Here is a 48,300-nt window from a genome sequence, read left to right as displayed (position 1 = left end):
GACTATGTCAGCAGGGATTTTTTCGTTGTTGGCTGTTGGTTTATGCCGACTTGAGCATGGGATAAATAAGCGCCACGTAGTGGCCAACCTTATGTGTGATAGTTGGGCGAGTATCGCGACGACTTTCCATCGCCAAGCGCCTAATTCGAACAATCCCTGTTGACTATGTCAGCAGGGATTTTTTCGTTGTTGGCTGTTGGTTTATGCCGACTTGAGCATGGGATAAATAAGCGCCACGTAGTGGCCAACCTTATGTGTGATAGCTAGGGGCGAATGATATGCCAGTATCAGTTTATGAGTGGGCTAAGCTCGGCGTGCCCTGGTGGATCCGCGACAGCGATGGCCCACGAGCAGAGAAGCGCTGTGACGACTTTTCATCGTCAAGCGCCTCATTAAACGAATCCTGTTGATTAACATCGACAGTTTTTTTATATCTAAAAACCTACCTAGCAATTAATAAAATACGTTTCAGTTTTATTTACTTCATTGATTGTTATTAATACTTGTATTTAGAGGTACTCAGGCAGTCTTATTAAAAAATGATTTGTAGAGAGCATACGACCATGACATTAGGTAGCCCTTAATTTAAAGAGTCTGCCCATAATATGTATGCTTGATACTATTCATGGCTATAAAAAGTGGCTTGTCGAATTACCTACTTATAATGCTAGTCTATCGTTTCATTGAACTATCTAGTATCCACTCTAAGTAATCGCTACTGTTACTTTTTTATCATCGCTAATTTCCTAAAAACTTTAAATATGTTTTTCTATTATTTAAGTTATTAACTACATGGTTTTACAAATATTTAGTAGATGTTGATTTTATATTTAAGCTTATTTGTATATTTTACATTACTAAATGAGTAGATATTAAAAGTAATAGGTACTAGTCTGTGTTTATAAATATTGTATTGATTAGCTTTTATATTAAATCCTTTATATTGGAAATATGACAATGAACATTCTCATCAAATTAACTCTTAGTTTTTATTTAATATTATCTGCATTTAGTTTTGCTGATACGAATGTGAATTTTGATACAGATAATAATGGGTTATATGATGATCAAGAACGGAAAGCTTTATTAGATTATTTACAAGTAAAGTATCCGGAATTAATTGCTAATTATGATTTAGATGGTGACGGTGCTGTTTCAATTTTAGAGCAAACTGAGGGACGTTTACCTTTATCAATGCGAATTGCAAAAGATGATGTTGCTGAGAATGAGGAGAAAGTGACTTGGGCGTTAAATCTTTTCCCTGAGTGGATTATGACGGCGTACTTTCAAGATGATGTGGATATTGGAAAAGTAAGTACCCATGACGCTAGAGGTAATAGCATTCGTAATGCAACTCAATCAACATCTAGTTTAGCACCTGAAAAATTTTCTAATAATAATGGTATTGAGTTTAAAGAAAATTCTGGTCAATTTTTAACAATGAGTGGTCAACGAGAAGCTAGATGGGCTTATCGTTGGACTATTTTTACTTTTCGTATAGATGCCGATTCAGGTGATGATGATACCACTGTGATGGTTGATATTAATCGAGGTAATGCTTCAAACAAATCTTCTCCTAAAATTTGGTACAACAAAAGCACAGGGTTAAATATTCAGTTCGTTGGGCGTAATGAAAATGGCCTGGATAAACGAATAATGACAACCAAAACAGCAGTAGTTGCTGATGGAGAAACTTGGAATGTTGTAGTGACTGGTATTCGTTATGGTCAAATGTTTGCTTCTGTAAATGGCGTTAACCTTTCTACTGAATCACCTCAGCCTGAACGTTATGCTAATGCTGAAATTGGAAATGATACTTCGTCTTATATAGGGGACGATAGTGATGGCAATATGGCTTGGGCCTACGATACATTAGCTTTTGGTTTAACTGAACCGACTGAAGCAATGGTAAGAAAAATGACTGGCTGGGCTGCATACAGGCTAGATAGCAGTGATAATGGCATTATCTTACCTAATGACCATGTTTACAAAACGAGTAATCCCGTGATGGATCAAGAAGATTTTCCTTATCGTTATGTTCACGACAATGATCAATGGAGTGAATGGGGAACAAGTATTAATAGCACTGACGTCAAAGTGAATGGAGGTGGTTCTCCAGTTGAAGTAGAGGGATTTGAGCGTGTTTTTTATGATGATTTTAGAAATGACCGTGTAAAAGCTAGTTATAGTGGTGAATCAGACCTTTGGTCTGCTCCTGGTTTTAATACTGCAGTTGGTTCTTCAGCGACATTAATTGCTCCTAGTGATACGACAAATGTTTATGAATACGATGAGTCTGAGCAAAAGCAGTCGCTTTCTTTATTGAAAGTAAATGATAGATGGAAAGCAGCTGCATTTTATAGTGTTAATGATCTTGGTTATGGGTATACCTGGAAAGGGCCTAAAATATTTCGTATTCGCAGTATGTTTCCTGAAGTTGCACAAGCTGACTTAGCTGGCGGATTGTTTCCTGCTTTTTGGTCGTATGATCCCGATTTTCTATTCTGGCGAACGGCCAATAGAATTGAAGTTGACTGGTTTGAGTTTGATGGAAAAAATGGCGCTTGGCTAAATGGACTCGCTTCCCATTATCACTATGCTGCTGTAGATAATATCTTTGCTAAAAATGCTGAAAGTTATACAAGTTATAAAGCATATAGCGGTCAATTGACTGAAGCCAAAAGCAAAATTGAAGGTGGTATGAAGTTTTGGGATGGTGAGTACCATACCTGGGAGTTTGTGATAGATGATGATATGACCTATATCAACGTGACTATAAAAGACAGTGATGGTAATGATAAATGGGTTGAAGTAGGCAGAGTTGAAACTCCTCCAACCTACCTAGAAAGACTAGATCTACAATTAGATTATGCTCTTAATTCATGGGATGGAGAACCAAGCTCAGATCGTGAAGACTTTACTATTGATTCTATAGAAGTACTGCAAAAAACCAGCAACATTATGGAACTCCCAGACATCTTTACTAGCAGGCCTACTATTACGGGAGAGCAAACGGAGGGAAGTACGATTACTTGCCAGGCAAATGTAGAGGGTATTACAGATATACGCTACTACTGGTTTGCAAATGCTTATCCATTAACTTATACCGCGAGTAATGAGTATGAAATTACATCTGATGATGTTGGTAAGAGTATTAGGTGTATGGTAAAAGCTGTTGGTGCTTTAGATATGCCAGAAGCATGGACAGAATCAATACGTGTGCCTGCGGACAATACACCGGTAGCACCATCAGAACTTAAATTACAAAAATCAACTTAATACCCTGCGAAGTACCCTATCAACAGAATTAGGCAGTGACATATTCCCTGCCTATTTTTTATATACATAAACGCTAATATTTCAAGCTAACCTGCCATTTTCATATTAAACCCTCCTTTATATTGGAATCACCATAGACTTTTAAGGTTGTTAATATAAATGTCACAGAAGCGCCGTAATATCTTCATAAATTTATAAAATTAGTTTAATAATAATTTAATTAATACTTTTAAATCAGTTGTTTATATTTATTTTAATCATTTATGTTAGGAGCTTTTATATGAAACGTGTACTTACTTTAGTGGCTGCTTCGGTATTAACTATTAATACTGCTTCTGCTGCCTTTTCTTTAGATAGTCGTTACGTCGATAACGATAATGACTTAGTAGCTGATATCCCTACCGATAAATCTAAATTAAAAGATCCAAGCACGTTAATTTTTGCTTATACACCGGTTGAAGACCCTGCAGTTTATGCAGATGTTTGGTCTGGTTTTTTAGAACATATGGAAAAAGTAACTGGCAAAAAAGTTAAGTTCTTCCCTGTTCAATCTAATGCTGCACAAATTGAAGCGATGCGAGCGGGCCGTTTGCATGTAGCAGGATTTAATACTGGATCAAATCCATTAGCTGTGGCTTGTGCTGGTTTCCGTCCATTTACTATGATGGCTGCAAAAGATGGTTCTTTTGGTTATGAAATGGAAATTATTACATACCCTAATTCCGGTATTGATTCGCCGAGTGATATAAAAGGTAAAAAGTTAGCATTTACATCTCAGACTTCTAACTCTGGCTTTAAAGCTCCTTCAGCAATATTAAAAGCAGACTTTGACTTGGTTGCTGAACGAGATTTTGAGCCTGTTTTCTCTGGCAAGCACGATAACTCTATTTTAGGGGTTGCGCACAAAGATTATCCAGCTGCTGCAGTAGCCAATTCAGTGTTAAAACGCATGATCTCACGTGATGTTGTAAATGAGTCGCAAATTAAATCAATTTATAAATCTCAGACTTTCCCAACTACAGGTTATGGCGTTGCAAATAACTTAACTCCTGAGTTACAAGCAAAAATTAAGGAAGCTTTTTTCACTTTCAATTGGGAAGGAAGCAAGCTGCAAAAAGAGTTTAGTAAAGAAGGTCAATTCTTACCTATTACTTTTAAAAGCGAGTGGGAAGTTATTCGTAAAATTGATACTGCAAATGGTGTGTCATATACCTGCCAATAGGAAATTTTGTGCTTAAAATTCAACACTTAAAAAAACAATACAAAAAAGGCCCTCTGGTATTAAAAAATATTAACCTAGTTATTCCAGAGGGGCAGATTGTAGGCCTTATCGGTCCCAGTGGCGCAGGGAAATCGACCTTAATTAGATGCATTAATCGGTTAATAAAACCTTCCTCTGGTGATATCTCTTTAGGCGGCATTAACTTGAGTAATGCATCTCCTCGGCAGATTCGTGAACAAAGACGTTATATTGGTATGATTTTCCAAGAATACGCATTAGTTGAAAGATTAAGTGTTATGGAAAACGTGCTTTCAGGTCGTCTTGGGTATTTATCTTTTTGGCAATCTTTCACTCGTCGTTATCCGCAACAAGATATTGATAATGCCTTTGATTATTTACAGCGTGTTGGCTTGATTGATCATGCCAATAAACGTGCCGATGAATTATCGGGAGGCCAGCGTCAACGAGTAGGTATTGCACGAGCATTAGCGCAAGATCCTCGTTTATTATTAGTGGATGAACCAACAGCAAGTTTAGATCCTAAAACCTCACGTCAAATAATGCGTTTGATACAGTCTATTTGTCGTGAAAAAGGCTTACCTGCGATTATTAATATTCATGATGTACCTTTAGCAATGCAATTTGTTGACCGTATTATTGGTTTGCAAGGTGGTGAAATAGTTTTTGATGGTTTAGCTAGCGAGTTAAATGAAGATGTATTAACACGCATCTACGGTAATGAAGATTGGCAACCAGCAGGTAACGATCAAGACAAAGGGGACGAGTAATGCGTCATTGGGAAAGGCCACATTATATTGTTGCCAATAGATTTTGGCGTTTGTCACTTTGGGTATTTTTCTTTGTTTATTTAGTGGTTGGCATTGGCAGTATAGAAATAAACTGGATTCGTATTTATGAAGGTTTAGAAAGAGGTTCCCACTTCTTATCTGCTTTTTTACATCCTGATTTTACAACACGATCAACTGATATTTATGCGGGGATATTAGAGAGTTTAACTATCACTGTTACCTCAACAGTTGCAGGGATTTTATTATCGATTCCCTTTGGTATTGGTGCTGCACGTAATATTTCAATTAAACCTATTTATTTGTTTTGTCGTGCTTTTATTGCTATTTCTCGTTCAATGCAGGAAGTTATTGTCGCAATTTTCTTAGTTGCTCTATTTGGCTTTGGTGCATTTGCAGGCTTTTTAACTTTAACCTATGCCACCATTGGCTTTTTAGGAAAATTATTGGCCGAAGAAATTGAAGGAATAGATCGTAAACAGTTAGAAGCGGTCAGGTCGACAGGGGCTTCTTGGTTACAAAGCATCCATGTCGGCATTTGGCCACAAATTATGCCACGTATGATTGGTTTATCATTTTATCGTTTGGATATTAACTTCCGAGAATCTGCTGTAATAGGGATAGTCGGAGCAGGTGGGATCGGAGCAACATTAAATACGGCAATTGATCGTTATGAATATGATTCCGCAGGCGCCATTCTTTTATTAATCATCATTATCGTGATGATCTGTGAGTATCTATCGGGGTGGATTAGAAAATGGATCAGTTAACACAACATTCACTATGGAAAACAAATATTCGCCATAAAAACTGGATGGTATGGGGAAGTTGTTTTGTGTTGGCATTATTAACTGCTTATTGCTGGACAATTATGACAGAAGAAACTATTTGGGAATTTGTATATGATGCGCCAGTGCAAGGTGCAGACCTTATTAACCGTATGTTTCCGCCTGATTGGTTATACATTAACAAACTCTACAAAGCGCTATGGGATACGATTAACATTGCTACCTTAGGTACGTTATTAGGTTTGATTATTGCTTTACCGGTTGCATTTTTAGCAGCAAGAAATACTACGCCTTCAGTTCTTTTTGTGCGTCCTATTGCTTTGTTTGTTATTGCAGCATCGCGCTCTATTAACTCATTAATATGGGCGTTGTTACTGGTTATGATATTAGGTCCTGGGATCCTAGCCGGGGTATTGGCGATAGGACTAAGATCAGTGGGGTTTATTGCTAAACTTTTTTATGAAAGTATTGAAGAAATTAATACGACAAGTGTAGAAGCGATTGAGTCTACCGGTGCCTCTCACTTTCAAGTGATAAATTACGCTATTATTCCACAGGTGTTACCTGCTTTTTTAGGGGTAATTATCTTCCGATGGGATATTAATATCCGTGAATCCACTATTTTAGGTTTAGTGGGGGCAGGTGGTATTGGTTTATTTTTATCTTCTTCTCTAAACGTTTTAGCTTGGCCACAAGTAACGTTAATTATTGTTGTTATATTAGCGACAGTGATTATTTCTGAGTTTATATCTGCCAAGGTTAGGTCATTATTAATTGGTTAAAGCGTACTTTTTATATCGGTTATTAGACGGTTTGTTTTTACCCAACCATTATTTATTTGGAAACTAAGTAACATCTGAGTTATTTAGTTCTCCAGTATTCAATTTTTTGTATATATTTTATTGTCACAAAAATGTAATAGAGGCAGTGAGTAAAAGGGCAGTAATAGGTTATCAAAAAATATTATTCACTTGATTAATAGTGGTTATTAGTGGCTTTTTACTAACGTAACATTATGTAATAAAATTACAACGGCGATAATTTAGTTAAAATAAAGAGATCTATATCACTCTAATTAATTGTTATCTCATTTATTGCATAATTTAACGAGACATACGTCTCTTTTGTGATATTTTCCCCGCATGCTAAATGTGATTAATATCACTGTTTTTAGTGCGTGAATTTTTATATTTACAATTTGTAACAATAGTACATCCAATTTAAGTGACTTATGTATCAAAAGTCGGGCGGTTGCCGTGCTTTTAGTGATCATCTTCACAGCAATTGAGTGGCTATTCTATATTTCTTTTTATGTGCTAAATTAATTGTATCAAACCTAAATACGGCAGTTTTTAATCGACTGTTAATTAACATTATTAATAACAAAATGAACGGGGAAATGAAATGATATCATCCGAAGCTAAAATCAGAGTACAGAACTTTGGTAGGTTCCTATCAAATATGGTTATGCCAAACATTGGTGCGTTTATCGCGTGGGGTTTTATTACTGCACTCTTTATTCCAACAGGTTGGTTCCCTAATGAGCAATTATCTCAATTAGTAGGACCGATGATTAAATTCTTACTTCCTTTATTAATTGGTTATACAGGTGGTAAATTAATCGGTGGTGATCGTGGTGCTGTTGTTGGTGCCATCACTACAATGGGTGTTATCGTTGGTACTGAAATTCCAATGTTCCTAGGTGCGATGATTGTTGGTCCTCTAGGTGGTTATGCAATTAGCAAATTCGATAAAGCGGTTCACGGTAAAGTGAAAAGCGGTTTTGAAATGCTAGTAAACAACTTCTCTTCAGGTATTATCGGTATGATCTTAGCGATCATCTCTTACTACTTGATTGGTCCAGCAGTAAACGTACTTTCTGAAGGGCTAGCTGCAGGTGTTAACTTCTTAGTTGAAGCGGGTCTATTACCACTTACTTCAATCTTCGTTGAGCCAGCTAAAATCCTATTCTTAAACAACGCTATTAACCACGGTATTTTCTCTCCGTTAGGTATTCAGCAGTCTACAGAACTAGGTCAATCAATCTTCTTCCTTATCGAAGCAAACCCTGGTCCAGGTTTAGGTCTATTACTTGCTTACATGGTATTTGGTAAAGGTACTGCTAAACAAACTGCAAGTGGTGCGTCTATTATTCACTTCTTCGGTGGTATCCATGAGATTTACTTCCCATACGTGTTAATGAATCCTCGTCTAATCCTTGCTGTTATCGCAGGTGGTATGACTGGTGTATTCACGCTAACACTATTTAATGCGGGTCTTTTATCTCCAGCATCTCCAGGTTCTATCTTCGCAATCTTACTATTAACACCTAAAGCATCTCTAATTGGTGTTGTGTTATCAGTAGTTGCATCTGCATCAGTATCTTTCATTGTTGCTTCAGTATTAATGAAAACACAAAAAGATTTAGGTGAAGATGAAGGTGATAAACTTGCTGAAGCTTCTAACCAAATGAAAAGCATGAAAAATGCTCCAGCAGCTGCTGCACAAGGTGGTGCTGAAGTTGACATGGGTAAAGTAAACAAAATCATTGTTGCTTGTGATGCAGGTATGGGTTCTAGTGCAATGGGCGCAAGCTTATTAGCTAAGAAAGTTAAATCTGCAGGTCTAGATATTAGTGTAACTAACTGTGCAATTAACAACCTTCCAGGTGATGTTGATATCGTTATTACACATAAAGACTTAACTCCACGTGCAATTAAGCATGCTGGTCAAGCTAAGCATTTATCATTAACTAACTTCTTAGACAGCACGTTATACGATGGATTAGTATCTGAAATCGTTGCTTCATCTGGTACGCCTGCTGCAGCACCTGCTGCGCCAGTTGTTGAAGAAGCATCTGCTGAAAAGCCTGTGTTTGAGCTAACGGCTGAAAACATCCACCTTGGCCTTAAAGCAGAAAACAAAGAACAAGCTATCCAGTTCGCCGGTGAGCAACTAGTTAAACTAGGTTATGCAGAGCCAGCTTACATTGAAGGTATGTTTGAGCGTGAAAAATTAGTAACAACTTACCTAGGTGAATCAATTGCGGTTCCACACGGTACAATTGAAGCTAAAGAAAGCGTAATCAAAACAGGTATCGTTGTATGTCAATACTCTGAAGGTGTACTGTTCGGTGATGACGAAGATGACATCGCTAAACTAGTTATCGGTATCGCAGCTAAAAATGATGAGCACATTAGTGTTATCACAACCATCACTAATGCATTAGATGATGAAGAAGCTATCGAAACATTGATCAATAGTAATGATGTTCAAAAAGTATTAAGTATATTAAGTTAGTCAGCTCTGGCTTAAATTAAAACGCTGGTCTTTACCGGCGTTTTTTCGTTAAATATTCTTAAAAAGAAGGAAAAAACAATGAAATCAATTCATTTTGGCGCGGGTAATATTGGTCGTGGCTTTATTGGCAAATTATTAGCAGATGCAGGAATCAAAGTAACGTTTGCAGATGTTGATGAGAAAGTGATCAATTTACTAAACTCATTGAATACATACAATGTGAAAGTAGTAGGCGCAGAATGTAAAACAGAAGTTGTTTCAGGTGTAAATGCTATTAATTCTACTAGTGATGACCTAGTAGGCTTAATTAGCGAAACAGATCTTATCACAACAGCGGTAGGTCCAAACGTACTAGTTATTATTGCAAGCAAGTTAGCACAAGGCTTAGCAATGCGTTTTGAAGCAAACAATGAAGCATTCTTAAATATCATTGCTTGTGAAAACATGATCCGTGGTACTAGTTTCTTAAAAGCAGAAGTATTTAAACATTTAGATGAAAAATACCATGCACAAGCAGAACGTTTAGTTGGTTTTGTTGATTCAGCGGTAGACCGTATTGTGCCACCTTCAGAATCAGATGACCCATTAGAAGTAACAGTAGAAAGCTTCAGTGAATGGATTGTTGATGAACAACAATTCCGTGGTGAAGTACCTGTTATTGAAGGTATGCAAAAAACTGACAACCTAATGGCATTTATTGAGCGTAAATTATTTACGTTAAATACTGGTCACATCATGACTGCTTACCTAGGTGCATTGGCTGATTACGCAACGGTAAAAGATGCAATTGATGATGAAGCTATCTGCGCTCAAGTTAAACAAGCGATGCAAGAGAGTGGTGAAGTATTGATCAATCGTTACGGTTTTGAGCGTGAAGCACACAATGCTTACATTGAAAAAATCATTGGTCGTTTTGCTAACCCTTATTTACATGATGAAATTGACCGTGTAGGTCGTCAACCAATCCGTAAGCTAGGTGAGAACGATCGTCTAGTTAAACCACTATTAGGTACAATTGAATACGCTACAGCGAATGATATGTTGCTAAAAGGTATTGCTGCTGCATTTAAATATACAAACAGCGATGATCCACAAGCAATTGAGCTACAAGCATCATTACAAGAGATTGGATTCTTAGCTACATTGTCTAAATACACAGGTTTAGCTGAAGATAGTGCTGAAGCAATCAAGATTGAGAAGCTATTTCTAGCAATGGCTTAATAAAACAGTTATGTGGGGCGCTAGCTTCACATAACCCTAATTAGCTGAGCTTATGTCGAAACAACTACAAGAAAATGAAATACTAGAATGTTTAAATGAAAGTGCTACAGCGCGTGGTTTTTTTATCTCTACTGTTGATATTTTTGAACAGCTTATACAAGCATTAATTGAACGTATTTTTTTAAAAGATGATTTTGCAGTGCAATCGGTTGTTGGACCTTTATTGAAAAATTCTGGGCCACTAGGTGAATTATCGGTTCGTTTAAAATTGTTATTTGGTTTAGGTGCTATTCCTCATCTTGTCTATCAAGATATAGAGAGCCTTATTAAGTTGAAAAACTTACTGAATAACGACAGTGCCGATTACCATTTTACTGATGCACCTATTGCTGATGCGATTAAATCGTTACATTTATTTAAGAATATGAATGTGGGTATTTTTGATTCAGTGAAAGCCGTTCAAGACGATGTAGATTTAACATTTTATAAAATGCAATTAGAGAGACAGCAGCAGGTGATTAAATCATCTTTAGCGCTGGGGATTATCTCACTTTGTGAAACGTTAAATAAAGAAAGCCCTTTTTAAACTAAGATGACAGTATTTATTATCTGCTAGTAAAAAGCCCCTAATAATTCAATTATTAGGGGCTTTTTTTATTACTTTATTCACAATGAAAAGTTATTTATCCTTTATAGGATATAACGTGTTAAATCTTCATCCTGAACCACTTCATCAAGCATATTAGCTACATAGGCTTCATCAATCGTAATCGACTCACCTGAGCGCTCTGTGGCTTCATATGAAAGCTCATCCATAATATGTTCCATTAAGGTATGTAAACGACGTGCACCGATGTTTTCAGTGGTTTCATTTACTTGCCATGCAGATTTCGCAATTTTGTTAATTCCGCACTCAGTAAAGTTAATGCTTACACCTTCCGTTGCAAGTAATGCTTGGTATTGTTCACTTAGTGATGCTTTTGGCTCAGTTAATATACGGGCTAAGTCTTGTTCACGTAGTGCTTCTAATTCAACTCGAATTGGTAAGCGACCTTGTAACTCTGGGATTAAGTCAGAAGGTTTTGCTACTTGGAATGCACCTGAAGCAATAAACAACATATGGTCCGTCTTTACCATGCCATGTTTCGTTTGTACTGTTGAACCTTCAATTAATGGTAGTAAGTCACGCTGTACGCCTTCACGTGATACATCAGGGCCTGACGACTCACCGCGTTTACAGATTTTGTCGATCTCATCAATGAAGATGATGCCATTGTTTTCTGCAGCGTAGATTGCTTTCTCTTTTAGATCTTCTTGGTTAAGTAGTTTTGATGCTTCAGATTCAACTAAGGCTTTTAATGCATCTTTAATTTTCATCATGCGTTTTTTAGATTCACCTTTACTACCTAGGTTTTGGAACATACCTTGTAGCTGGTTAGTCATCTCTTCCATACCAGGAGGAGCCATGATTTCAACACCAATTTGTGGTGCAGGTACATCAATTTCTACTTCTTTGTCATCTAACTTACCTTCACGTAATTTCTTACGGAAAGATTGTCTTGCTGGGCCTTCTTCAGCCACTTCAGAGCTGTTCACATCCCACTCTGTTGCGGTTTTAGCAGGCGGAATAAGAATATCCAAGATACGATCTTCAGCTAAGTCTTCAGCTTTAGCTGTCACTTTTGCTAACTCTTGTTCTTTAGTGATTTTAATTGCTGCTTCAACAAGATCTTTAACGATACTTTCAACTTCTTTACCGACGTAACCGACTTCAGTAAATTTGGTTGCTTCTACTTTAATAAAAGGCGCATTAGCTAGTTTTGCTAAACGGCGAGCAATTTCTGTTTTACCAACACCAGTTGGACCGATCATCAAAATATTTTTAGGCGTCACTTCATGACGAATATCTTCACTTAGTTGCATACGGCGCCAGCGATTACGTAATGCAATAGCCACTGCACGTTTTGCTTTACTTTGTCCAATAATGTGGCGATCCAATTCCTGTGCGATTTGTTGTGGAGTCATATTGTTAGTCATCATAAATCCTATTTTGTAGTGGCTACGTCGGTATCAGTATCAATACATTCGATAGTTTGGTTTGAATTGGTAAATACACAAATGTTACCGGCAATTGTTAATGACTTTTCAACAATATCTTGTGCTGATAAGTCTGTATTTTCTAGTAAGGCCATTGCAGCTGATTGTGCAAAGTTACCACCGGAGCCAATGGCAATTAAGTCATTTTCTGGTCTAACCACATCACCATTACCTGTGATGATATAGGAATGCTTTTTATCGGCTACTGCCAGTAGCGCTTCTAATTTCCTGAGCATTCTATCGGTGCGCCAATCTTTTGCGAGTTCTACCGCTGCGCGTTCTAAGTTACCTTGGTGAGCTTGTAGTTTTGCTTCAAAGCGCTCTAATAGAGTGAAGGCGTCCGCAGTACCGCCAGCAAAGCCAGCAATGACTTGATTGTTGTACAGGCGGTGTACTTTACGCGCATTACCTTTCATTACAGTGTTACCAAGTGATACCTGACCATCACCACCGATAACCACTTGATTACCGCGACGTACAGAAACAATAGTAGTCATATTGATACCTTTTGTTGTTTATTGAATAAATGAAGATGCCATTTTTATAGGCTTGATATTTATAAGGTGGGGCAGATTTTATTGAATTCAAGGGAAAGATATAAAGAAAAGGAGAGCCTTAGCTCTCCTTATTAAGGTTTAACGCCAAAACCAGATTTGGCAGCCATTAATTTTTGCACGCTGTAATTGGTGACGTTGTTTTTCAGCCAGGCGTTTACGCTCGTATGGCCCCAAAATAACGCGGTACCAGTTACCGGTTTTTTTAACTATGCTATTTAAACCTTGGAAGGCAATTTTAGCTTTCAGAGATTCAGCATCACCTTGGTGTCTGAATGATCCACATTGCATCTGATAAGGTCGTGTGGGTTTTTCTTCTACCGGAATATCAACCTTCACTTCTTTGGTTTTTAAAATATCGACATAGTCCCACTTAGGTTGCGGCATTTCAGGTAAGGTTTCTTCTGTTTTTGCCGTACTTTTAGCCACTTGTTTTTTTACAGCTGGTGGCTTATCAACAGCAAATACAAAGTAGCTAATAAAGGCGATCAATAAAATCGCAATAAAGCAGGCAATATAAGGAAACCCTTGTTTAGTTTGCTTACGCGTATTGCCTCTTTTGGTTGCGCCCCGTTTAGCGGGTTTTCTACGTGTGACTCTTGGCATTTTTACATGCGTTCCAATGTGTTAATACCTAATAGGGCTAGACCTTGTTGTAAGGTTTTTGCTGTTAAACCTGCTAGTTTTAAACGGCTTTGTTTTTGTGTTTCGTTTTCGGCGATTAAAATCGGACAAGCTTCGTAAAAACTTGAGAATAAACCAGCTAACTCAAATAAATAAGCACATAGGTAATGTGGCATACCTTGTTTGCCCACTTGATTAATTATTTCATTAAATTGCATTAATTTATTAGCCAAGTCTTTCTCTTTTTCTTCAGAGAAAGTGACATCTGCAGTAATGCTATCAATAGCGATCCCCGCTTTATTGAATATACTTGCTATACGCGTATAAGCATACAGTAAGTAAGGTGCCGTATTGCCCTCAAAGCTCAACATGCTATCGAAACTAAAGGTGTAATCGCTAGTACGGTTTTTAGAAAGATCGGCATATTTAACAGATGATATACCAACTACAGACGCAATATGACGTAACTCTTGTTCAGCCATATCTTGATTTTTCTCTTTTACTAATTCGTAAGCACGTTCTTCTGCTTCCGTTAATAAATCAGCTAATTTAGGCGTTGAACCTGCACGAGTTTTGAAGGGTTTGCCATCTTCGCCCATTACCGTACCAAAAGGCATATGTTCAAGTGAGGTACCAGCTTTTACAAATTCTGCTAAACGAGCAACTTCAAATACTTGTTGGAAGTGTAAACCTTGGCGAGCATCTACAAAATATAATACACGATCAGCATTTAATTCAGTTTGACGGTAACGGATAGCGGCTAGGTCAGACGTTGCATATAAGAAACCACCATCTTTCTTCTTGATGATAACAGGTAATGGTTCGCCTTCTTTATTTTTAAAGTTATCTAGGAAAACACATTTTGCACCTTGGCTTTCTTGTAATAAACCTTTGCTATCTAAATCTTCTACCACTCGAGCAAGGTCATCGTTATAAGCGCTTTCGCCACGAACATCATCTAAACCTAAGCTTACGCCCATGCGCTCGTAAGCTTCTTGACAGTGAGATATACTGATCTCTTTAAACTCTTTCCATAGCGCCAAACATTCAGCATCGCCACTTTGTAGTGCAACTACTAGATCACGAGCACGATTAGCAAAATCTTCTGATTCGTCAAAACGACCTTTAGCAGCACGGTAGAACACTTCTAAGTTTGCTAGGTTTTTATTGATCTCTTCCCCTTTCGCTCGTAACTCTTCCATATAAGCGAGTAACATACCAAACTGCGTACCCCAGTCACCTACGTGATTTTGACGTACCACTTTATGACCTTGGTATTCTAAAGTTCGGGTTACTGAGTCACCGATGATTGTTGAACGTAAATGACCAACATGCATCTCTTTTGCTAGATTAGGTGAAGAGTAATCAATGACCACTGTTTGCGGTGCAGAAGTTAGTTCTACATTTAAACGTGAATCAGCAAAAGCGCTATCTATTTGCTTTTCAAGATAGTTAGGATTGATAAAAAAGTTAATGAAACCAGGACCAGCAATTTCAGTTTTAATTACTAGCTCAGAAGTCGGTAGGTTTTTCACGATCAGTTCTGCTAATGCACGAGGGTTTTGTTTTGCTGGTTTTGCCAACATCAATGCGAGGTTGTTAGCAAAGTCACCGTGTGATTTGTCTTTAGTACGATCAATAGTGATACGAGGTTGAACATCTGCAGGGATAAGTTGTTGAGCTTGTAAAGAAGCGACAGCTTGTTCAAGTAGGTTTTGGATTAATGCTTTCATGTATAACTCACTAATTGATTCGGACAAATAAAGTAGTGAGATTCTACCGTTTATCTAAGGTGAAGACTAGGAAGTTAATTCAGTTCAACGCCTTAAAAGTTAAAATAATGATTAAATTTGTAGCGCTTTTAGAGATATTCAAATTCATGGCTGGCCATCACTACTTGATACAGCATCTCTTCCTCTTTAGAGGTTAAACCTTCTAACGCTATTTCCGCTTCAGAGGTACTGCTATTGATAGTGGCTACTTGCATTGCTTCAATGAGTTGTATATCTAATTGGATTGCTAATGTGACAACATCTTCTAGGGCTAACTCAGGTTGAAACTTAAGTTCTTTGCAGCGTTGTGGGAAGCTTTGGTCGAATATATCTTCTAACCAAGCATTTAATAGACTTAATGGGGCCTGTTGAACATATTGATGGAGGTGGCAATATGAGAGTTGTTCTTTATTCCTCATATACTCTAGTAAAAGTTTTACTTTTTCATCATTGGCTTCAAGGCTTAACCTTTGGTAGAGCTCGGCTAATGCTTTATGGCAATCTTCAATATACAGCAAAAAATCTTTGATCAGTTTTACGCGCATAATAACCTCCTGAATATTACTCCTTGTTCTGTTCAAAAAACAAACAGAACTCATTCATCATAGCGAGTTTTAAGTATTAAGCGAGAAGTTATATTGGATATGTGATGTGGTTAATATCAATCATACTAATTAACTGATCTATTTCATTTGTTAAAATGACTTATTTTTTCGTTGTAAATTTCATAAAGAGAGCTGTTTACGCCTTAAACCAAGTTATTTTTCCTAGACGGCATTTAGGTCAGTTACTTAATATAATTGGTCTATGGTTTGTTAGTAAATATTGATGTGTTTAATAAGGCTTTCTAAATTGAAGAAAGCCTTATTAATTTGGATATGATTAGTATGAAATCAGTTAGAAATTAAATAACTTCTAGACGTGCGTACGTTGTCATTAACCATTTACTGCCGACACCCATAAAGTGTACTTGTAAACGGCTATTTTCCCCGCTGCCTTCTTGTGCGGTGATAGTGCCTTCGCCAAACTTAGCATGTCTCACTTGTTGACCTAATTTAAAGCCTTGAATATCTTGTGTTATAGCTAGTTTAGGTTGTCGAACTTTAGGCTCTGCTCGACGTACTTGAGTTTTTAGTCGTACGTAATCTACATTTTCATCAGGTAGCTCACTAATGAAACGTGATGGGGCATGAAACTTTTCTTGTCCGTATAAACGTCTGCTTTCAGCATGACATAAGGTCAATTTAACCATAGCGCGCGTTAAGCCAACGTAACAAAGGCGGCGTTCTTCAGCCATACGAGTTTCATCGGTTGCAGACTGTTGTCCCGGGAACATTCCTTCTTCAACACCTACAATAAACACCTGTGGAAACTCTAAACCTTTGGCTGCGTGCATTGTCATTAATTGCACTGCATCTTCAAACTCATCTGCTTGATTGTCACCTGATTCTAATGCTGCATATGCAAGGAAGGCGGTAAGTTCTTCCATCTCTTGCTCTTCTTCAGGGATCACAAAAGCTTTAGTCGCAGAAACTAGCTCTTGTAAGTTTTCAATTCGACTGCGTGATTTTTCCCCCTTTTCAGCTTCAAACATGGCGACCAAACCCGAATGTTGAGTTACGTGATCCACAATTTGGAAAAGCGGTAGTTCTGACGTTTCTTCTTTAAAACGATTTATTAAGGTTAAGAAACTATTTAATGATGATTTTGCAGCGGCACTGAGTAAGTTATTTTCAATTAAATGCTGACTTGCTTGCCATAGCGTATAGCCTTGCTCTCGGGCACAAATACGTATTTTATCTAAGCTGGTGTTGCCTATTTTTCGTTTTGGCTTATTAACAATACGTTCGAAGGCTGCATCATCTTGATGGTTATTCATTAAACGTAAGTAAGCAATACTGTCTTTAATTTCTAACCGGTCGAAGAAACGTTGCCCACCATAGATGTGGTAAGGGATCTGCTGCGCCATTAACTGTTCTTCAAATAAGCGAGATTGCGCATTACTGCGATATAAAATCGCGCATTCACTTAATTTATTACCGGCATTTTTCCATGTTTGTAATTGGCTAGTAACATAACGTACTTCATCATAGTCATTAAACGCACTATAGATGGAGATGGGTTCACCATCCTCACCGCTGGTCCATAACTCTTTACCTAGTCGATCGCTGTTATTTTGGATCAATTGATTAGAGGCTTTAAGAATATTCCCAGTAGAACGGTAGTTTTGTTCTAAACGTATTGTAACCGGTGAGTTTTTTTCTTTTAAGAAACGTTGAATATTCTCAATGTCTGCGCCACGCCAACCATAAATAGACTGATCATCATCACCTACAATGGTTAAATAATTGCCATTATCTGTTAATAGCGTTAACCAAGCATATTGCAGTTTATTGGTGTCTTGGAATTCGTCTACCAATACATGCTGAAAGCGTTGTTGATAATGTAATAATAGAGCTGAGTTATGTAACAATAATTCATGCGCTCGCAATAACAGCTCAGCAAAATCTACTAACCCAGCTAGATCACAAGCGGCTTCATAGGCTTGATAGACCTGTAAACGTTGCTTTTCTTGTAAACTAAAACCTGGATCGATATGTTTAGCTCGTAGACCTTCATCTTTTTTATCGTTGATGTACCACTGTAATTCTTTAGGTGGGTAGTATTTTTCATCTAACCCTAGGCTTTTGATAATGCGTTTGATCATCTTTTGTTGATCGTCACTATCTATAATTTGAAACTGCTCTGGTAATTTCGCTTCTTGATAGTGCAAGCGTAATAATCGATGCGCTATACCGTGGAAGGTGCCAATCCACATGCTGCCGATCTGTTGTGGGCAAATATCAGCGATACGTCCGCGCATCTCTTTTGCTGCTTTATTGGTAAAGGTTACTGCCAAAATGCCGTAAGTCGGAATATGGTTTACTTGCATTAACCACGCGATTCTATGCGTTAATACACGTGTTTTACCACTGCCAGCACCTGCTAATACCAGCATGTTTTGTTCTGGTGCAGAAACCGCTGCGCGTTGATGATCATTTAAACCATCGATTAGGTAAGATACGTCCATAGAAAAGCCTGTTTATTTATTCAGTAGATAAGAACTATACCGAAACATAGATTAAATGTGAATGATCTATGTCGCGGCGCATGTGGTGTATTTATTTATAACAAGTTGAGGAGGGCTTGGAGATCGGCTATCTCGATAGTGGGTAGTAGTTTTGCCCCTTTAAGCGCAGAACCTTTAGGATTAAACCAAACTGCTTGAGCATCATGCTGTTGTGCACCAAATACATCACTATTCAGGTGGTCACCAACATGTAATAGATCGCTGATTTGAATATCTAGCTGATCCGCTGCCTGTTGAAACAAGGCAATATCAGGTTTACTTTTAATACCATTACCTGCTTTTAAAACAAATTGGAATTTATCCTGTAATCCTATTTTTTCAACATCAACATTACCATTGGTGATCGCAATAACAGGATAATGTTTAGCAAGTTGCTGTAATAGTTCGATGCTTTCATTAGGCACATCAACCTCACTGCGCAATGCAATGAAGGTTTGTAATGCAGTTTCTGACCAAGTAATCGCATCAACAGGAGCAATACCATGCACTATCATTACCCGTTGAATGGCTGCTTTTCGAGATGCAGTGACATCGTGTTTTAAGCTGGGATCTTCTTTAACTATTAATGCCTTATATAAATTCCATCTTCTTTCATCTAACTCAGCTAACTTTTCATAGGTGTTGTTAAGAAACACTAAAAATTGTTGTTCTGCCTTTCTGATGACCGGTTCATTGTCATATAAAGTATCATCAAGGTCGAAACTAATCGCTTTAAATGGACGGAGTGTTTTATAAAATATCATCGGTTATCCCATCTTACTTTTTACGTTTAGCACGCGGGTGTGCTTTATCATACACTTCTGCTAAATGTTGAAAGTCTAAGTGTGTATAGATTTGAGTGGTGGCTAGGTCAGCATGACCTAATAAGGTTTGTACTGCTCTTAAATTACCGCTCGATTCTAACATGTGTGTCGCAAAGGAATGGCGTAACTTATGTGGGTTGACATGGCTAGGTAATGATTGCTCTAGTCCCCACTTTTCCATACGCATCTGCACACTACGAGTAGAAATACGCTTTTTTTGTTTCGATAAAAATAGCGCTTTTTCACCCGGTTCAGCAAAGTCCGGTCTGACTTTTAACCATAGTCTCATGGTTTCGATTGCCGTTTTGGTGATTGGCAATAGACGTTGTTTACTGCCTTTACCTGTTACCATGATCTCTTTAGCTGATAGTTTAATATCACCCAAATTAATATTCACTAATTCACTTAAGCGTAAACCTGATGAATACATCAGTTCCATCATACAATGATCGCGAAGGGTGAGCGGATCATCTCCATCAATATCTAATAGCTGATCCATATCATCAACGCTAATATTTTTAGGTAAAGGTTTATCTAATTTAGGTGCGGAGACTCCTTTTGCAGGATTAAAAGTCAATTGACTATTCTTTACCATATATTCAAGAAAAGAGCGTAAGGCTGATAGTTTGGTCGCGATCGAACGTGCTTTTATGCCATTTTGATGTAGTTGTTTGGCTAATAGGCGTACTTGGTGAGTATCTAATACTTGCCAGCTTTTAATCTGTTGTTCGGTTAAAAGATCTATAAATTCATTAAGGTGGCGTTGATAGTTATTTATGGTGACCGGGCTCAATCCGCGTTGGCTAGCAATGTGAGTTAAAAAGCGTTGTACGTCAGGTAATAATGGATTCATAGTAAACCCTAGGTTAAAGAAAAGTGCAGTATTGCTACTGCACTTGAGCAAGCTCTATATTTGAATTTGTCCATCAAATACAAAATCTGCAGGACCGCTCATACGCACGCTTTGACCTGGTTGCCAGAAAAAGCGTAATTCGCCTCCTGGTAACTCGATTCGGCAATGTGTATCTAACTTATTTTGTAATTGACCTACTACGGCTGCAGCACACGCACCTGTACCACAGGCGAGGGTTTCACCTACACCACGCTCCCAAACTCGTAATTTAGCAAAACCACGGTCAACGACTTGCATAAAGCCTACATTAACTTTATTAGGGAATCGTTCATGTACTTCTAATAATGGCCCTAAGGTTTCCACCGGCGCGTTATCAATATCATCAACTAATACTACGCAGTGTGGATTGCCCATAGAAACAACGCCACATAATACGGTGTGGTCAGCAACACGCAGAATGTAGGTTTTTTCTTCTTTCTGTGCTTCAAAAGGGACTTTAGCGGGTTCTAAAACAGGTTTACCCATATCCACAATGATGTTGCCATCTTGCTCTATTTTGAGCTGAATTTTCCCTTTTGCTGTACTCACGTTAATGACACGTTTTTGGGTTAAGCCTTTTAACTTTACAAAGCGTGCAAAACAGCGTGCGCCGTTACCACATTGCTCAACTTCGCTGCCATCGGCATTGAATATGCGATAATGGAAGTCTAGGTCAGGATCATAAGGTGGCTCAACCATTAATAATTGGTCAAAACCAATACCAAAGTTACGGTCTGCTAGCTTAGCGATCGTTTCTTTAGACAAAAATACATTTTGCGTAACATTGTTAATGACCATAAAATCATTACCCAAGCCATGCATTTTAGAAAACTCAATATTCATTTTTTACCTTCATAATAGGGAAGTTTCCTTCCCTAATGTATTGGCTCAATTTTTAACTAAGGTAAAACGTGCTCACCGCGCCATAAGTCGATATGTCTTTCACGTTGGCGTACAACAAAGGCTTTATCACCATCCACCATGATCTCAGCAGGGCGACAACGAGAGTTATAGTTTGAACTCATCGTTGAACCGTAAGCGCCTGCACTGCGAATCGCTAAGTAATCACCTTCAGCAATAGCAAGTGAACGTTCTTTACCTAAGAAGTCACCTGTTTCACATATCGGGCCCACGATGTCGTAAACACGTGTTGGACGTTTTTCTGGATCATCTAGTTTACTATTAATTGGAATGATATTTTGCCATGCACTGTAGAGTGCTGGGCGAATTAAATCATTCATTGCTGCATCAACAATGGCAAAGTTTTTATAATCGTTGAGCTTTAAGAATTCAACTTTAGTGACCAAAATACCTGCATTGGCCATGATTGCACGACCAGGTTCGAAGATCAGTTTTAATTGGCGACCATTCATACGTGCAATTAATGCTTGCATGTATTGTGCTGGTTCTGGCGGTGTTTCTCCATTGTATGGAACACCTAAGCCGCCGCCTAAATCTAAATGCTTAATGTTGATACCTTGTGTTGCTAAGTCGTCAATTAGCATTAGTAGTTTATCTAACGCTTCAATGAAGGGTTCAATCTCAGTTAATTGCGAGCCGATATGACAATCGACACCTTTCACTTCTAAAAATGGTAATTCATTAGCTAGGCCAAATACCGTTAACGCTTGCTCTATTTCGATACCGAATTTGTTTTCTTTTAACCCAGTAGAAATATATGGGTGTGTACCTGCATCAATATTAGGATTGATGCGAATAGAGATTGGTGCTTTTGTTTTTAAACATCCAGCGACTTCATTAATACGGTATAGCTCTGAAATAGATTCTACATTGAAACAGTAAATACCTGCTTGTAGTGCTGTAGATATTTCAATTTCGGTTTTACCTACACCAGAGAAAACTACTTTTTTAGGGTCTCCACCGGCTTGAATGACACGTAGCAATTCACCAACAGATACAATATCAAAACCTGAGCCTAAGCGTGCCATTAGGTTTAATACACCTAAGTTTGAGTTTGCTTTTACTGCGTAACAGATTAGGTGAGGGTGATCGCCCGCGGCTTGATCAAAGGCATTCCAGTGACGTTCAATAGTCGCGCGAGAATAAACGTATGCAGGCGTTCCAGATTTCTTGATGATATCTTCAATTGCAGTATCTTCAACTAATAAACGGCCATCGCTATGGTAATTAAAATGATCCAATGTTAAATCCTTTTTTGTTCAGTTTGTTATCACTGCCTTTGAGCATACTTATTGTGAATTATTTAAGGCATTTGTTGTTGTTTCTGTCACGTTATTTTGTTGTGTTTCCGTTTCTTGTTGTTGCGGTGCTTCTTGATAAAGAGGCCCTTTCATACCACAACCAACTAATAAACTTGAAAAACACAGGACTATTAACGATAAATAAAGATTTTTCATACCTTATCCTAGTCAAATATTTTTAGCCCTCTATAATCGCATTTCATGGTTAAAAAGCAAAGGAGAAGTAAATGACCGATGAGGAATTTATCGAATTAGCTGACCCCTTGTTGCAAAAATTTGAAAAATACAGTGCTGAGATTGATGATTAAAGCCTTCGTTGCGGCTTATTTCATTTTTATTAGTGTTGATGGACCAACAATCTAACGAAACTGCGTGTTTCATTTTAAGAGAACAAAACTATGTTCAAGTTATTTGTTTTATACCCTTTTATCGCATTAGTATGTATTTGGCTAAGTAGTGATGTAGAGGTTGATACCTCTATTTATAAGCTAGATGATAATAGTGTCTCCATTGAATTTCCTAAAGCGCGCTTTAGAGAAACCGGAACTGAGCCTTGGTTTACCTTTTACTGGCAAGTAGATCATGAAGCACAGTTCTCCGAAACATTAATTGAATTAGAATAAGAGGGGCACCAATGAAAACAGTTGTTTTTCCAGGGTCTTTTGATCCCGTTACCAATGGACACCTTGATCTTATTTCAAGAGCCAGTTGTTTAGCTAAAAAAGTGATTGTTGCTGTAGCGATGAATGACAGTAAAAATCCTTTTTTTAATCTAGAAGAGCGTTGTGCTTTGTTAAAAGAAGCAACACAACATATTGAGGGGATTGAAATTGTCCCATTCAGTGGGTTATTAGCTGAATTTGCTAAACAACATCAAGCCGAAGCGCTTATTCGAGGTATTCGTGGTGGTACTGATGCCGATTACGAAATTCAGCTCTCACAAGTTAATTTCACTTTATACCCTCAATTAGAAACTATTTTATTACCCGCTCATGCTCGTACTGCTTTTATTTCTTCAACCATCGTTAAGGAGGTGTTTAAACACCAAGGCGACATTAGCTTATTAGCACCGAAATGTGTCCAACAAGCTTTTAATAAAAAACAATGAAAATAACACTCTATTTTAAAGTCATGCCATAGGAATAATAATGAGAACAATGACAAAAACACTTTTACTTACCGCACTTAGCTTTTCTTTGTTAGGTTGCAGCAGCGTTGCCGATAAAACCTGGGAACAGGATAAAGTTTACAACATCACAGTGCTTCATACTAATGACCATCATGGTCGTTTTTGGCAAAACCGTTATGGTGAGTATGGCATGGCTGCACGTAAGACCTTAATCGACGGTATTAGAAGTGAAGTTGAAGGGGCTGGTGGTAGTGTCTTGTTATTATCAGGTGGCGACATCAATACTGGTGTACCTGAGTCTGATTTACAAAATGCAGAGCCAGATTTTAAAGGCATGAGTTTAATTGGTTACGATGCGATGGCTATTGGTAATCATGAGTTTGATAATCCTATGGCGATCTTAAAGCAGCAGGAAGAGTGGGCTAACTTCCCATTATTATCAGCAAATATCTACGATAAAAAAACTAATACTCGTTTATTTCAACCTTATCAAATGTTTGATCTAGGTGGAGTAAAAACGGCAGTGATAGGTTTAACAACAGAAGATACAGCCAAAGTGGGTAACCCTGAATATGTTACAGGGATTGATTTTAAAGACCCGACCACTGAAGCGAGAAAAGTGATTGCTGAAGTAGAGAAAAATGAACATCCAGACCTTATTTTTGCTGTGACACACATGGGTCACTATCAAAACGCATTTTACGGTGTGAATGCACCAGGTGATGTGACACTTGCTCGTGCTCTGCCGGAAGGTGCCTTAGATATGATCGTTGGTGGGCATTCGCAGGAGCCTGTTTGTATGGAAGGCCCTAACGTAGTTGATACAGAGTTTAAACCTGGTGATGATTGTGTGCCAGATAAACAAAACGGTACCTACATTATGCAAGCTCATGAATGGGGTAAATACGTTGGACGTGCCGATTACCAATTTAAAAATGGTGTGTTAACACTGGTTAATTATCGTCTTATTCCAGTTAACTTAGTTAAAAAAGTGAAAATAAACGGTGAGTCAAAGCGTGTACTAGTAGAAGACAAAATAGAGCAGGACCCTAGTTTATTAGCCTTCTTAACGCCTTTTCAAGAAAACGGTCAAGCTGAACTAGGTAATAAAGTCGCAGAGAGTAATGCTAAGTTAGAAGGGGATCGTAATATGGTTCGTTTCCAACAAACTAACTTAGGTCGATTAGTCGCTAAAGCACAAAAAGAGCGCGCTAAAGCAGACTTCGGTGTAGTTAACTCTGGTGGGGTTCGTGATTCAATAGAAGCTGGTACGATTACTTATAAAGATGTGTTGAAGGTACAACCTTTTGGTAACCAATTAACGTATGTTGATATGAGTGGGAAAGAGGTGCTTGATTACCTTAATGTTGTTGCTACTAAACCAGTAGATACAGGTGCTTATGCTCAATTTTACGGTATTAGTATGACGGTTGGGGAAACAGCAGTTAGTCACGTTAAAATTAACGGCAAAAGTCTTGATTTAACAGAACAATATCGCTTCTCTATTCCAAGCTTTAATGCCGCTGGTGGTGATGGATATCCTAATATTACTGAGCATCCTGGCTTTGTAAATACAGGTTTTGTTGATGCTGAAGTATTAAAAGAATACTTAGAGTCACACTCGCCGCTTAAGGTTGAAGAATATCAACCAACGGGCGAAATAGTTTATCAAAACTAGTATCGCTATTTAATGATTAACGCATAACGTAATAAAAGCCTAGTGATGAATAATCCTAGGCTTTTTTATTGGGAATAATACTAATCACCGTTGGCAGTTGGCGCAGTACACACTATTACGTGCCGCTAACTTAACCGAGGTTAATGGTGTCTCACAGCTTGGGCATAATTCACCTGTTTTACCATAAACATGCAAGGTTTGTTGAAAGTAACCGGGTTTACCATCGCCCCCCACAAAGTCTTTAAGTGTTGTCCCACCTTGCTTAATCGCTTCGGTTAGTATCTCTTTAATTGCTTCAACTAAGACTTGATAACGTTTTAAACTAATATTATTTGCCGCTCGAATGGGGCTGATGCCTGCTTTAAATAATGCTTCCGTGGCGTAAATATTACCCACACCCGTTACCACCTTTTGTTCCATAATGAACTGCTTAACGGGTAGTTTTCTACTTTTACCGAGTTCATATAATAATGCCGCGGTAAATTCATCAGAAAGAGGCTCTGGACCTAATATGCTTAATAATGGGCTTTCTTCAGGTTGCTCTCCTAACCATAGAATAGCTCCGAAGCGTCTTGGGTCAGTGTAGCGTAACAGGCAGTGATCGAACTCAAAGTCTACATGGTCATGTTTTTGTGGGACGGTTCCTAATTTACAAATACGTAAATTGCCGGACATACCCAAATGAATTAATAAGGTACCCGCTTCAAATCGTAATAATAGATATTTAGCCCGGCGATCAATGGCTAACAGCGTTTGCTTTTCTAATAATGACGGCAGCTCTTTTGGTATTGGCCAACGTAATTGATGGTGACGTAGGGTTATTTTTTTAATCGTTTGCTTGACGATATGCGGGCTAATGCCACGACGGCTAGTTTCTACCTCTGGTAACTCTGGCATGTTTCTCTCATCATTTATTTAAGAAGTAATCATGACAACAATAGCTTACTAGGCTTAATTAGTTAACCGTGTTTTTTAGCAAAGGTGGGCTGGTGGAATGATTATCTGCCAATTAATGAAGTTAGTTTATCAATGGGTAAAGCTAAAAAAGTATCTTCATTAACTTGTAAAATATATTGACCATCCTGCAGCTGATGTAGTTGCACAAGAATAGGTTGCTGTTGTTCGATAACAAAAAATTTTAAGATAAAGTCGGAAGAGGGCAAGGATTGGATATCTAAGACTGCTAACGGAAGAGTTTGCCAGTTATCGACAATACTTTGCAGGTTTTCATTAGAAAGGTTAATACTAGGCTCTCTTTTCCATTCTCGGCCTGTTCGTGTCATTACGAAATCTGGTGTTTGTATTTCAACAATGGTTAGGTCTGGTGAGATAACTGGACGCTGTGGCGTCGAATTTGAAAAGTGCAGTTGTTGACGAAAGTTAAAGATGAAGATAATAAGTAATACGCCAAAGATAAGTACATTATTCCAACCTTTTTTGGATAAGCGCATAAACATTCCTTTTTCTTTAGGTATAAAAAAACCCAGTATAAACTGGGTTTTTTCAAGGTTAAATCAAAATTACTTGATTTTGCCTTCTTTGTAGATAACGTGTTTACGTACTACAGGATCAAACTTTTTGATCTCAAACTTTTCAGGCATGTTCTTTTTATTCTTATCAGTAGTATAAAAATGACCAGTACCAGCGCTTGAATTTAAACGAATTTTATCACGCATTTTTAAGCTCCTTAAACTTTAACGCCATTAGCACGGATATCAGTTAAAACTGAATCAATACCTTTTTTGTCGATGATGCGCATACCTTTAGTAGATAGGCGTAATTTAACAAAACGGTTCTCACTCTCAACCCAAAAACGGTGTGTTTGTAGGTTAGGTAAGAAACGACGTCGTGTACGGTTCTTTGCGTGTGATACATTGTTACCAACAGCTGGACGCTTGCCTGTAACTTGACATACTCTAGACATGTCGAAATTCTCCAAAAATATTAGTTTTACTCGAGCAAAATAGTCGAACACCTTTTTTAGCCGTCGCCAAAGGCGTCGAGGGCGCATTTTATACATCATTAAGATTAAAAGATCAACAAATGTGAAAATAAATGCCCTAAATCCACCCTTTTTCGGCAAATGAGGTGTATTTTCCATCACCAATGATGAAATGGTCTAATATTTTAACATCAATTAATTGCAGTGTATTCACAAGTTTTTCAGTAATATTTTTATCAGATTGACTGGCTGTTGGATCACCTGAAGGATGGTTATGCACAAGAATAATTGCCGCGGCATTTTCCTGTAATACTTTTTGTACGATAACTCTTGGGTGAACATTGGCACTATTTATTGTGCCGAAGAAAAATTCGTGGAAGCGAATAACGCGATGTTGGCTATCTAATAATAATCCTGCAAACACTTCATAAGGATAATCACGCATTTTTGCACTTAAATATTGTTGTGTTTGTGCCGCACTAGTTAATGGGTCGCCCTTCATTAATGGCTCTTGTAGGTAACGACGAGACATTTCTAAAACCGCTTGTAGTTGCACATATTTTGCTTGTCCTAAGCCTCTGTGAGTACAAAATTCACTTTCACAGGCAGAAAAAAGCGATCGTAAGGAGCCGAAATCGGTTAATAGCTGTCGAGATAGGGTCACCACATCAACACCTTGACATCCAGTGCGTAAGAAAATAGCCAATAATTCACTATCGGTTAGGCTACCAGGACCTTGCTGGATCAGTTTTTCTCGTGGCCTTTCTTGTTTTGGCCATTCCTTTATTGATGCCAAAGCAGACCTCCTTAAATAAAATATAGAGTATTAAATCTAGTTTAACTTGTGCATATTGCGTAACATTTTTATGGTATTGTTAGTTTTTTTAATTTAATTTTCCGAGAACCTTATGTCATCAATATTGCCCCTTGCAGGGAAAAAGATATTATTGGGTGTTTGTGGCGGTATTGCTGCATACAAAAGTGCAGAATTAACACGCCGTTTAATGGATCAAGGTGCTGAAGTTCGTATTGTAATGACAGCTTCTGCAAAACAGTTTATTACGCCTTTAACCATGCAAGCCGTCTCTGGGCATGTTATTTATGATGATCTATTAGATCCGCAAGCAGAGGCGGGGATGGGACATATTGAATTAGCTAAGTGGGCTGATTTAATTTTAATTGCACCAGCAACAGCCAATGCCATTGCTCGTTTGCGTTCAGGTATGGCAGATGAGCTATTGACTACTTTGTGCTTAGCGACGCCGTCTCCCATTGCGATAGCACCTGCCATGAATCAACAAATGTATTTAGCACCAGCAACACAAGATAATTTAAGTGTTTTAGCTGAACGTGGTGTTTTCATTTGGGGGCCAGGGCAAGGTATACAAGCTTGTGGAGATATCGGCCCTGGCCGTTTATTGGAGGTGCCTGAATTAGTTACATGCTGTTGTGAATTTTTTGCGCCTAAAGATCGAAGCTTAGCTGGTGTAAATATAGTCATTACCGCTGGTCCTACACAAGAAGCTATTGATCCTGTACGTTATATTAGTAATCATAGCTCAGGTAAAATGGGGTTTTCGTTAGCCAATGCAGCACATAGTATGGGCGCAACTGTTACCGTGATTGCTGGACCAGTTAATTTAACATTACCAACGGCTATAAACCGCATTGATGTTAAAAGTGCAATGGATATGCACCAAGCTGCGTTAGCTTCATTAGCGTCGACCGATATCTTTATTGCTTGTGCTGCTGTGGCTGATTATCGTACTGAACATATTCATACTGAAAAGATGAAGAAACAAACAGATACCGATTCAATCACATTAACTTTAGTAAAAAACCCAGATATTATTGCAGATGTAGCGAGTGCTGCGGATCGACCTTTCTGTGTTGGCTTTGCCGCTGAAACGAGTGATGTTGAAGCCTATGCAAAAGGTAAGCTTGAACGTAAAAATCTTGATCTAATAGCGGCAAACGATGTTTCTGTTGGGACACAAGGTTTTAATAGCGATAATAATGCGTTAACGGTGTTTGCTAAAAATAAACGCTTTGATATTGGTTTAACCAGTAAAAAAGAAGTGGCAAAACAACTGCTTACAATCATTGCAAAAGAGTATCAACAGCGCTCTTAAGATCATACGCATGACATAAATTAAAGGTAAGATCTGGCCGCTAGTTAGCTAGCAGCAGGGGATACCTATTTAATTTTTATAGCTATTTATATTAAATTAATACCTTTCGTAGGAATAAGTGAAGTACATAGGGCACTTATTAATGCAATGGGTATAACAACTGGAGACCAGTTTTGGGGACTCAGGAAAACAACAACGATAACAAAGGAAGTTATTAAGATGGTTGCAAAAAATAATAATAAAAAAGCCAATAGAAAGGATGATATTTTAAGTGCTTTAGCGATTATGTTAGAAGGAAAGCCAGGGCAGCGTATAACTACTGCGAAATTGGCTGCAGAAGTAGGTGTATCGGAAGCCGCTTTATATCGCCACTTTCCAAGTAAAGCTCGTATGTTTGAAGGGTTAATCGACTTCACAGAAACCACGGTGTTCACTCAGATCAATTTGATCAAAGAACAGCAGAAAGATACTTTTGTACGTATTGAACATATTGTTCATTTCTTATTAGGCTTTTCTGAAAGAAATCCTGGTATCACACGTATTTTAAGTGGTGATGCCTTAGTAGGAGAAAATGAACGGCTACAATTACGTATAGAACATGTTTTTTCTAAGTTAGAAACACAGTTAAAACAAACATTGCGTGAGAGGCCAACCTCTGATGGACAAAAGTTCACTACAGATGAAGGCATATTAGCGAACCTATTATTGTCTTATGTAGAAGGGCGAATGAGTCAATTTGTACGTTCTCAATTTAAACAAAAACCTACACAACACTTTAAAAACCAGTGGCAGTTTTTTTATAAACAGCTAACACAAAGCTAAGTTAAGGAGCAATATAATGTCAGAAGAAAGTGGAGCGGTAAATGCTGTTGCCGAAGCTATCGAGAAAAATGTAGATATACTCAACAATAGCGTGACTTGGTTTGCTGATAATCAAGATCTGATTATTGGTTATGCTTTAAATATTTTTTTTGCTGTCTGTACCCTCATTATAGGGATGATGGCCGCGCGCTTTATTGCTGGTACTTTGCATAAAATATTAGGTAAGCGTGGTTTTGATAGCACCATCGTAGATTTTGTAACACGCATGGTGCGTTACGTGATTGTTGCCTTTGTTATCATCGCATCACTCAGTAAGTTAGGGATTGAGACCACTTCATTTGTTGCGATTATAGGTGCCGCAGGTTTAGCTGTTGGTTTAGCATTACAAGGGTCGCTTTCTAACTTTGCATCAGGGATCTTAATTATTGCATTACGTCCATTTAAAGCGGGTGAGTATATTGAAGCGGCGGGTACAGCGGGTGTAGTTGAATCAGTACAAATTTTCTCAACCACTCTCACTAGCCCAGACAATAAGTTTGTTGTTGTACCTAACTCTGCCATTCTAGGCGGTAATATTATTAACTATTCTCGTAAACCAACACGACGTATCGATTTAGTGATTGGTGTAAGTTATAACGCTGATCTCGCTCAGACTAAAGCGGTATTAGAATCGGTATTGAATGACACTAAAGGTATTTTACCAACACCAGCTCCAACTATTGCTGTTTCAGAGCTAGCGGACTCAAGTGTTAATTTAGTCGTTCGCCCATGGGTTAACGGTACTGATTATTGGCCAATACGTTTTCAGTTAATGGAGTCTATTAAAAATGCTCTTGATGAAGCAGGTATAGAAATTCCATATCCACAAATGGATGTCCACATGGATAAATAGATATTAACTTTGTATCTTTTAAAGCCAGCCTTTGTGCTGGTTTTTTTGTTTTTATATGATCGCTATCTTATTAAAACCGGTTTTGAATTCAAAAAAGCCTCCCTAGCTCTCTATAAAAAAATATTTTATAATTTAAAATCAGAGAGATAAGTGATTGTTAATTGAGCTGTTAGTTGTTTGTATCTAAGCCCTTGTAATTATCATATAATAACGATTGATTTATATACATGAAGAGACATTATGCATAACCCATTCATACAAATTTCTGGTTCCAAGCGTAGTTTACATGTCCAAGTGGCACGTGAAATTGCGAGAAAAATATTATCTGGTGAAGTTGCTCAGAATGAGATTATTCCTAGTGAAATGGTATTATGTGAGCAGTTTAGTGTAAGCCGCACTGCCTTGCGTGAAGCGATTAAATTATTAACTTCAAAAGGTCTATTAGAATCTAAGCCTAAAGTTGGAACGCGTGTTAAAAGTCGTGATAACTGGAATTTCTTAGATGCTCAATTATTAGATTGGGTTATTGATTTAGGTGATAATGCATTCGTATATCAAGAGTTTCTTGCATTACGTAAAGCGATTGAACCAGAAGCGGCGGCTTTAGCTGCACAGAATGCAACAGCTCAACAGCGTATTTTGTTATCTGCTACTTTCCAACAAATGGATTACGTGTCTAAAAACTTTGATGCTGCACAATGGATGGAAGTGGACATGGAATTCCATCGTCTCGTCTTTCTTTCAACGGGAAATAGCTTTTATCTGCCTTTTGCTAATGTGCTATGTACTATGTTTAAAAGCTTCATTAGTCATTCGTCCGAAAAGGGTGGGACTTGTATCGGTGAACATAGAGCAATTTATTCGGCTATTATGGCTGGGGATGCTGAAAAAGCCCGTGAAGCAAATAAACGCTTGTTAAGCACAACCAACCACCGTTTACCAACTAGTAACTAATAGTAAAGGTAGACTTTTGCTAAAAAGCCGCGCTAAGTTAATTCTTAACGCGGCTTTTTGTTTACTACTATTTCTTAAATAATAGAGACTGCTCCAGTCCAGGTGATCTGTTCACCATTGATGGTAATGCTTGTTATTGTTTCAGCGTTAACACCAACTTGATTGTTAACACATACTTTTAGTTGCTTCTGATCACTTAAGTGAATCATGACTACTGATGCTTTGTTATCACTGTGAAGCACTTCTACAGACTCCACTAATCCACGAGCATTTAAGCTTGCTTCAATAGCTTCGTTGAAATAACCGTGTGTTTCATAGACATTAGCAAATAAATGGTTAGCGGCTTTCTGACGAAGAATAAATAGCGGTTCATTACGTAAGTTGAAATCAGGATCATTAGCGCCGGTTCGCGCAAAGATAAATTCGCTGTTTTCATTAGCGCTACTAATTAATGAATAATAAGTATTACCCATTAACCATGTTGTTAACGAAGATTTCTCTATTTTACCTTGCCCAAGATTCCATAAGTGCTGATAACCAAATGCATCACCTAAGGTGTTAAGGCTTTTGTTCGCTTCATAGTCAAAGTCATTACGAATGATTTGTCCTTGGTAATGAACTGGATAATCGTAGCTATGTTCCTCCTCACTGATTAGGCGGAATAGATCAATAATCAATGGTTTTTCAAAGCCTTCTAGTTCAGCCATGATCACCGTACGCTGTTGATCAATACCTGGGTAATAATCACGAGCATAAGCACTCATTGCTTGAAGTTTTTGATCATCTAATAACGTAAAATGTTGTTCACCAAAATGTTGTTGAGCTATCGCCGTTGTGCCTTGGTTTTGACTTGTTTGGTCAACGACTACCGTATTATGTGCAATGGTTTGCTTACAATAACTGGTATTTTCAGGGATATAACGCCCCCCAAATTTAGGTTCGATATTTACCCAGCGACCGTAACCGTAATCATTAATAAATTCTTGGTTATTGTTGAATAAGCTAAGGTGTAAGCCATCAAAGTGACCATGGTCTAAAGCTGAGTGTAATTTCGCATCACTACCGTGTTGTCCATACCAAAGTAGTGCCATGCTATCATCAGCTTGTGTATCTCGGTGACGTAAAATAGTCACGCCACCACACTCACCTTCAGCCCCATCACTTAGACTTAAACTACCCCAGTTAAAGTTAGGGACTTCAGCGTTATCTTGCAGAGCATTAGATAATGTTGCGCCGGTATTATGCACCCAAACTTTACCCTGATGCTTAGCCATGGCTAATAATGTTTCATTTTGCTCGTAACGATCGAAACAGATATTGGTCGCCAGTAAAATACCGAGATCCTTGATATCCATGGTACGAGATGAGTCATTCAATGCAGGTAAGGTACCATTTGGGAAAGCCGTTGACATTACCGCATAGGCAGTCGTTTTAATCACTTCATCTTTTAATTGATAGATACCTATCTCTGGTTGGCGACGTTCAATGGTTTCAGCAAATAGGAAAATAGGGCGCAGCGAAAAACGATGGTAATAAGGACCTTCCATGTAGTAACCATCAGGTGAAAAAAGCTGCGTTAATTGCGCAATAAAGCCACCAGAGACACTATCACCTTTTAAACCATAGATAGCTTTATCTACCGTTGCTTGGTCGTTAATGGCATAAGCACAAATACCAGCACTCGCTACAGACCATAAACCGTGATTATGGATAATGTCAAAATTCTCAGCATAAGTTTCAACAAACATCTCAAGCATGACTTTGAACAAATCATTTTCAATCAACTGTTGTTGCTGTTCAGTTAATTGATGACGGATACAAGAGTAAGCGCAGGATGAGTATAACATCCACATATTTTCATTGAGCGTTTGATGAAATAGACGGCCCGGTTTATTTGAATCTCGGCTAATGTTTAATTCACGATATTTATAAACCTTTGCATACTCAATTAACATAGTGGTTGCGTAATCAAGGTAACGTTTATCTTCAGTAATCAGATATAAACGACCAGCTAGGTCTAAATGGATATAGTTTTGTTTATGACGGTTGTGTTCATAACCGCCAGCTTCGCCGTGGCCTGGGATCTCAATACCGATTGGCATGTAAGCTTCAAGTGCGTCAATTTCTTCACTAATAGAAAGGCCGATTAACGAGTCGCTATCGACATATTGACGTAATTCGGCTGCTTGTTCATAGCTCATTAAAAGGGGTTGATAACTCATGATTAAGACCTCTTACTTTCTACAACTAAGAAACCTTTCCAGCTGTACGTTTGATGATTAAATTCGATAGTTGTTTCACTTGCTGCTGTTGCGTCTTTGGCGTTGTTGATCATCACGATTAATGCGATATCGTCACCTAATACTTCAATCACAGAGGCTTGTTCATTGAAGCCAATAATATTAATGGTGTGTATTTTTCCACGTGCATCTAAACTTGCTTCTATAGCTTCATTAAAGTAACCGTGTGTTTCGATGACATTAGCGAATAAGCTATTTTTTGCATTACGACGTAGAATCAAACTCGTTTCACTGCGTAAATTGAAGTCAGGATCATTAGCCCCTGTGCGCGTAAAGAAGAGCGTGTCGTCAGCTGAACTTGCACTTAACCAAGTGTAATAGCTACTACCTTGTAACCAACTCACTAAATTAGTGTCTTGGCCTTTGCCTTCACTTACATTCCATAGGTGCTGATAACCTGCGTCATCACCCATTGGGTTGAGTGTGGCATGTTGTTTATGTTCAACGTTAGTGCGAATGATTTGGCCTTGGTATTGTAGTGAATAATCATATTGATGTGCTGTATGGCTGCTTAAACGGAACAAATCGATTAATAATGGCTGTGTTAATTGCTCATGTTCAATTAATATTAGTGAACGTTGTTGTTCAACACCTGGATAAAAGTCTTCAGCAAAAGCGCTCATTGCTTGTACTTTGCCTTCACCGATAAAGAAGTGTGGTTCGCCGTGTTTACTATCAGCAAGCTCAACATCAAAGTCATTCTGACAACCTGCATCAACGGATACTAGATTGTGTGCGATAGTTTGACGCGCGTATGATTTGTTTTCATCAAGATATCGACCTCCGAATTTAGGCTCGATATTAACCCAGCGACCAAAACCATAATCACGTAATACTTCCTGATTATTGTTAAAGTAGGTCATACCCAAGGTATCAAAATGTCCATGGCCCATACCATGTTGGCCATAATTCATCACTAATTGGCTGATATCTCCTTGTGAATTTTGCATTCGGATAAAGCCCTGTGCACCTTTATCTCCATCAGGACCTTCATTCAACTCAACACTCGGTAAGCAAGGTACTTCAACCGACGTTTGTGCTTGGTAAGCTTGTGATAAGGCAACACCACATCCACTGATCCAAATTTGCTCCTGAATGTTAGCAATACCGTATAGATTAGTGTCTTCCGGATAATGCTTTGCATATAAGCTGACGGCAATCACCACACCTTCATCTTTAATGTCCATACTTTTCGATGCATCATTTAATGAGGGAAAGACGCCATTAGGGTAAGCCGTTGATAATAGAGATTGGATAGTTTTACCGATCACCTGACCTTTAAAATTAAAGATATCTAGCTCAGGGCGGAAACGCTGAGTTAATTCTGCAAGTAAACATAAAGGGCGAATTGCGTAACGGTGATAATAAGGCCCTTCAATGTAATAACCTGAAGGAGCAAATAGGTTGCTTAATTGCGCTAAAAAACCACCTTGGATATCATCGCCAGCTAAACCATGTAACGCTAAGTCGATATACTTTTCTTGTCCTATTGCTGCACCACACGCGGCTGTTGCAGCAACAGCCCAGACACCATGGTTATGAATGCGGTCAAAGTCAAAGTTATACTTAACCGTAGCTACTTCTAGCATAGGTTCAAATAATTGTTCCACAATATACTGACGTTGTGCTTCCGTTAACCAATGCTTAATACAGCTATAACCTAGGCTCGAATATAATAACCAAACATGCTCGTTGAGCATTTGGTGAAATAAACGCCCTGGAGGGTTAGTATTACGCTGTTCTTGAAACCCTAGCACTAAATACTTCTCTGCATATTGAGTTAACAATGCCGCTGCAAACTGGGCATACTTTTCATCGCCGGTAATGAGAAATAACCGTCCAGCTTGTTCGATATATTTATAGTTCTGTTGGTGCTTATTATGTGCATAACCACCTGCAGGGCTATGTCCTGGAACGTCTATCGGTAGCTTTAGGTAATTATCGGTATCTTGAATTAAAGCATCTAGGCTACGGCCCATTAAACTTGTTTTTCCTAGCTGTTGTTGAATGGCTTCAATTTCTTGTTGATTCATCAGAACGGCGTTAACAGTGGAGAGCATTATGACCTCGCTACATATAAAGTGGATAAAAATTGCTTAATAAAGTAATACAAATAAACCTTAAAATCACTTTTATTTTTTAATTTTTAAGGATGAGCTCTCTATTTTTATATTTTAAATAACTCTTATAAAGCCAGAACCTTTTATAATTTAGCTTCTTCAACTATTGATTTAGCTTACTTTTTATTACCTCTCTACAATAAGCACCTAAGCGGGTTGGCTGAATTTAGCTCACTTCGTCTTAATATTTATATTAGATAATTATTTTGATTGTGATGTAGGTGGATGATCTGGATCACACATAGTGCCTTTTTGTATTACAAATCGGGTTGTGTGATGTACAATTTTTAACTTATAAGTTGTATTAATAAGATGCAAATGCATTGCCGACATTTTTGCGTGTTGATGCTGCAGTTGATCTTAATACCGCGCTTTATATCGAGTGCATCAAGCGTACGCTATTCGCTGCAACAGATTGAGATAGTTAAGTACAAAAGACAATGAATCCATTTTTTATAATAGAGGTAGCAAATGGCTAATTTCAATATCGCTTTGATCGGCGAATGTATGATTGAATTACAGGAAGTAAATGGCGTTTTACGTAGAAGCTTTGGCGGAGACACTCTAAATACAGCTGTATATTTGTCACGTTTAACATCAGGTAAAGATGTAAATGTTAGTTACGTTACTGCCTTAGGTGAAGACAACATAAGCCAAGAAATGATTGATGCTTGGAACAAAGAAGGCATTGATACACAATTTGTACAACGTTCTGAAATGAGACAACCTGGTTTATATATGGTTGAAACAGATGAAACAGGTGAGCGTAGTTTTTTATATTGGCGTGATGCTGCGGCGGCTAAATATTGGCTTGAGACAGCAAGTGATGAATATATTGAATCGTTATTGAAACAAGATGTTATTTACCTTTCAGGCATTAGCTTAGCGATATTGCCCCCTGCTAGTCGTGAAAAGCTTTATGATCTTTTGGCTCGTTATAAAGCGGCTGGTGGTAAAGTTTATTTCGATAATAACTATCGACCTAAGTTATGGGATTCGGCTGAAGAGGCTGCTGAAGGATTTAAACGTATTCTAGCTGTTACTCATACTGGCTTACTAACATTTGATGATGAACAAGCATTATTTGGTGATACAAAAGTTGAGCAATGTATCGAGCGTACACGTGCATTAGGTGTTCAAGAAATAGTGATTAAACAAGGTGGCGGCGAATGTTTGATCATTACTGCAGATGATTCAATTAGTGTTGCAGCGCAAAAAGTAGATCCTGAAAATGTTATCGATACTACTGCAGCCGGAGATTCTTTTGCCGCTGGTTATTTGTCAAAACGAACTTTAGGTGGAACAACTGTTATTGCTGCTGAAAAAGCACACCAAGTAGCAAGTACTGTGATACAGCATAAAGGTGCAATTATTGATATGAAATACATTGCCCCATTTGTAGATTAATCATTCATATTTAGGATAGTAAAATGACAACATTAAATGAAAAATTACAATCACTCAAAGTGATTCCTGTTATTGCCATTAAAGATGCTAATGATGCTGTGCCATTAGGTAAAGTATTAGTTGAAAATGGCATGCCTTGTGCAGAAATTACATTCCGTACTCCAGCTGCTGCACAATCAATTAAAAATTTACGTGAAGCGTTTCCTGAAATGTTAATTGGTGCTGGTACAGTACTAAATAGTGAAACAGTTGATTTAGCGATCGATGCTGGTGTTGATTTTATCGTTAGCCCAGGTTTTAACCCAACAACGGTTAAATACTGTCAACAACGTAACATGCCAATTATTCCAGGTGTTAACAATCCATCATTAGTTGAACAAGCAATGGAAATGGGATTAACGACGTTAAAGTTTTTCCCTGCTGGACCATCGGGTGGCGTGGCAATGTTAAAATCATTAACTGCGGTTTATCCAGTTAGCTTCATGCCAACAGGTGGCGTATCGCCAGCGAACATCAACGACTACTTAGATATTAATGCGGTATTAGCATGTGGTGGTACGTGGATGGTACCTGCTGATCTGATTGATAACCGTGAATGGGAAAAGATTGGCGCATTAGTGAAAGAAGCGGTGGCTGCGTTAAAATAATTGCGATCGTCAAATTAGCTTAGTTGAAACCTCAATGAGCATCGCTTATTGAGGTTTTTTATTGATGAATTTATTTAGCTGACTTGCTTAAAGTCTCTGAAATATTTACATTTTGGCTTTTATCAAGTTCTTCATCTTCAGGTAAAGGCTGACCGGTATAAGCGTGCAAAAAAGCTTCGCACAACAACTCACTGTTGGTTGCGTGGCGTAAGTTATTTACCTGACGACGAGTACGTTCATCTGTCAATATTTTCAATACCTTAGTTGGTATCGACACAGTCACTTTTTTTACCTGTTCACTTTTTTTCCCGTGTTCGGCATAAGGACTAATATATTCACCGTTCCATTGTGTTGACATAGCAATAACCTTTTAAAAAATATGCTTTATTTTACCTCGATAAATTAAACATGGCAATCTATACGTAAAGAGGGCTAGAAGTCCATAATTTAAAAGAGGATAGTTGAGTAGGAAAATACTTAACGAAAGCGTTTATTGTTCGTTAGCAGGAGTTAATGCAGAAATTAAGTCCTGTGCAGAAGCCACTAAAGTGCTGCTTTTGAAGGGGTTAAGCGATAAGGTTTTATCTTCATTTAGTGTAATATCATAAAACTGCGGCAAGTTGAAATTAATCTGTTCCGCTTCTGTATTAGATAAGTGATTATTAGAAGTATAAAAACGATTAACATTTTGTACAAATTCATTTTTTGAACCTGCAAAGTTTAAAAATGTTTCTACATCATTTTCTGCATTGGCAATATAAACGTTAAAACCATTATGGTAATTTTCAAAGAAGAATTGTATTAAGCCTTCACTAATGTGCGATTCAATTACATCAGCTGTTTGGTCATAATGTGTGGTTTTTAAATTCAATGAGCTTGCAGATAATTTTTTATTAGAGATATGACTATAAATGTCCACTGCACTTTCTAAATGCTGCAATGAAACCCCTTTACGTTCAAAGTAAAATCCAAATTTTCTACCGCCAGTCCACAATGTTTGTACAGAACGAGTGTGTACGGTGTGCAAACGTAACTGAATAAACTCATTCAGTTTACTACCGAATGATTGGCAAATTTGTTCACTAAAATGGCGACTATAGCAAAACAGATCAATCTGTTGAGGAGGTGAAGCATCTTGATGCATTTTTGACAAGATAGTATTTAAAGCTTCCACTACTGAGAACTGACTATTAAAGTGTAAAGTACGCACTTCATTCCATGAATTACGGTAGATAAAATCGATACTGCCAATTAGGCTCTCTTTATGCTCGCCATAGGCCATTACATTATCGATCTGGTTTAATTCACTCTCTTCTGTATCTTGCCAGTGTCGTGTTGGATCTTTTTCAACATTTAAAAAAATGGATAAATGTTTAATGGCACAAGGTTCACTCAGTGCTTTATCACTTGCTTTAGGGACATAAATTGGAAATACAGCATATAAATCTTTAGCAAATTGATTCAGGTTTTTATCAACGAGATCTGACCCTTGATTATATAAATGTAATGTAGTGTCTTCATCATATAATCCATTCACATAACTCCAAGCTACTAGCTTAGATAAATAAGGCGAATACCCAAGGTTTGGTGTAGATGCTAACTCAAATGGATCGAGTGTACTATTAAATAAGTACCAACCAGCCTTATTTTTGCGATGTTCTGGAATCTGAATTAGGCTGAGATCATGCTCAATCAAATTAGGTGAAATATTAGGGTTAATAATATCTACTTTACCAGGTAGTGTTTCATGTGCTGCATAAAGTTTTCGAGACAAAATACCGATATCTTCAGCACTAATAGATTCACTAATATCATTCACTCGAGCAAATTTGATCAAATTACTGTAGCTCAGCATCAGTGCATCAAGTAATAGGTGATTAGCCTGTTTTACTTCACGTATCTTCCAATTATTACGATTGTCTAGATCGATAATTTGATTTGCAGTCCAACCCCATTGCTTGACTAGTTTATTTAAAATAGTGCGGCGCCAAGCATTATGTTCATTATCACATTGCTTAGAGAGCATCTCTTCTGTTTTAAAATAGAAACAAACACGTACGAGCTCTAAGCGTTGTAGATCATTAATGCTAATTAAATAATTGCTTACTTTATCAAGCATCAAACAATAAGGGTCAAGATGTTCATCGTAGAAATCTTGCTCTTGGAAGCTTTTTTTATAAGAAGTGGATATCAGCTCTGTATTAGGGTATTCCCACGAATAAGCTTCCATCAAGATAGTTTTTAAGGTTGCTTTGTAAGGATTATCGATCCCCTTATAAAGTTGCCATAATGTAGCGCCAAACAACTCCTCTGCCGGCACGCAATGTAAGCCGCCAAGGTCTAGCCAGTCATCAGGGTTTATTTGGCCGGTATCATATAAGTTTTTTACATAATTATCATAATCATGTTCATGCTCATGTGGAATTTGTCGCCATAGAATACGACGGCCAGCAACACGCAATGACGTTCGGTAAAATTCATCTAACAACAGCATATGTTGCGATGTACCGCAGGACTCATTACTCATTGAGGCTTTGTTTGTTACTCTGAACTTGTTATCAGGGATTAGGAAGAAGTTTAACTCTACTCCTAAGCTTTCAGCCCAATAGGTTATTTCCCATGACTTTTTATTAAGTAAAGCAACACGGTCTGGATCTAAGGAATGCTCGTAACAGATCCAAATATCAAAATCACTTTCAGAGCATTGCCCGATAGATGAAGTACTGCCCATAGCATAAAGGCCAATGATCTCAGCTTGTTCTACTGGATAATCAGGAACGACTGAAAATAATTGCTGCGCAAGTGCTTGATGTTCTTTCGTTGGATTAAACTGGCTAATACCAGCGGGGACGTCGCCTTTGATGTAACCCGGTAAGCTAGGCGCATTGTAATGGAATAATAATGGACAAATTTGAAACACATTTGCTTCATCTTTTTTCATTAATGCGAGAGCAGATCTAACGCGTAGACGAGAAAACTCATCGGATTTATCGCGTAATTGAATGATTTCTTGGCTCAAGCTGTGTTCCATCAGTACAGGTATTAGTGTTAATTCAACCTTATAAAAAGTGTGAGCATCATAGCATTAATTCTTGTTATTGGTAAATATAGTGTAAATTGGCTCAATCTAGGAATGGGCAAGCCCTTAATAAAATTAAGGGCAAGTTAATTTAGTCTTCTACTATTTGGTAGGGTAGCGGTGCGTAATAAAGTGTTGACCCGTCTAACTCTTTAATTTGGAATATATCTTCTTGATTGGTGTCTTTTGGTAATACAGCTAAGACCTCAATATGACCATCACCATATTGGCTAGCAGAGACAACAGTACCGACTCTTTTCCAGTTATTGTTTAATAGTACTTCCACCGTTTGACCTGCGGCAGGGCATTCAGTTGAGCGGCCTGTCAAAATAAACATAGCGCGCTTATTGGCTCCACGGTATTTCGCTCGTGCTACGGTTTCTTGACCAATGTAGCACCCTTTAGTAAAACTAATGCCGTTTAACGCCTGTAAATTTAGCATTTGAGGAATAAACTGTGCTGCCGTTTCCGCTGTTAAAAAACCAACACCCGCTGCGATGTTCATAGCATTCCATAAGCTATCGTCAAAGATTTCTGCTTTACCTGCTAAGTCTTTTACTAATGCATCCGCCACATCGTTTTTCATCACTGCAAGGTAACGTAATGAAGGGTAGGGTTGTTTAATTAGCACTGTACCTGTTTCTAATAAGCGACTGGTATCATGAGTTGCTGCGGTATCAACCTCTTCTGCAATATACTCTGCTGACTTGCGACCGGCTAAACCTAATATTTTATATTCTGTTTCTTTCTCAATAGTTACTTTAGAGAAAGCGGCATACTTTTTAAGTTCTGGTAATTGTATTGCAGATACAGAGTTAGGTTGAGTGAGTAGAATACGATCTGCCAGTATAATGACTCGTGCGATAGTCCATGCTTTACCTTGAGGGTTACAATGCGCTGCTAATGTTTGCTCACCTGGTGCTAACTGGGTTAAGTCACAAGTAAGTTGTCCTTGTAAAAACGTAACACGGTCTTCACCTGTTATGCTGATCAAGTCCCAGCTATCGAGTGGACAGAGAACAAGAACGGGTAATTGACTGATATTCTCAAGTTGGCTAAGTGTTAGCATGTTTGGCCTCATTTATGGACGAATGTGTTTTTATACAATGTTATCGCCAATAGTCTATTTTACAACTGATAAATTATGCTATTGATGTCATACACTGGATATTTATCAGAATAAATAACTGACTAATATAGTCGCTTATAATAAGCTACTGGCTTGTTTCAAATTTTATACGGATAAGTTGATCAATAACTTAACGTTTTCATTTAAAAAGGAAGGTTTAGTCATGCTAAAAGAGGTTCCTCTTTCCCGTTTAATATGGGCTTGTCGTCGTGGTATGTTAGAACTCGATGTGTTGTTAATGCCTTTTGCGAAAGAAGCATATACTGATTTAAGCGATCAACATAAGTTGTATTTCCAACGTCTATTAACCTGTGAAGACCCTGAATTATTCGCTTGGTTTATGGGACATGAGCAATGCCCAGATCCGCAGCTTGCTGAAATTGTCAATGTCATCCTCAAGCGCGTTAAAGTATAAGTTAACAACCACTCCGTCACTTATCGCCAAAGTCTTGGCGATAACCTTATTACTGTTCAGTGCCATTATATTATTGCTGTTATGGGGGATTGGCTGGCTAAGTGCAATCTTCTTATTACTTTATATTGTTAGCTCAGTTTATTTTGTTCACTCATCAGTACAGCATCCTTTTACTTGCTTAGTTGCTGATGGTGGCAATATTGAAATAAGTAAACCTTCGCGGTTAGTTGGTGCGATTAATAAGCGTTCTTTTTATAATGATTGGGTTATATTTTTATGCGTAGAGCAGGTGGATGCGTTGCTAGTCGAAGTAAAACACGATAATCCTAGAAAATGGTTTATCGTGTTTTATGATAGTGTGGCAGAGGAAGAGTACCGGTTACTTGCCCGATTAATTAACACTGCTCACACCGATTAGTCCTTATTAGGATTTAAAATCGTAGGTTTAGGGTTTTCACCAAGATTAGGGTGGTCTAGGTTATAATGTAAACCACGACTTTCTTTTCTTTGTATTGCACTTTTTATTATCAATTCAGCGACTTGTACTAAGTTTCTTAACTCTAATAGGTTATTACCTACTTTAAAGTTACTGTAATACTCAGTGATCTCGTGTTGTAATAATTCAACTCGGCTTAAGGCGCGTTGTAAACGTTTATCAGTACGAACAATCCCAACATAATCCCACATAAATAAACGTAACTCGTGCCAGTTATGTTGGATCACAACTTGCTCGTCAGAGTTTTCAACTTGGCTATCATCCCAATCAGGAATTTTGGCAAACTTTCTTTGTTTATAAAAAGGGATGCGGTTAATGATATCTTTTGCACAAGCGTGTGCGTAAACAATACATTCTAATAACGAGTTTGATGCTAATCGATTCGCCCCATGTAATCCGGTATAAGTCACTTCACCAATGGCATATAAACCGTCAATATCGGTTTGACCATGATGATCGATCATTACACCTCCACAGGTATAATGTGCAGCAGGAACAATTGGCATTGGCTGCTCAGCAATATCTAAACCTAATGATAAACAACGTTGATATATAGTAGGGAAATGTTTAATGATAAAGTCTTTTGGTTTATGGCTGATATCGAGGTACATACAATCCACACCTAAGCGTTTCATCTCATAATCAATCGCTCGTGCGACGATATCACGTGGCGCTAATTCACCTCTATCATCAAAGTCAGGCATAAATCTTGTGCCATCAGGGCGTAGTAATAAAGCCCCTTCACCACGCAACGCTTCAGTTAATAAAAAGTTCTTTGCGTCTGCATGGTATAAACAGGTTGGATGAAATTGATTAAACTCCATATTGGCTACACGGCAACCACTACGCCAAGCTAATGCAACACCATCGCCACTAGATACATCAGGGTTACTAGTATATTGATAAACTTTACTTGCACCACCTGTCGCGAGCGTTACAAAGTGTGCGTTAACCGTTTCCACTTGCTCCGCTTTTCTATTCCAAACATAAGCACCTAGTACACGGTTGGCAGGCAGATTTAATTTACGAGTTGTAATTAAATCAATAGCATTATAGCCTTCCATTAAGGTGATGTTAGGGTGTTTTTTAACAGCGCTTAATAAAGACTCTTCAATCTCTCTTCCTGTGGCATCAGCTGCATGCAATATGCGACGATGTGAATGCCCACCTTCACGAGTTAAATGATATTGCGTTTCTGATTGATCATTGGTTTCGGTATCGAAATCAACACCCGTATCAATTAACCATTGCATGCTTTCTTTGGCGTTAGTCACGGTAAAGTTGACCGCATCTTCATCACATAAACCGGCACCGGCTATTAGCGTATCTTTAAAATGTGAGTCAGTACTATCATCATCAGAGAATACTGCAGCAACTCCACCCTGCGCATAATAGGTTGATCCTTCAGACAAGCTACCTTTACTTAATACTCTTACATTGCTGTGATCTGCAATTTTTAAGGCTAGTGATAAGCCCGCGGCACCTGCTCCAATGATTAGTACGTCACAAGTGTATTGATGTTCAGGTGTTGTTTTATTCTCTGCCATGGCATTATATGCTCTGTTTTGGGTAAAATAATGTAACTAACATTTCGAGTAACTAGAGAGTTTATCCAAAAACATCATTGTTTTGAATTAATTTGGAACTTTCTTTTTTTATAAAAGTCATATCTGTGAGAATTGATAGCTCACTATAAATATAGGTAGAAAAGCTCAATGAATGAGCGTGAATTAGATTTACAGTTAATACAACGTATACAAAATGGTGAGCAACAAGCATTTGCATTATTAGTACGTAAGTACCAGACGCGTGTGGCTAATATATTAACACGTTATGTGCGCAGCTCAGGTGATATTCCTGATGTGTCGCAAGAAGTGTTTATAAAAGTATATAAATCATTACCCAACTTTAGAGGTGATAGTGCTTTTTATACTTGGCTATTTCGCATTACGGTTAATACTGCAAAAAATTACTTAACCAGTCAAAGCCGTCGTCCGCCTGCATCTGACATTGATGCTGAAGAAGCTGATAGTTATGACGGTAGTGGCGCTTTAAAAGATGAAGATAATCCTGAGTCAATTTTACACTCTCAGGAAGTTAAGCAAGTCATCTTAAAAGTGATTGGTGGTTTACCAGATGAGTTGAAGTCTGCGATTACTTTGCGCGAACTTGAAGGAATGAGCTATGACGAAATTGCACAAATTGAAAATTGTCCAATTGGTACCGTCCGTTCACGTATCTTTAGGGCTCGTGAAGCAATTGACAAACAACTCAAACCCTTATTAGAAAATTAATTGGAATTGATGATGAAAGAATATTCACAAGATCTATCATCGCTCATTGATAATGAGTTTGATGACCAAGAGATCATCGACGCAGTACTTGGGGATGTTGAATTACAACAACAATTCTCAAGATACCAACTAATTGGTGACGTTCTCCGTGAAGAAAGCGATGGCTTAGATTTACGAGTTGATGTGACTGATAGTGTAATGGCAGCGATTGCTGGCGAAATGCAAGATGATAATGTTGTCCCATTAACAACACCTGAAAAACAAGATACTAATGTTGTTCCGTTTATGAAACGTTTTGGACAATATGCAATTGCTGCATCTGTAGCTGGTGTAGTGGTAGTAAGTAGCTTAATTGTAAACCAAGACAATGCAACTGATGCAAGTTCAACACCTGTACTGAATACAGTACCGTTTGGTGGAGCAGCTGCACCGGTAAGTTTACAAGCAACACCTGCACAAACAGAAAATGATATTAAAGAACGTAATGAACGTTTAGAAGCGTTAATGAAGGACCATCAGTTACAGTTGCAAACAAAACCTTAAGGTTAGCGATGAAACATCGATTATTTTTAGTTGCGTTAGTTTCACTAGCATCATTAATAGTGTCACCGCAACTAATGGCGAGCTCTGAACAAACACAATCTCAAGTCGTAAAAACAGAGCCAACAGATTTACCGTCCGCTTTAACTTATTTAAATAATATGAAGCAAGCTTATAATAATTTGAATTATACGCTGCTTTATTTAAATACAGCACAGAACCAAATACAGCCTAAACAGCTTGTTCATGGCATTATTGATGGCAAACGTATTACCTATTTTACTTACTTAAATGGTACAATGCGGGAGTCGTTACAATTTGATGGAAAAATTAGCTTCTATCAGCAAGGAAACCAACCTTACAGCTTACTAAGCCATCAAGACCAAAGTGTATTTGCCGATATCGCTAACTTTGATTTTAAAAGTGGTAATAGAAGTTACGAATACATTATCCTAGGTAAAGATAGAATTGCCGGTAAAAAAGCCATCGCGATCCGTATGATCAGTAAAGATAATTACCGTTATAGCTATATAGTGTGGTTAGATCTAGATAGTTATTTACCGTTGCGTTTAGACATAATTAACAAGTCTAATGTAATATTAGAACAAACCATGGTTGTTTCGATGAGTATTAGTGAAACAGTCAGTCCATGGATAAAGCAATTAAGTACCCAAGCTACACCAGATATATTAAACTTACCGCATAACACCACTACGGAAATAGCTGATTGGAATGTCGATTGGTTACCTACAGGTTTTAAAGTAATTAAAGACGATCAACATAAACTAATGATGCATGATACTGATCCTGTCTCTTATCTTATGCTTAATGATGGAATAGTCAGCGTTTCAGTATATATATCAAGTAAAAAAGCATTGTTGGCCGATCAGAAAAATATTATACAACGTGGTGCAACACTTATTTATACAAAACAAATTGATAGTGTAGAAGTCAATATTATTGGCGAAATCCCATTAGTCACCGCAGAAAAAATAGCGGCTTCTATCAAACCGGTGAATTAATGTTAAAAGAAACTGGCCGTATTATTGAAATTACCGAAGTAAATGGTGAGAAGAGTGTGATCGTAGAGTGCATCTCTAAATCCGCATGCAAATCTTGTAGCAGCAATGATAATTGTGGTGTTGGTGTAGTAGCGAAAGGCCTTAGTGATAAATCTCATCAAATTTCCATGCCTTATAAAGAAGGTATGGAGGTTAATAAGCAAATTGAATTATTAGTCGATAACAAAGATATTGTGCAAAGTTCTTTAGTTGTTTACATCATTCCGCTTATCTTATTTGTTACCACTTGCATAATAACTAATCTATTAACTGATAATGAACCCCTTATTATCATATTTTCTTTATCTGCATTACTTATTGGTAGCGTGATTGCTAAATTACTTTCTGCGATCCTTTATCCAGCGAATAGCTTAAACAAGATGATAAGTACAAAATAACAGCACAAAAGCGTGTTATTTCGAGCAGTTTGTTTGTTAATTAAGCGGTCAGTAAAATAATCAAAAAAAACAGCAATAAACGCTTGCTTACCTTTCGAAGATCCCTATAATGCGCACCCACAGACACGGGACGGAACGCAAGTTACCCAGCGAGT

Annotated in this window: 45 protein-coding genes; 23 read left to right on the top strand and 22 right to left on the bottom strand. The window is 37.9% G+C overall.

Features of this window, described 5'->3' with window-relative positions:
* The first annotated feature begins 957 nt into the window (after positions 1-957).
* From OW492_RS16300 to OW492_RS16265, 8 genes are all read left to right on the top strand, one after another.
* Positions 958-3,279, top strand: a complete 2,322-nt coding sequence (locus tag OW492_RS16300) for a hypothetical protein (RefSeq protein ID WP_290041525.1) — start codon at positions 958-960, stop codon at positions 3,277-3,279.
* A gap of 280 nt (positions 3,280-3,559) precedes the next feature.
* Entirely contained in the window at positions 3,560-4,501 is a 942-nt protein-coding gene (gene phnD, locus OW492_RS16295; protein WP_290041523.1) for a phosphate/phosphite/phosphonate ABC transporter substrate-binding protein, read from the top strand.
* A gap of 8 nt (positions 4,502-4,509) precedes the next feature.
* Positions 4,510-5,289, top strand: coding sequence for a phosphonate ABC transporter ATP-binding protein (gene phnC, locus OW492_RS16290; protein ID WP_290041522.1), 780 nt, complete (start codon positions 4,510-4,512; stop codon positions 5,287-5,289).
* Positions 5,289-6,077, top strand: coding sequence for a phosphonate ABC transporter, permease protein PhnE (gene phnE, locus OW492_RS16285; RefSeq protein ID WP_290041521.1), 789 nt, complete (start codon positions 5,289-5,291; stop codon positions 6,075-6,077). The genes phnC and phnE (OW492_RS16285) overlap by 1 nt, the downstream gene beginning before the upstream one ends.
* Positions 6,065-6,877, top strand: a complete 813-nt coding sequence (gene phnE / locus OW492_RS16280) for a phosphonate ABC transporter, permease protein PhnE (protein WP_290041519.1) — start codon at positions 6,065-6,067, stop codon at positions 6,875-6,877. Before phnE (OW492_RS16285) ends, phnE (OW492_RS16280) begins: the two co-directional genes overlap by 13 nt.
* A 622-nt stretch (positions 6,878-7,499) precedes the next feature.
* Entirely contained in the window at positions 7,500-9,395 is a 1,896-nt protein-coding gene (locus OW492_RS16275) for a PTS mannitol transporter subunit IICBA (protein ID WP_290041517.1), read from the top strand.
* Positions 9,396-9,473: 78 nt separating this feature from the next.
* Positions 9,474-10,616, top strand: coding sequence for a mannitol-1-phosphate 5-dehydrogenase (locus OW492_RS16270; RefSeq protein ID WP_290041515.1), 1,143 nt, complete (start codon positions 9,474-9,476; stop codon positions 10,614-10,616).
* Between the two features lie 52 nt (positions 10,617-10,668).
* On the top strand, positions 10,669-11,202 hold the full coding sequence (locus OW492_RS16265) for an MltR family transcriptional regulator (protein WP_290041514.1): 534 nt from the start codon (positions 10,669-10,671) through the stop codon (positions 11,200-11,202).
* Positions 11,203-11,306: 104 nt separating this feature from the next.
* Here the strand turns inward: OW492_RS16265 and hslU are convergent, their stop codons facing one another.
* The 11 genes from hslU to OW492_RS16210 form a co-directional block, all read right to left on the bottom strand.
* Positions 11,307-12,653 (bottom strand): ATP-dependent protease ATPase subunit HslU, encoded by a 1,347-nt coding sequence (gene hslU, locus OW492_RS16260; RefSeq protein ID WP_290041527.1) that lies wholly within the window; start codon positions 12,651-12,653, stop codon positions 11,307-11,309.
* A gap of 8 nt (positions 12,654-12,661) precedes the next feature.
* Positions 12,662-13,210 carry an ATP-dependent protease subunit HslV gene (gene hslV, locus OW492_RS16255; RefSeq protein ID WP_290041513.1) on the bottom strand — a complete coding sequence of 183 codons (549 nt, stop codon included), beginning with the start codon at positions 13,208-13,210 and terminating at the stop codon, positions 12,662-12,664.
* 138 nt (positions 13,211-13,348) lie between these two features.
* On the bottom strand, positions 13,349-13,873 hold the full coding sequence (locus OW492_RS16250; protein ID WP_290041511.1) for an SPOR domain-containing protein: 525 nt from the start codon (positions 13,871-13,873) through the stop codon (positions 13,349-13,351).
* A 2-nt stretch (positions 13,874-13,875) separates the two neighbouring features.
* Entirely contained in the window at positions 13,876-15,624 is a 1,749-nt protein-coding gene (gene argS, locus OW492_RS16245) for an arginine--tRNA ligase (protein WP_290041510.1), read from the bottom strand.
* A gap of 128 nt (positions 15,625-15,752) precedes the next feature.
* The gene (locus OW492_RS16240; RefSeq protein WP_290041509.1) at positions 15,753-16,208 is read right to left on the bottom strand and encodes a hypothetical protein; all 456 of its coding nucleotides are present in this window, start codon (positions 16,206-16,208) and stop codon (positions 15,753-15,755) included.
* A gap of 359 nt (positions 16,209-16,567) precedes the next feature.
* On the bottom strand, positions 16,568-18,733 hold the full coding sequence (uvrD, locus tag OW492_RS16235) for a DNA helicase II (RefSeq protein WP_290041507.1): 2,166 nt from the start codon (positions 18,731-18,733) through the stop codon (positions 16,568-16,570).
* A gap of 95 nt (positions 18,734-18,828) precedes the next feature.
* On the bottom strand, positions 18,829-19,536 hold the full coding sequence (locus OW492_RS16230; RefSeq protein ID WP_290041505.1) for an HAD-IA family hydrolase: 708 nt from the start codon (positions 19,534-19,536) through the stop codon (positions 18,829-18,831).
* A gap of 13 nt (positions 19,537-19,549) precedes the next feature.
* A complete protein-coding gene (xerC, locus tag OW492_RS16225) occupies positions 19,550-20,449 on the bottom strand; it encodes a tyrosine recombinase XerC (RefSeq protein ID WP_290041503.1) in 900 nt (299 codons plus the stop codon).
* Between the two features lie 54 nt (positions 20,450-20,503).
* Positions 20,504-21,331, bottom strand: coding sequence for a diaminopimelate epimerase (gene dapF, locus OW492_RS16220; RefSeq protein WP_290041502.1), 828 nt, complete (start codon positions 21,329-21,331; stop codon positions 20,504-20,506).
* Positions 21,332-21,387: 56 nt separating this feature from the next.
* The gene (gene lysA / locus OW492_RS16215; RefSeq protein ID WP_290041500.1) at positions 21,388-22,650 is read right to left on the bottom strand and encodes a diaminopimelate decarboxylase; all 1,263 of its coding nucleotides are present in this window, start codon (positions 22,648-22,650) and stop codon (positions 21,388-21,390) included.
* Between the two features lie 48 nt (positions 22,651-22,698).
* On the bottom strand, positions 22,699-22,866 hold the full coding sequence (locus OW492_RS16210; RefSeq protein WP_290041498.1) for a lipoprotein: 168 nt from the start codon (positions 22,864-22,866) through the stop codon (positions 22,699-22,701).
* Between the two features lie 242 nt (positions 22,867-23,108).
* Here OW492_RS16210 and OW492_RS16205 point away from each other — a divergent pair, with 242 nt between their 5' ends.
* Genes OW492_RS16205 through ushA form a run of 3 tightly spaced genes read left to right on the top strand, consistent with a single transcriptional unit; the run spans position 23,109 to position 25,517 of the window.
* Entirely contained in the window at positions 23,109-23,333 is a 225-nt protein-coding gene (locus tag OW492_RS16205) for a hypothetical protein (protein ID WP_290041496.1), read from the top strand.
* Positions 23,334-23,344: 11 nt separating this feature from the next.
* Positions 23,345-23,818 (top strand): pantetheine-phosphate adenylyltransferase, encoded by a 474-nt coding sequence (coaD, locus tag OW492_RS16200; protein WP_290041494.1) that lies wholly within the window; start codon positions 23,345-23,347, stop codon positions 23,816-23,818.
* A 49-nt stretch (positions 23,819-23,867) separates the two neighbouring features.
* Positions 23,868-25,517: a bifunctional UDP-sugar hydrolase/5'-nucleotidase UshA gene (ushA, locus tag OW492_RS16195; RefSeq protein WP_290041492.1), complete on the top strand. Its 1,650-nt coding sequence runs from the start codon at positions 23,868-23,870 to the stop codon at positions 25,515-25,517.
* Positions 25,518-25,601: 84 nt separating this feature from the next.
* On the opposite strand, the gene mutM is transcribed toward ushA, so the two are convergent.
* From mutM to radC, 5 genes are all read right to left on the bottom strand, one after another.
* Positions 25,602-26,414: a bifunctional DNA-formamidopyrimidine glycosylase/DNA-(apurinic or apyrimidinic site) lyase gene (gene mutM, locus OW492_RS16190; RefSeq protein WP_290041490.1), complete on the bottom strand. Its 813-nt coding sequence runs from the start codon at positions 26,412-26,414 to the stop codon at positions 25,602-25,604.
* A gap of 101 nt (positions 26,415-26,515) precedes the next feature.
* Complete coding sequence (locus OW492_RS16185; protein WP_290041488.1) at positions 26,516-26,968, bottom strand: hypothetical protein; 453 nt, start codon at positions 26,966-26,968, stop codon at positions 26,516-26,518.
* A gap of 69 nt (positions 26,969-27,037) precedes the next feature.
* The gene (gene rpmG, locus OW492_RS16180) at positions 27,038-27,193 is read right to left on the bottom strand and encodes a 50S ribosomal protein L33 (protein ID WP_025562982.1); all 156 of its coding nucleotides are present in this window, start codon (positions 27,191-27,193) and stop codon (positions 27,038-27,040) included.
* 11 nt (positions 27,194-27,204) lie between these two features.
* Entirely contained in the window at positions 27,205-27,441 is a 237-nt protein-coding gene (gene rpmB, locus OW492_RS16175; RefSeq protein WP_113820089.1) for a 50S ribosomal protein L28, read from the bottom strand.
* A gap of 136 nt (positions 27,442-27,577) precedes the next feature.
* A complete protein-coding gene (gene radC / locus OW492_RS16170) occupies positions 27,578-28,255 on the bottom strand; it encodes a DNA repair protein RadC (RefSeq protein ID WP_290041486.1) in 678 nt (225 codons plus the stop codon).
* 112 nt (positions 28,256-28,367) lie between these two features.
* Here radC and coaBC point away from each other — a divergent pair, with 112 nt between their 5' ends.
* From coaBC to OW492_RS16150, 4 genes are all read left to right on the top strand, one after another.
* Positions 28,368-29,591 carry a bifunctional phosphopantothenoylcysteine decarboxylase/phosphopantothenate--cysteine ligase CoaBC gene (gene coaBC / locus OW492_RS16165; protein ID WP_290041485.1) on the top strand — a complete coding sequence of 408 codons (1,224 nt, stop codon included), beginning with the start codon at positions 28,368-28,370 and terminating at the stop codon, positions 29,589-29,591.
* Between the two features lie 219 nt (positions 29,592-29,810).
* Entirely contained in the window at positions 29,811-30,413 is a 603-nt protein-coding gene (gene slmA, locus OW492_RS16160) for a nucleoid occlusion factor SlmA (RefSeq protein WP_113820092.1), read from the top strand.
* 16 nt (positions 30,414-30,429) lie between these two features.
* Positions 30,430-31,305, top strand: a complete 876-nt coding sequence (locus OW492_RS16155; protein ID WP_290041484.1) for a mechanosensitive ion channel domain-containing protein — start codon at positions 30,430-30,432, stop codon at positions 31,303-31,305.
* Between the two features lie 240 nt (positions 31,306-31,545).
* Complete coding sequence (locus OW492_RS16150; RefSeq protein WP_290041483.1) at positions 31,546-32,259, top strand: FadR/GntR family transcriptional regulator; 714 nt, start codon at positions 31,546-31,548, stop codon at positions 32,257-32,259.
* Positions 32,260-32,333: 74 nt separating this feature from the next.
* Here OW492_RS16150 and OW492_RS16145 read toward each other — a convergent pair whose 3' ends face one another.
* Together OW492_RS16145 and OW492_RS16140 are read right to left on the bottom strand one after the other, a co-directional pair.
* Positions 32,334-34,481: a heparinase II/III family protein gene (locus OW492_RS16145; RefSeq protein ID WP_290041481.1), complete on the bottom strand. Its 2,148-nt coding sequence runs from the start codon at positions 34,479-34,481 to the stop codon at positions 32,334-32,336.
* A gap of 2 nt (positions 34,482-34,483) precedes the next feature.
* Positions 34,484-36,592, bottom strand: coding sequence for a heparinase II/III family protein (locus OW492_RS16140; RefSeq protein ID WP_290041479.1), 2,109 nt, complete (start codon positions 36,590-36,592; stop codon positions 34,484-34,486).
* A gap of 558 nt (positions 36,593-37,150) precedes the next feature.
* Here OW492_RS16140 and OW492_RS16135 point away from each other — a divergent pair.
* Both OW492_RS16135 and OW492_RS16130 read left to right on the top strand, forming a co-directional pair.
* A complete protein-coding gene (locus tag OW492_RS16135) occupies positions 37,151-38,086 on the top strand; it encodes a sugar kinase (protein WP_290041477.1) in 936 nt (311 codons plus the stop codon).
* A gap of 23 nt (positions 38,087-38,109) precedes the next feature.
* On the top strand, positions 38,110-38,733 hold the full coding sequence (locus OW492_RS16130; protein WP_290041475.1) for a bifunctional 4-hydroxy-2-oxoglutarate aldolase/2-dehydro-3-deoxy-phosphogluconate aldolase: 624 nt from the start codon (positions 38,110-38,112) through the stop codon (positions 38,731-38,733).
* A gap of 70 nt (positions 38,734-38,803) precedes the next feature.
* Here the strand turns inward: OW492_RS16130 and metJ are convergent, their stop codons facing one another.
* From metJ to ygfZ, 3 genes are all read right to left on the bottom strand, one after another.
* Positions 38,804-39,091: a met regulon transcriptional regulator MetJ gene (gene metJ / locus OW492_RS16125; RefSeq protein WP_290041473.1), complete on the bottom strand. Its 288-nt coding sequence runs from the start codon at positions 39,089-39,091 to the stop codon at positions 38,804-38,806.
* Between the two features lie 132 nt (positions 39,092-39,223).
* Entirely contained in the window at positions 39,224-41,752 is a 2,529-nt protein-coding gene (locus OW492_RS16120; RefSeq protein ID WP_290041471.1) for a class I adenylate cyclase, read from the bottom strand.
* A gap of 151 nt (positions 41,753-41,903) precedes the next feature.
* Positions 41,904-42,881: a tRNA-modifying protein YgfZ gene (ygfZ, locus tag OW492_RS16115; RefSeq protein WP_290041469.1), complete on the bottom strand. Its 978-nt coding sequence runs from the start codon at positions 42,879-42,881 to the stop codon at positions 41,904-41,906.
* A gap of 223 nt (positions 42,882-43,104) precedes the next feature.
* Between ygfZ and OW492_RS16110 the strand changes: the two genes are divergently transcribed.
* Together OW492_RS16110 and OW492_RS16105 are read left to right on the top strand one after the other, a co-directional pair.
* Positions 43,105-43,356, top strand: coding sequence for a succinate dehydrogenase assembly factor 2 (locus OW492_RS16110; RefSeq protein ID WP_290041468.1), 252 nt, complete (start codon positions 43,105-43,107; stop codon positions 43,354-43,356).
* Complete coding sequence (locus OW492_RS16105) at positions 43,328-43,774, top strand: protein YgfX (RefSeq protein WP_290041466.1); 447 nt, start codon at positions 43,328-43,330, stop codon at positions 43,772-43,774. The genes OW492_RS16110 and OW492_RS16105 overlap by 29 nt, the downstream gene beginning before the upstream one ends.
* Here the strand turns inward: OW492_RS16105 and nadB are convergent.
* Positions 43,771-45,399: an L-aspartate oxidase gene (gene nadB / locus OW492_RS16100; RefSeq protein WP_290041464.1), complete on the bottom strand. Its 1,629-nt coding sequence runs from the start codon at positions 45,397-45,399 to the stop codon at positions 43,771-43,773. The genes OW492_RS16105 and nadB overlap by 4 nt on opposite strands.
* Positions 45,400-45,567: 168 nt before the next feature.
* On the opposite strand from nadB, the gene rpoE reads away from it, so the two are divergent.
* Genes rpoE through OW492_RS16080 form a run of 4 tightly spaced genes read left to right on the top strand, consistent with a single transcriptional unit; the run spans position 45,568 to position 48,145 of the window.
* Positions 45,568-46,146: an RNA polymerase sigma factor RpoE gene (gene rpoE / locus OW492_RS16095; RefSeq protein WP_290041462.1), complete on the top strand. Its 579-nt coding sequence runs from the start codon at positions 45,568-45,570 to the stop codon at positions 46,144-46,146.
* 9 nt (positions 46,147-46,155) lie between these two features.
* Positions 46,156-46,689: an RseA family anti-sigma factor gene (locus tag OW492_RS16090; protein WP_290041460.1), complete on the top strand. Its 534-nt coding sequence runs from the start codon at positions 46,156-46,158 to the stop codon at positions 46,687-46,689.
* A gap of 8 nt (positions 46,690-46,697) precedes the next feature.
* On the top strand, positions 46,698-47,708 hold the full coding sequence (locus OW492_RS16085; RefSeq protein ID WP_290041458.1) for a MucB/RseB C-terminal domain-containing protein: 1,011 nt from the start codon (positions 46,698-46,700) through the stop codon (positions 47,706-47,708).
* Positions 47,708-48,145 carry a SoxR reducing system RseC family protein gene (locus tag OW492_RS16080; protein ID WP_290041456.1) on the top strand — a complete coding sequence of 146 codons (438 nt, stop codon included), beginning with the start codon at positions 47,708-47,710 and terminating at the stop codon, positions 48,143-48,145. Before OW492_RS16085 ends, OW492_RS16080 begins: the two co-directional genes overlap by 1 nt.
* The last annotated feature ends 155 nt before the right edge of the window (positions 48,146-48,300 follow it).

The organism is Psychromonas sp. 14N.309.X.WAT.B.A12, from assembly GCF_030397575.1.
GTDB lineage: Bacteria > Pseudomonadota > Gammaproteobacteria > Enterobacterales > Psychromonadaceae > Psychromonas.
This window is presented reverse-complemented; position numbering and strand designations above follow the sequence as displayed.

Bases quoted from the DNA above. Each gene is read 5' to 3' on its own strand.
- OW492_RS16300 (WP_290041525.1), top strand. From the start codon at position 958: ATGAACATTCTCATCAAATTAACTCTTAGTTTTTATTTAATATTATCT.
- phnD (WP_290041523.1), top strand. From the start codon at position 3,560: ATGAAACGTGTACTTACTTTAGTGGCTGCTTCGGTATTAACTATTAAT.
- phnE (WP_290041521.1), top strand. From the start codon at position 5,289: ATGCGTCATTGGGAAAGGCCACATTATATTGTTGCCAATAGATTTTGG.
- phnE (WP_290041519.1), top strand. From the start codon at position 6,065: ATGGATCAGTTAACACAACATTCACTATGGAAAACAAATATTCGCCAT.
- OW492_RS16275 (WP_290041517.1), top strand. From the start codon at position 7,500: ATGATATCATCCGAAGCTAAAATCAGAGTACAGAACTTTGGTAGGTTC.
- OW492_RS16270 (WP_290041515.1), top strand. From the start codon at position 9,474: ATGAAATCAATTCATTTTGGCGCGGGTAATATTGGTCGTGGCTTTATT.
- OW492_RS16265 (WP_290041514.1), top strand. From the start codon at position 10,669: ATGTCGAAACAACTACAAGAAAATGAAATACTAGAATGTTTAAATGAA.
- hslU (WP_290041527.1), bottom strand. From the start codon at position 12,653: ATGACTAACAATATGACTCCACAACAAATCGCACAGGAATTGGATCGC.
- hslV (WP_290041513.1), bottom strand. From the start codon at position 13,210: ATGACTACTATTGTTTCTGTACGTCGCGGTAATCAAGTGGTTATCGGT.
- OW492_RS16250 (WP_290041511.1), bottom strand. From the start codon at position 13,873: ATGCCAAGAGTCACACGTAGAAAACCCGCTAAACGGGGCGCAACCAAA.
- argS (WP_290041510.1), bottom strand. From the start codon at position 15,624: ATGAAAGCATTAATCCAAAACCTACTTGAACAAGCTGTCGCTTCTTTA.
- OW492_RS16240 (WP_290041509.1), bottom strand. From the start codon at position 16,208: ATGCGCGTAAAACTGATCAAAGATTTTTTGCTGTATATTGAAGATTGC.
- uvrD (WP_290041507.1), bottom strand. From the start codon at position 18,733: ATGGACGTATCTTACCTAATCGATGGTTTAAATGATCATCAACGCGCA.
- OW492_RS16230 (WP_290041505.1), bottom strand. From the start codon at position 19,536: ATGATATTTTATAAAACACTCCGTCCATTTAAAGCGATTAGTTTCGAC.
- xerC (WP_290041503.1), bottom strand. From the start codon at position 20,449: ATGAATCCATTATTACCTGACGTACAACGCTTTTTAACTCACATTGCT.
- dapF (WP_290041502.1), bottom strand. From the start codon at position 21,331: ATGAATATTGAGTTTTCTAAAATGCATGGCTTGGGTAATGATTTTATG.
- OW492_RS16210 (WP_290041498.1), bottom strand. From the start codon at position 22,866: ATGAAAAATCTTTATTTATCGTTAATAGTCCTGTGTTTTTCAAGTTTA.
- OW492_RS16205 (WP_290041496.1), top strand. From the start codon at position 23,109: ATGTTCAAGTTATTTGTTTTATACCCTTTTATCGCATTAGTATGTATT.
- coaD (WP_290041494.1), top strand. From the start codon at position 23,345: ATGAAAACAGTTGTTTTTCCAGGGTCTTTTGATCCCGTTACCAATGGA.
- ushA (WP_290041492.1), top strand. From the start codon at position 23,868: ATGACAAAAACACTTTTACTTACCGCACTTAGCTTTTCTTTGTTAGGT.
- mutM (WP_290041490.1), bottom strand. From the start codon at position 26,414: ATGCCAGAGTTACCAGAGGTAGAAACTAGCCGTCGTGGCATTAGCCCG.
- OW492_RS16185 (WP_290041488.1), bottom strand. From the start codon at position 26,968: ATGCGCTTATCCAAAAAAGGTTGGAATAATGTACTTATCTTTGGCGTA.
- rpmG (WP_025562982.1), bottom strand. From the start codon at position 27,193: ATGCGTGATAAAATTCGTTTAAATTCAAGCGCTGGTACTGGTCATTTT.
- rpmB (WP_113820089.1), bottom strand. From the start codon at position 27,441: ATGTCTAGAGTATGTCAAGTTACAGGCAAGCGTCCAGCTGTTGGTAAC.
- coaBC (WP_290041485.1), top strand. From the start codon at position 28,368: ATGTCATCAATATTGCCCCTTGCAGGGAAAAAGATATTATTGGGTGTT.
- slmA (WP_113820092.1), top strand. From the start codon at position 29,811: ATGGTTGCAAAAAATAATAATAAAAAAGCCAATAGAAAGGATGATATT.
- OW492_RS16155 (WP_290041484.1), top strand. From the start codon at position 30,430: ATGTCAGAAGAAAGTGGAGCGGTAAATGCTGTTGCCGAAGCTATCGAG.
- OW492_RS16150 (WP_290041483.1), top strand. From the start codon at position 31,546: ATGCATAACCCATTCATACAAATTTCTGGTTCCAAGCGTAGTTTACAT.
- OW492_RS16145 (WP_290041481.1), bottom strand. From the start codon at position 34,481: ATGAGTTATCAACCCCTTTTAATGAGCTATGAACAAGCAGCCGAATTA.
- OW492_RS16140 (WP_290041479.1), bottom strand. From the start codon at position 36,592: ATGAATCAACAAGAAATTGAAGCCATTCAACAACAGCTAGGAAAAACA.
- OW492_RS16135 (WP_290041477.1), top strand. From the start codon at position 37,151: ATGGCTAATTTCAATATCGCTTTGATCGGCGAATGTATGATTGAATTA.
- OW492_RS16130 (WP_290041475.1), top strand. From the start codon at position 38,110: ATGACAACATTAAATGAAAAATTACAATCACTCAAAGTGATTCCTGTT.
- metJ (WP_290041473.1), bottom strand. From the start codon at position 39,091: ATGTCAACACAATGGAACGGTGAATATATTAGTCCTTATGCCGAACAC.
- ygfZ (WP_290041469.1), bottom strand. From the start codon at position 42,881: ATGCTAACACTTAGCCAACTTGAGAATATCAGTCAATTACCCGTTCTT.
- OW492_RS16110 (WP_290041468.1), top strand. From the start codon at position 43,105: ATGCTAAAAGAGGTTCCTCTTTCCCGTTTAATATGGGCTTGTCGTCGT.
- OW492_RS16105 (WP_290041466.1), top strand. From the start codon at position 43,328: ATGTCATCCTCAAGCGCGTTAAAGTATAAGTTAACAACCACTCCGTCA.
- nadB (WP_290041464.1), bottom strand. From the start codon at position 45,399: ATGGCAGAGAATAAAACAACACCTGAACATCAATACACTTGTGACGTA.
- rpoE (WP_290041462.1), top strand. From the start codon at position 45,568: ATGAATGAGCGTGAATTAGATTTACAGTTAATACAACGTATACAAAAT.
- OW492_RS16090 (WP_290041460.1), top strand. From the start codon at position 46,156: ATGATGAAAGAATATTCACAAGATCTATCATCGCTCATTGATAATGAG.
- OW492_RS16085 (WP_290041458.1), top strand. From the start codon at position 46,698: ATGAAACATCGATTATTTTTAGTTGCGTTAGTTTCACTAGCATCATTA.
- OW492_RS16080 (WP_290041456.1), top strand. From the start codon at position 47,708: ATGTTAAAAGAAACTGGCCGTATTATTGAAATTACCGAAGTAAATGGT.